45 protein-coding genes, 1 tRNA gene and 1 pseudogene are annotated in these 53,233 nt (G+C 75.8%); 18 read left to right on the plus strand and 29 right to left on the minus strand.

The annotated features are described in order from the left end of the window. Positions 1-137: 137 nt before the first annotated feature. Genes ACRYR9_RS07755 through hrcA form a run of 3 tightly spaced genes read right to left on the minus strand, consistent with a single transcriptional unit; the run spans position 138 to position 2,880 of the window. A complete protein-coding gene (locus ACRYR9_RS07755; protein ID WP_432494458.1) occupies positions 138-638 on the minus strand; it encodes a DUF1648 domain-containing protein in 501 nt (166 codons plus the stop codon). Between the two features lie 34 nt (positions 639-672). Further along, positions 673-1,797, minus strand: a complete 1,125-nt coding sequence (gene dnaJ / locus ACRYR9_RS07760; protein WP_432494456.1) for a molecular chaperone DnaJ — start codon at positions 1,795-1,797, stop codon at positions 673-675. Positions 1,798-1,836: 39 nt separating this feature from the next. Then, on the minus strand, positions 1,837-2,880 hold the full coding sequence (gene hrcA / locus ACRYR9_RS07765; RefSeq protein ID WP_432494454.1) for a heat-inducible transcriptional repressor HrcA: 1,044 nt from the start codon (positions 2,878-2,880) through the stop codon (positions 1,837-1,839). Positions 2,881-3,001: 121 nt separating this feature from the next. Between hrcA and ACRYR9_RS07770 the strand changes: the two genes are divergently transcribed. Continuing rightward, complete coding sequence (locus ACRYR9_RS07770) at positions 3,002-3,871, plus strand: DUF3097 domain-containing protein (RefSeq protein ID WP_432494452.1); 870 nt, start codon at positions 3,002-3,004, stop codon at positions 3,869-3,871. 118 nt (positions 3,872-3,989) lie between these two features. Then, positions 3,990-4,556, plus strand: a complete 567-nt coding sequence (locus ACRYR9_RS07775) for a DUF4870 domain-containing protein (RefSeq protein WP_432494450.1) — start codon at positions 3,990-3,992, stop codon at positions 4,554-4,556. Between the two features lie 4 nt (positions 4,557-4,560). Here the strand turns inward: ACRYR9_RS07775 and ACRYR9_RS07780 are convergent, their stop codons facing one another. After that, positions 4,561-5,610, minus strand: coding sequence for an LLM class F420-dependent oxidoreductase (locus tag ACRYR9_RS07780; protein WP_432494448.1), 1,050 nt, complete (start codon positions 5,608-5,610; stop codon positions 4,561-4,563). Between the two features lie 386 nt (positions 5,611-5,996). Here ACRYR9_RS07780 and ACRYR9_RS07785 point away from each other — a divergent pair, with 386 nt between their 5' ends. From ACRYR9_RS07785 to ACRYR9_RS07810, 6 genes are read left to right on the plus strand one after another with little or no spacing between them, the layout of a single operon-like run. Next, positions 5,997-7,331 carry an ABC transporter substrate-binding protein gene (locus ACRYR9_RS07785; RefSeq protein ID WP_432494446.1) on the plus strand — a complete coding sequence of 445 codons (1,335 nt, stop codon included), beginning with the start codon at positions 5,997-5,999 and terminating at the stop codon, positions 7,329-7,331. After that, entirely contained in the window at positions 7,328-8,641 is a 1,314-nt protein-coding gene (locus ACRYR9_RS07790; RefSeq protein WP_432494444.1) for an ABC transporter substrate-binding protein, read from the plus strand. Before ACRYR9_RS07785 ends, ACRYR9_RS07790 begins: the two co-directional genes overlap by 4 nt. Further along, positions 8,638-9,594 carry a carbohydrate ABC transporter permease gene (locus ACRYR9_RS07795; protein ID WP_432494442.1) on the plus strand — a complete coding sequence of 319 codons (957 nt, stop codon included), beginning with the start codon at positions 8,638-8,640 and terminating at the stop codon, positions 9,592-9,594. Before ACRYR9_RS07790 ends, ACRYR9_RS07795 begins: the two co-directional genes overlap by 4 nt. Further along, on the plus strand, positions 9,587-10,585 hold the full coding sequence (locus ACRYR9_RS07800; protein WP_432494440.1) for a carbohydrate ABC transporter permease: 999 nt from the start codon (positions 9,587-9,589) through the stop codon (positions 10,583-10,585). The genes ACRYR9_RS07795 and ACRYR9_RS07800 overlap by 8 nt, the downstream gene beginning before the upstream one ends. Then, positions 10,582-12,030, plus strand: a complete 1,449-nt coding sequence (locus ACRYR9_RS07805; RefSeq protein WP_432494438.1) for a Gfo/Idh/MocA family protein — start codon at positions 10,582-10,584, stop codon at positions 12,028-12,030. The genes ACRYR9_RS07800 and ACRYR9_RS07805 overlap by 4 nt, the downstream gene beginning before the upstream one ends. Continuing rightward, a complete protein-coding gene (locus ACRYR9_RS07810) occupies positions 12,027-12,857 on the plus strand; it encodes a sialate O-acetylesterase (protein WP_432494436.1) in 831 nt (276 codons plus the stop codon). The genes ACRYR9_RS07805 and ACRYR9_RS07810 overlap by 4 nt, the downstream gene beginning before the upstream one ends. On the opposite strand, the gene ACRYR9_RS07815 is transcribed toward ACRYR9_RS07810, so the two are convergent. From ACRYR9_RS07815 to hemW, 3 genes are all read right to left on the minus strand, one after another. Continuing rightward, a complete protein-coding gene (locus tag ACRYR9_RS07815) occupies positions 12,822-14,384 on the minus strand; it encodes a pectinesterase family protein (RefSeq protein WP_432494434.1) in 1,563 nt (520 codons plus the stop codon). The genes ACRYR9_RS07810 and ACRYR9_RS07815 overlap by 36 nt on opposite strands. An 82-nt stretch (positions 14,385-14,466) precedes the next feature. Further along, a complete protein-coding gene (locus ACRYR9_RS07820; RefSeq protein ID WP_432494432.1) occupies positions 14,467-14,769 on the minus strand; it encodes a hypothetical protein in 303 nt (100 codons plus the stop codon). 113 nt (positions 14,770-14,882) lie between these two features. After that, the gene (hemW, locus tag ACRYR9_RS07825) at positions 14,883-16,091 is read right to left on the minus strand and encodes a radical SAM family heme chaperone HemW (RefSeq protein ID WP_432494430.1); all 1,209 of its coding nucleotides are present in this window, start codon (positions 16,089-16,091) and stop codon (positions 14,883-14,885) included. An 82-nt stretch (positions 16,092-16,173) separates the two neighbouring features. On the opposite strand from hemW, the gene ACRYR9_RS07830 reads away from it, so the two are divergent. Then, on the plus strand, positions 16,174-16,971 hold the full coding sequence (locus tag ACRYR9_RS07830; RefSeq protein ID WP_432494428.1) for a DUF1206 domain-containing protein: 798 nt from the start codon (positions 16,174-16,176) through the stop codon (positions 16,969-16,971). A gap of 42 nt (positions 16,972-17,013) precedes the next feature. After that, entirely contained in the window at positions 17,014-17,697 is a 684-nt protein-coding gene (locus ACRYR9_RS07835; protein ID WP_432494426.1) for a hypothetical protein, read from the plus strand. Positions 17,698-17,801: 104 nt separating this feature from the next. On the opposite strand, the gene ACRYR9_RS07840 is transcribed toward ACRYR9_RS07835, so the two are convergent. Beyond that, positions 17,802-18,005 carry a cold-shock protein gene (locus ACRYR9_RS07840; RefSeq protein ID WP_432494424.1) on the minus strand — a complete coding sequence of 68 codons (204 nt, stop codon included), beginning with the start codon at positions 18,003-18,005 and terminating at the stop codon, positions 17,802-17,804. Between the two features lie 222 nt (positions 18,006-18,227). Between ACRYR9_RS07840 and ACRYR9_RS07845 the strand changes: the two genes are divergently transcribed. Beyond that, positions 18,228-19,082 carry an alpha/beta fold hydrolase gene (locus ACRYR9_RS07845; RefSeq protein WP_432494422.1) on the plus strand — a complete coding sequence of 285 codons (855 nt, stop codon included), beginning with the start codon at positions 18,228-18,230 and terminating at the stop codon, positions 19,080-19,082. A 42-nt stretch (positions 19,083-19,124) separates the two neighbouring features. Here the strand turns inward: ACRYR9_RS07845 and lepA are convergent, their stop codons facing one another. Continuing rightward, a complete protein-coding gene (gene lepA / locus ACRYR9_RS07850; RefSeq protein WP_432494420.1) occupies positions 19,125-20,981 on the minus strand; it encodes a translation elongation factor 4 in 1,857 nt (618 codons plus the stop codon). 148 nt (positions 20,982-21,129) lie between these two features. Here lepA and ACRYR9_RS07855 point away from each other — a divergent pair, with 148 nt between their 5' ends. Then, positions 21,130-22,119, plus strand: a complete 990-nt coding sequence (locus ACRYR9_RS07855) for a DUF4349 domain-containing protein (RefSeq protein WP_432494418.1) — start codon at positions 21,130-21,132, stop codon at positions 22,117-22,119. 19 nt (positions 22,120-22,138) lie between these two features. On the opposite strand, the gene ACRYR9_RS07860 is transcribed toward ACRYR9_RS07855, so the two are convergent. Further along, positions 22,139-23,350 (minus strand): cation:proton antiporter domain-containing protein, encoded by a 1,212-nt coding sequence (locus ACRYR9_RS07860; RefSeq protein WP_432494416.1) that lies wholly within the window; start codon positions 23,348-23,350, stop codon positions 22,139-22,141. A 299-nt stretch (positions 23,351-23,649) separates the two neighbouring features. On the opposite strand from ACRYR9_RS07860, the gene rpsT reads away from it, so the two are divergent. Continuing rightward, positions 23,650-23,910: a 30S ribosomal protein S20 gene (gene rpsT, locus ACRYR9_RS07865; protein WP_432494414.1), complete on the plus strand. Its 261-nt coding sequence runs from the start codon at positions 23,650-23,652 to the stop codon at positions 23,908-23,910. Positions 23,911-23,988: 78 nt separating this feature from the next. Here rpsT and holA read toward each other — a convergent pair whose 3' ends face one another. Next, positions 23,989-25,011, minus strand: a complete 1,023-nt coding sequence (gene holA, locus ACRYR9_RS07870) for a DNA polymerase III subunit delta (protein ID WP_432494412.1) — start codon at positions 25,009-25,011, stop codon at positions 23,989-23,991. Between the two features lie 216 nt (positions 25,012-25,227). Here holA and ACRYR9_RS07875 point away from each other — a divergent pair, with 216 nt between their 5' ends. Both ACRYR9_RS07875 and ACRYR9_RS07880 read left to right on the plus strand, forming a co-directional pair. Further along, positions 25,228-27,780, plus strand: coding sequence for an AMP-binding protein (locus ACRYR9_RS07875; protein WP_432494410.1), 2,553 nt, complete (start codon positions 25,228-25,230; stop codon positions 27,778-27,780). Between the two features lie 150 nt (positions 27,781-27,930). After that, entirely contained in the window at positions 27,931-28,767 is an 837-nt protein-coding gene (locus tag ACRYR9_RS07880) for a TolB-like translocation protein (RefSeq protein WP_432494408.1), read from the plus strand. A gap of 63 nt (positions 28,768-28,830) precedes the next feature. Here the strand turns inward: ACRYR9_RS07880 and ACRYR9_RS07885 are convergent, their stop codons facing one another. The 3 genes from ACRYR9_RS07885 to ACRYR9_RS07895 are packed head-to-tail and all read right to left on the minus strand — an operon-like array spanning position 28,831 to position 32,916. Next, the gene (locus ACRYR9_RS07885; protein WP_432508732.1) at positions 28,831-31,272 is read right to left on the minus strand and encodes a ComEC/Rec2 family competence protein; all 2,442 of its coding nucleotides are present in this window, start codon (positions 31,270-31,272) and stop codon (positions 28,831-28,833) included. Then, positions 31,269-32,219 (minus strand): helix-hairpin-helix domain-containing protein, encoded by a 951-nt coding sequence (locus ACRYR9_RS07890; protein WP_432494404.1) that lies wholly within the window; start codon positions 32,217-32,219, stop codon positions 31,269-31,271. Before ACRYR9_RS07890 ends, ACRYR9_RS07885 begins: the two co-directional genes overlap by 4 nt. A gap of 10 nt (positions 32,220-32,229) precedes the next feature. Then, on the minus strand, positions 32,230-32,916 hold the full coding sequence (locus ACRYR9_RS07895) for a TetR/AcrR family transcriptional regulator (protein ID WP_432494402.1): 687 nt from the start codon (positions 32,914-32,916) through the stop codon (positions 32,230-32,232). 68 nt (positions 32,917-32,984) lie between these two features. Here ACRYR9_RS07895 and ACRYR9_RS07900 point away from each other — a divergent pair, with 68 nt between their 5' ends. Continuing rightward, positions 32,985-35,273 carry a glycoside hydrolase family 3 C-terminal domain-containing protein gene (locus ACRYR9_RS07900; protein WP_432494400.1) on the plus strand — a complete coding sequence of 763 codons (2,289 nt, stop codon included), beginning with the start codon at positions 32,985-32,987 and terminating at the stop codon, positions 35,271-35,273. Positions 35,274-35,345: 72 nt separating this feature from the next. Here ACRYR9_RS07900 and leuS read toward each other — a convergent pair whose 3' ends face one another. The 3 genes from leuS to ACRYR9_RS07915 form a co-directional block, all read right to left on the minus strand. Beyond that, positions 35,346-37,886: a leucine--tRNA ligase gene (gene leuS, locus ACRYR9_RS07905; RefSeq protein WP_432494398.1), complete on the minus strand. Its 2,541-nt coding sequence runs from the start codon at positions 37,884-37,886 to the stop codon at positions 35,346-35,348. Positions 37,887-38,062: 176 nt separating this feature from the next. Further along, positions 38,063-38,932 carry a GGDEF domain-containing protein gene (locus ACRYR9_RS07910; RefSeq protein WP_432494396.1) on the minus strand — a complete coding sequence of 290 codons (870 nt, stop codon included), beginning with the start codon at positions 38,930-38,932 and terminating at the stop codon, positions 38,063-38,065. Positions 38,933-39,022: 90 nt separating this feature from the next. Beyond that, positions 39,023-39,844: a shikimate 5-dehydrogenase gene (locus ACRYR9_RS07915; protein WP_432494462.1), complete on the minus strand. Its 822-nt coding sequence runs from the start codon at positions 39,842-39,844 to the stop codon at positions 39,023-39,025. Between the two features lie 114 nt (positions 39,845-39,958). On the opposite strand from ACRYR9_RS07915, the gene ACRYR9_RS07920 reads away from it, so the two are divergent. After that, positions 39,959-40,990, plus strand: coding sequence for an LLM class flavin-dependent oxidoreductase (locus ACRYR9_RS07920; protein WP_432494394.1), 1,032 nt, complete (start codon positions 39,959-39,961; stop codon positions 40,988-40,990). A gap of 81 nt (positions 40,991-41,071) precedes the next feature. On the opposite strand, the gene ACRYR9_RS07925 is transcribed toward ACRYR9_RS07920, so the two are convergent. The 5 genes from ACRYR9_RS07925 to ACRYR9_RS07945 form a co-directional block, all read right to left on the minus strand. Next, positions 41,072-41,144: transfer RNA gene (locus ACRYR9_RS07925), tRNA-Ala, on the minus strand. Positions 41,145-41,243: 99 nt separating this feature from the next. Beyond that, positions 41,244-41,888, minus strand: a complete 645-nt coding sequence (locus tag ACRYR9_RS07930) for a histidine phosphatase family protein (RefSeq protein ID WP_432494392.1) — start codon at positions 41,886-41,888, stop codon at positions 41,244-41,246. Further along, positions 41,885-42,271 (minus strand): ribosome silencing factor, encoded by a 387-nt coding sequence (rsfS, locus tag ACRYR9_RS07935; protein ID WP_432494390.1) that lies wholly within the window; start codon positions 42,269-42,271, stop codon positions 41,885-41,887. The genes ACRYR9_RS07930 and rsfS overlap by 4 nt, the downstream gene beginning before the upstream one ends. Positions 42,272-42,312: 41 nt before the next feature. After that, a complete protein-coding gene (gene nadD / locus ACRYR9_RS07940; protein WP_432494460.1) occupies positions 42,313-42,963 on the minus strand; it encodes a nicotinate-nucleotide adenylyltransferase in 651 nt (216 codons plus the stop codon). Beyond that, complete coding sequence (locus ACRYR9_RS07945) at positions 42,960-43,124, minus strand: hypothetical protein (protein WP_432494388.1); 165 nt, start codon at positions 43,122-43,124, stop codon at positions 42,960-42,962. The genes nadD and ACRYR9_RS07945 overlap by 4 nt, the downstream gene beginning before the upstream one ends. Positions 43,125-43,220: 96 nt before the next feature. Between ACRYR9_RS07945 and ACRYR9_RS07950 the strand changes: the two genes are divergently transcribed. Then, positions 43,221-44,198, plus strand: coding sequence for a glycosyltransferase family 2 protein (locus ACRYR9_RS07950; RefSeq protein WP_432494386.1), 978 nt, complete (start codon positions 43,221-43,223; stop codon positions 44,196-44,198). A gap of 15 nt (positions 44,199-44,213) precedes the next feature. Here the strand turns inward: ACRYR9_RS07950 and ACRYR9_RS07955 are convergent, their stop codons facing one another. The 7 genes and pseudogenes from ACRYR9_RS07955 to ACRYR9_RS07985 all read right to left on the minus strand — a co-directional run. Further along, positions 44,214-45,515, minus strand: a complete 1,302-nt coding sequence (locus tag ACRYR9_RS07955; protein WP_432494384.1) for a glutamate-5-semialdehyde dehydrogenase — start codon at positions 45,513-45,515, stop codon at positions 44,214-44,216. Positions 45,516-45,571: 56 nt separating this feature from the next. After that, positions 45,572-45,964, minus strand: a complete 393-nt coding sequence (locus tag ACRYR9_RS07960) for a hypothetical protein (protein ID WP_432494382.1) — start codon at positions 45,962-45,964, stop codon at positions 45,572-45,574. Between the two features lie 24 nt (positions 45,965-45,988). Next, a complete protein-coding gene (gene proB, locus ACRYR9_RS07965) occupies positions 45,989-47,140 on the minus strand; it encodes a glutamate 5-kinase (protein WP_432494380.1) in 1,152 nt (383 codons plus the stop codon). Next, positions 47,137-48,717, minus strand: coding sequence for a GTPase ObgE (gene obgE / locus ACRYR9_RS07970; RefSeq protein ID WP_432494378.1), 1,581 nt, complete (start codon positions 48,715-48,717; stop codon positions 47,137-47,139). The genes proB and obgE overlap by 4 nt, the downstream gene beginning before the upstream one ends. Positions 48,718-48,854: 137 nt before the next feature. Then, positions 48,855-49,109, minus strand: a complete 255-nt coding sequence (gene rpmA, locus ACRYR9_RS07975) for a 50S ribosomal protein L27 (protein ID WP_432494376.1) — start codon at positions 49,107-49,109, stop codon at positions 48,855-48,857. Between the two features lie 9 nt (positions 49,110-49,118). Then, positions 49,119-49,430: a 50S ribosomal protein L21 gene (rplU, locus tag ACRYR9_RS07980; protein WP_432482331.1), complete on the minus strand. Its 312-nt coding sequence runs from the start codon at positions 49,428-49,430 to the stop codon at positions 49,119-49,121. A 505-nt stretch (positions 49,431-49,935) separates the two neighbouring features. Beyond that, positions 49,936-52,836 (minus strand): annotated as a pseudogene (locus tag ACRYR9_RS07985) (Rne/Rng family ribonuclease); the annotation flags it as partial. Between the last annotated feature and the right edge of the window lie 397 nt (positions 52,837-53,233).

The raw sequence follows: 53,233 nt of genomic DNA on the forward strand, positions 1-53,233 counted from the left end.
CCCCCCCCCCCCCCCCCCCCCCCCCCCCCCCCCCCCCCCCCCCCCCCCCCCCCCCCCCCCCCCCCCCCCCCCCCCCCCCCCCCCCCCCCCCCCCCCCCCCACCGACGGTCGCTGGACCGCACCCCGGCGGGTGCCGGTCAGCGCCCGGCGCCCTCGGGCACCCGGTAGCGGGTCGGGCCGAGGGTCAGCGCCCACACCAGGAGGCCGGCGATCCAGGTCCCGAAGACGGCGAAGAACCACCACGGCAGCCGGCCGGTGCCCGTCAGCGCCACCTGCACGATCGCGCCCTCGACGGCGGTCAGCAGCAGCATCGTGGCCGTGCCGACGGCCCACAGGTCGCCGACGGCGCGGCGGCGCAGCTCGGCCTCGTGCTCCGGCGCCCTCCAGTACCAGGCGTTCGGCACGTTGACCACGTCCACCGGCAGACGCCGCACCCCGGCGGCCAGGGCCGCGAAGAGCGCCGCGAGGGCCGCGCCGATCAGCGCGGAGACCGTGACCGCCCCGGTGCGGCTGCTCCAGTCGTCGGCCTCGCCGCTGCCGCCGAAGTGGGTGGGCACCCGTTCGGGCAGCACCAGGGCCGCCACGACGACGGCCGCGGCGTAGAGGACCACCGACCCGGCGAACAGCTTCGCGCGCACGCCCCCACCCTGCCGCAGGGGCGCGCGCCGGGCGTCAGCGACCGCCGAAGCGCTCGCGCAGCTTGGAGAAGACGCCGTGGTGGGCCGGGGACAGCTTGCCGGCGGGGCGCACCTCGCCGCGCACCTCGGCCAGGCGGCGCAGCAGCTCCTCCTGCTCGTCGTCGAGGTCGCGCGGGGTGGCGACCTCCAGGGTGACGAGCAGGTCCCCGCGGCCGGCCGAGCGCAGGTGCTCGGCGCCCTTCTGCTTCAGGGTGACGACCTCCCCGCCCTGCGCGCCGGGGCGCACGTCGACCTCCTCGGTGCCGTCGAGGGTCTCCAGCGGGATGGAGGCGCCCAGGGCGGCGGCCGTCATGGGCACCTCCAACGTGCAGAGCAGGTCGTCGCCGCGACGGGTGAAGACCGGGTGCGGGCGCTCGTGGATCTCCACGTAGAGGTCGCCGGGCGGGCCGCCGGCGGTGCCCACCTCGCCCTGGGCGGCGAGCTGGATGCGGGTGCCGGTGTCCACGCCGGCGGGGATGCGGATGTTCAGCGGCCGACGGGCGCGCACCCGCCCCTCCCCGGTGCACTCCAGGCACGGGGAGGGCAGGACGGTGCCGAAGCCGTGGCACGTCGGGCACGGCTGGCTCGTCATGACCTGGCCCAGCAGGGAGCGCACCACGCGCTGCACCGAGCCCTGCCCGTGGCAGATGTCGCAGGTGGCGGGCTCGGTGCCCGGCTGGCAGCAGGTGCCCTTGCAGGTGGGGCACAGCACGGCGGTGTCGACCTGGATCTGCCGCTCGCCGCCGAAGGCGGCCTCGGCGAGGTCGACGTCGACGCGGATCAGGGCGTCCTGGCCGCGCTGGGTGCGGCTGACCGGACCGCGCCCGCCGCCGCCGGCACCGCCCTGGCCGAAGAAGGCGTCCATGATGTCGGAGAAGCCGAAGCCCTGCCCGAAGCCGCCGCCGGGCCCGCCGGGCGCGCCGCCGCGGTCGTACTGCGCGCGCTTGTCGGGGTTGGACAGCGTCTCGTAGGCCTGGGACACCTCCTTGAACCTGTCCCCGGCGTCCGGGTCGGAGGTGACGTCGGGGTGGAGCTTGCGCGCCAGCTTGCGGTAGGCGCGCTTGATGTCCTCCGCCGAGGCGTCCCTGCTGACGCCGAGGACGTCGTAGTAGTCGCTCACGAGGTGCTCAGGTCTCCCGTCGGGGGGTGGTCGGGTGGGTCACTGGGACAGGATGCGCGAGACGTAGCGGGAGACCGCCCGCACCGCCGCCATCGTGGTCGGGTAGTCCATGCGGGTGGGGCCCAGCACGCCCAGGCGCGCCAGCACCTCGCCCTCGCCGTAGCCGCTGGTGACCACGGACGTCTCGGGCAGGCCGAGGTGGAGGTTCTCCGCCCCGATGCGCACGGCCAGGCCGCCGCGGTCGCCGCCGCCCTCCTCGGTCATCTCCTGCACCAGCCGCAGCAGCACGACGTGCTCCTCCAGCGCCTCCAGCACGCTGCCGAGGGAGGTGGACAGGTCGTGGGCGCCGGAGCGCACCAGGTTGGCGGTGCCGGCGATGACGACGCGCTCCTCCAGCCCGGCGCTGAGGCAGTCGCCCAGCGCGGCGACGACCTCGGCGGTCACCGCCATCTCACCGGGCGGGCTGGTCTGCACGACGGCGGTGAGCTCCTCGCGCGCCTGCTTGAGCCGCTTGCCGGCCACGGCGGCGTTGACGCGGTCGCGCAGCGCCGCGAGGGTGCCCGGCAGCGACTCGACGTCGGTGGCCGAGCGCACGTCGACGACGCGCTGCTCGACGCGGCCGGTGTCGGTGATGAGCACCAGCAGCGCGCTGCGGCCCCCGACGGGCACCACCTCCACGTGCCGCACCGCGGCGCGCGAGAGCGAGGGGTACTGCACGACGGCGGCCTGGCGGGTGATCTGCGCCAGCAGCCGCACGGTGCGGTCCACGACGTCGTCGAGGTCCACGGCGCCGTCGAGGAAGGCCTGGATGGCGCGGCGCTCGGCCGGCGACATGGGCTTGAGGTTGGCGAGGCGGTCCACGAACAGGCGGTAGCCCTTGTCGGTGGGGATGCGCCCGGCGCTGGTGTGCGGCTGGGCGATGTACCCCTCCTCCTCCAGCACCGCCATGTCGTTGCGGATGGTGGCCGGGGACACGCCGAGGCGGTGGCGCTCGACGAGGGCCCGGGACCCCACGGGCTCGTGGGTCGAGACGTAGTCCTCCACGATGGCGCGCAGCACCGCGAGCCTGCGGTCGTCGCTCACACCCCACCCCCTGCTCCCGTGCCCACCCGGCACCGTTCCTGGCACTCCCGGCGATCGAGTGCCAAGTCTAGGCCAGCGCGCCTCCACCGCGCGGCGCGCGGCCCTGGTTAGCGTGCCGCGGGTGAGTCCCCGGCGCCCGTCCACCGACCGCTACGGCAGCGACGTGCTGTCCGCGAACCCGCACCCGCAGCGGCCGGTGCACCGCGAGGAACCCGCGGTGCGCGGCCTCGTCGTGGAGGACGTGGAGACCGGCTGGGTCGGTGCGGTGGTGCGCGTGGAGAAGAGCGGCGGCGTGCACGTCGTGGTCCTGGAGGACGCGCGGGGCCGCACCCGCACGTTCCCGCTGGGCCCGGGCTTCTGGGTGGACGGGCAGCCGGTGCGGCTGGTCGCCCCCAGGGGTCCGGCCGCCCCGGCGGCACCCACCCGCACCGCCAGCGGCTCGGTGGCCGTGGCCGGCGCCCCGGCCCGCACCGCCCGCGCCTCGCGCATCCTCGTCGAGGGCCGCCACGACGCGGAGCTGGTGGAGAAGGTGTGGGGCGACGACCTGCGCGTGGAGGGCGTCGTGGTGGAGATGCTCGACGGCGTGGACGACCTGGACGCGGCGGTGCGCTCCTTCGCCCCGGGGCCGGGGCGGCGCATCGGGGTGCTCGTGGACCACCTGGTCGCCGGCAGCAAGGAGTCGCGCATCGTCGCGGCGGTCTCGAGGAGCCCGCACGTGCTCGTCGTGGGCCACCCGTTCATCGACGTCTGGCAGGCCGTGCGCCCGCAGCGCCTGGGCTGGCAGCGGTGGCCGAGCGTGCCGCGCGGTCAGTCCTGGAAGCACGGCATCCTCGCCGAGCTGGGCTGGCCGCACGCCACGCAGGCCGACGTCGCGCACGGCTGGAAGCGGATCCTCGGCACCGTGCGCACCTACGCCGACCTCGAGCCGGCGCTGCTCGGCCGGGTGGAGGAGCTGGTGGACTTCGTCACCGCGGACGCGGCGGACCGCTGAGGCGCCGGCCTCCTCCCCCCGTCGCACCCGGGACCACCCCGCGGGAGGACGACACCGGGCCCGAGCGCGCGGGAGGATCGACGCGGACCCGAACCCCGGCGACGCCCAGGAGGACACCGTGAGCGATCCGCACCAGCCACCCCGGCCCGACTTCACGAAGGACCCGCACGCCCCCGGCGCCGGCGGGGAGCAGGAGCCCGGCTGGCGGCCCGGCTGGCGCCCGGACTGGCAGCCGGAGCAGGAGGCCGCGCAGCAGCACGGTCAGCCGTGGCCGCACCAGCAGGGCCCGGGGCAGCCGCCGCACTGGCAGGAGAAGCCGCCCGTGTCCGTGCAGGACGAGCGCACCTGGAGCGTGCTGGCACACGTGGGCACCCTGCTCGTCTGGATCAGCCTGCCGGTGCTCGCCCCCCTGGTGGTCTTCCTCGTCTTCAAGGACCGCAGCCGCTTCGTGCGCGAGCACGCCGCCGAGGCGCTCAACGCGAGCATCTCGCTGTTCATCTACGAGGCGGTGCTCGGCCTGGTGATCGGCATCCTGGTGACCGTGACCTTCGGGCTGGCGCTCCCGCTGCTGATCGTCCCGGTCGCGGTGCTCCTCGCGGCGACCGTCTTCGGGATCCTGGCGGCCGTCGCGGCGAACTCCGGCCGCCCGTACCGCTACCCGCTGATCCTCCGCCTGGTCCGCTGAGGCCTCACGCCGCCAGCGCCCGCACCGCCGCCACCCGGTCGGCGAGCGCGGGCGCCTGCGGCACCAGGGCCACGGTGGTGACGCCGGCGCGCGCGTAGTCGTCCAGGCGCGCGCGCAGGCTCGCCGCCGGCCCCACCAGGCAGGTCGCCTCCAGGAAACCCGCCGGCACCGCGGCGGCGGCCTCGCGGTGCCGGCCGGCGAGGAAGTGCTCCTGCACCTCGTCGACGGCGTCGGAGAACCCCAGGCGGCGGGCGAGGGACGCGTAGAAGTTCTGCGAGCGCGAGCCCATCCCCCCCAGGTACAGGGCGACGTGCCGGCGCACCGGCGCCTCGGCCTGGCGGCGGGCCTCGCCCGTGGCGTCGGTGACCAGCACGGGCACGGACGCGCACACGTCGAAGTCCTGCACGGGCGGGGCGGTGCGGCGGGCGCGGCCGGCGGCCAGGGGCGCGAACTGCTCCGCCGCGGCCTCCGGGGACAGGAACACCGGCAGCCACCCGTCGGCGACCTCCCCGGCCAGCTCCACGTTGCGCGGGCCGACGGCGGCCAGGTAGACGGGGAGGTCCGGGCGGGGTGCGGGCAGCATCAGGTGCAGCGGCACGCCCGGGCCGTCCGGCAGCGGCAGGTGCACGTGCTCGCCGGCGAAGCGCACCGGCCGGCGCGACAGGACCTCGCGCACGACCGCGACGTGCTCGCGGGTGCGCGCCAGCGGAGCGGCGAACCGCTGCCCGTACCAGCCCTCGGAGACCTGCGGGCCCGAGACGCCCAGGCCGAGGCGGAACCTGCCGCCGGAGAGCGCGTCGAGGGTGGCGGCGGCCATCGCGGTGGCGGCGGGGGCGCGGGCGGGAACCTGCAGCACCGCTGAGCCCAGGGCGATGCGCGAGGTCTGCGCCGCCAGCCAGCCCAGGACGCTGACGGCGTCGGACCCGTACGCCTCGGCGACCCACGCGCTGTCGCAACCGGCGTCCTCCGCCGCGCGCACGAGCGCCAGGGTGTCCGCGGCCGCCGCCGCCGCGTTCCCGCCGGTCAGGTAACCGAGGTTCACTCCCAGGCGCACGCCGCGAACCTAGCCCACCGGCGCCGGTCGCCGCCCGTCGCGGGCTCCCGACCGGGAGAATCCCCGCGCTCTCCGGAAACCGATTCCTGGTCGCTGAGGGCGTGGACCGCTCCGCGCCCGCACCTCGCCCCGGGCGAGCACGACGGCAGCGTTCCGGAGCGCCCGACACCCGGAAACCGATTCCCGGCGACACTGGACCCGGCGGCGGAAACCGGTTACTTTCGATGGACGGGTGCTCCCCGGCCGACGAGGGCCGGAGGGGTTCTCGGCAGGCGCACCACCGCTGCACCCCCAGGACCCGCGGACCCGGTCGACGACGACCCCGCCGCCGCCCGAGACCGAGCGGGGACACCACCGACCCGGCACCACGAAGGGACAGGAAGTCGATGACGACACCGCCCCGCACCAGCACCCCCACGCCCCCGCAGGGCGGTCGGCACCTCGGCCGCCGCGCCTTCGGGCTGAGCGCCCTGGGCGCCGCTGCGCTCGCCGGCTGCGGCCGCTTCAGCAGCAGCGGCGGCGACAGCGGCGGCGACGGCGTCGAGCTGAGCTTCTCCTGGTGGGGCGACGCGAGCCGCGCCGAGGCCACCGAGGCGGCCGTCGCCACGTTCATGGAGAAGAACCCCGGCATCACCGTGCGCACGGACTACCAGGACTCCAGCCCCTACCAGGACAAGCTCGCCACCCGCGTGGCCGCCGGCGACGCCCCCGACGTCATGGCCGTGCCCAACCGGGCGCTGCGCGAGTACGCCGGTCGCGGCGCCCTGGCCGACCTGAACGCCGCCGGTGTGGACCTGTCCGCGGTCGACGACCGCGTCGTGGGCCTGGGCACGGTCGACGGCACCGTGTACGGCATCGCCGCCGGCCTGAACACCGTGGGCGTGGTGTTCCGCAAGCAGCACGTCCTGGACGCCGGCCTGCCCCTGCCCGACGGGGACACCTGGAGCTGGGAGGACTACGAGGAGATCAGCCGCGCCATCACGGAGAACACAGGCCGCGCCGTCTACGGCTCGGGGTACTCCATGGAGGCGGAGACCGGCAACATCATCTGGACCCGTCAGCAGGGTCAGGACTTCTACACCGCCGACGGCGGTCTGGGCGCCGACGCCGCCAGCATCGCGGCCTGGTACGCGATGAACGTCCGGTTCCGGGCCTCCGGCGCCCTGCCGCCGGCCGGGTACGTCGACGTCACCGGCAGCGGCGCCGAGCAGTCCTTCCTCGCGCAGGACAAGGTCGCCTCCCAGTTCATCCCCACGAACAACCTGGGGGCCTACAACCGCGCCTGCGGCGGGGACCTGGTCATGCTGCGCATGCCCGGGGAGACGACCGGCGTGCGCCGCGGCATGTCCGTGGACTGCTCGATGCTGTGGTCGGTGTCGGCGCAGTCCGAGCACCCCGCCGAGGCGGCGGCGCTGCTGGACTTCCTCGTCAACGACCCGGACGCCTACACCGAGATGATGACCACCCGAGGGGTCCCGCCGAACCCCGAGGTGACCGAGGCCGTCAAGGCGAAGATGTCCCCCGACGACCTGGCCGCCACCGAGTTCCTGCTGGCGCTGCAGCAGGAGGACCTGCCCCCCACGTACGTCTACCCCCGCGGGGCGACCGCCATGGCCAGCGAGATCAGCACCGTCGCCACGGAGATCGAGTTCGGCCGGATGACGCCGGAACAGGCGGCCGACGCCCTGGTCCGCGTCGGTCAGAGCGAGCTGAGCGCGTGATCGGCTCGAGGCCGGTCCCCCGGCGCGCGGCCCTGGCGGCCGGGGCGGGTGCGCTCGCGCTGACCGGCTGCGGGAGGTTCGGCGGCAGCGGTTCATCCACCGGCGGCGACGACGGCGAGGTCGAGCTGACCGTCATGGCCTGGGCCAGCGCGAGCCAGGCGCAGATGTACGAGTCGGCCTTCGCGACGTACCACGAGCAGAACCCCGGTGTCCGGGTGCGGCTGGAGTGGATGGACGTGTCCAGCTACCCGGACAAGCTGAACACGAAGTTCGCCGCCGGGAGCCCGCCGGACGTCACGTTCCTCGTGGGCCGGTGGCTCGGCGAGTACGCCTCGCGCGGCGTCCTCGCGGACCTCGGGGAGCACGGCGACGTCCTGCGGCTGGACGCCCTGCCGGACAGCTCGCTGGACGGCGCCCGGCTGGACGGGACGGTCTACGCCGTCCCCACCGGGACCACCACGCCGGGCCTGGTCTACAACCGCAGGGTCCTGGACGAGCTGGGGCTCACCGTGCCCGACGACCGCACCTGGACCTGGGACGACTTCCGCGAGTTCAACGCCGCCGTCACCCGGGCGAGCGGCGGCTCGACCTACGGCACCGGGTACAACATCCCCTGGACGCCCACCGTGGCCCTGTGGGCGGGCCAGCACGGCGAGGAGCTCTACACCGCCGATGGGCAGCTCGGCATGTCGGCCGGGACCCTCGCCGACTACTTCCAGATGACCGTGGACCTGCGCGCCGCCGGGGGCTACCCCCCGGCGGGACTGCTCGACGACCAGGGGCAGACCGTGGAGGACTCCGCCCTCGGCAGGGGCCTGGTCGCCTCGCAGTCGATCCCCGCGAACGTGTTCGCCGACCACAACACCACGCTCGACGGGGTGCTCCAGCTCGTCCGCTTCCCCGGCGAGTCGCCCACCCCCGGCTACCAGGTCACCCCGACGCTGCTGTGGGCGCAGGCCGCCGCATCGAAGCACCCGGCGGAGGCCGCGGCGTTGATCGACTACCTCACCAACGACCCGGCGTCCTTCACCGCGCGCTCGGCCCTGCTCGGCGTGCCGGTCAACCCCCAGGTCGCCGCCGCCGTCGGCGAGACGCTGCCGGAGGACGGCAAGACCTTCGTGGACTTCCTGGTGCGGTTGCAGGAGGAGGACCTGCCGCCGTACCACCTCGAACCCGCCGGCGCCGGGGAGATCGCCGACAACCTGGTGAGCATCGGCACCGAGGTCGAGTTCGGCCGGATGACGCCGCAGCAGGCCGGCGAGAAGTTCGTGGCCGACGCGCGTGCGAGCCTCGAGCGGGCCGCCTCGTGAGCACCACGGCCACCGGCACCGCACCCGGCGCCCTGCAGGTCCGGGGCACGACGCGCCCGGCGCGCGAGCGACGCGGCGGTGCCGCGGCGGCCGAGGAGCGCGCCGCCTACGTGTTCCTGGCCCCCTGGCTGGTCGGCCTGCTGTTCACGGTGATCCCCTTCGGGGTGTCGCTGTGGCTGGCCTTCACCGACTACAACCTGCTGCAGTCGCCGAACTGGATCGGGACCGAGAACTTCTCCCGGCTGGCGGAGGACCCCAAGGTAGCCACGTCGACGCGGGTGACGTTGGTCTACACCTTCGTCTCCGTCCCCGTCTCGCTGGTCAGCGCGCTCGCCGTGGCGATGCTGCTCAACAAGGGCGTCCGGGGCCTGAAGTTCTACCGGTCGGTGTTCTACCTGCCGTCCCTGATCGGCACGAGCGTCGCCATCGTCATGCTGTGGCGCTCCATCTTCGGCCACGACGGCATCGTCAACCGGTTCCTGGGGTTCTTCGGCATCGCCGGCCCCGGGTGGGTCACCGACCCGGACTGGGCGCTGCTCACGCTGGTCACCCTCAGCGTGTGGAGCTTCGGCGCGTCCATGGTCATCTTCCTCGCCGGGCTGCGGCAGATCCCCGTCATGTACTACGAGGCGGCGTCCGTCGACGGGGCCGGCTGGTGGCGTCAGCTGCGGTCGATCACGCTTCCGCTGCTGAGCCCGGTCATCTTCTTCAACCTCGTGCTCGGCCTCATCGGGTCCCTGCAGACGTTCACGCAGGGCTTCGTCTTCTCGGGCGGCTCGGGGGGCCCGGCGGAGTCCACCCTCTTCTACAACCTGTACCTGTACCAGCAGGGTTTCCAGCGCTTCGACATGGGCTACGCCAGCGCCCTGGCGTGGGTCATGTTCGTCGTGATCGCGTTCTTCACCGCCCTCAACTTCCTCGTCTCCAAGTACTGGGTGTTCTACGATGACTGAGCCCGCAGCCCCCGTGAAGACCTCCACCCGGGTGGGCGGCACGGCCGCCGCGCCCCCCACGTCCCCGGCGGCGCCCGTCTCGCAGGTCCGGCGCACCTCCGCCTTCGCGCGCTCGGCCGCCTCCCGGCTGCGCGGCGTGGACACGTACCAGGAGGAGCTGACCGGCAGCGCCCGCAGCCGGTTCCTGCGCCACGTCGTGCTGGCGGGCGTCGGCATCGTCATGCTCTACCCGCTGCTGTGGATGCTCTCGGCCTCGTTCAAACCCAGCGCGCGGGTCTTCGCCGACTCCGGGCTGATCCCGTCCGACGTGCAGGTCGGCAACTACGCGGCCGGGTGGAGCGCGCTGGAGCACCCCTTCGAGCTGTACCTGGTCAACTCCCTCATCCTGGCCGTGCTGAACATCGCGGGGAACCTGCTGTCGTGCTCGATGGCGGCGTACGCCTTCGCCCGCCTGCGGTTCCGCGGACGCAAGCTCTGGTTCGCCGCCATGCTGGGCACGATGCTGCTGCCGGCGCACGTGGTGCTCATCCCGCAGTACGTCATCTTCGCCAAGCTCGGGTGGGTCAACACCTACCTGCCCCTCACGGTGCCGGCGTTCCTGGCGACGAACGCGTTCTACGTCTTCCTGCTGGTGCAGTTCATGCGCGCCCTGCCCATGGAGCTGCAGGACGCCGCGAAGATCGACGGATGCGGCCCCTACCGCACGTACCTCAGCGTGATCATGCCGCTGACCGTGCCGGCCATGGCCACGGTGGCGATCTTCACGTTCATCTCCAGCTGGAACGACTTCTTCGGGCCGTTGCTCTACCTGACCGACTCGGACCTGTTCACCGTGCCGCTGGCCCTGCGGCAGTTCATGTCCGCCGAGGGCGCCAGCGACTGGGGGCCGATGTTCTCGATGTCGGTCGTCTCCCTGCTGCCGGTCGTGGCGTTCTTCTTCATCGGCCAGCGCTACCTGCTCAACGGGATCTCGACGACGGGGATGAAGTGACCACCACCTCACCGGGCACCGCGCCCAGCACCGCACCCAGCACCGCCGGCACCGGCGACGAGCTCGCGCGGCACCGCAGGCGGTACGCCGTCGTCGGCACCGGTGGCCGCTCGCAGATGTACCTCGACGCCCTGACCGGCACCCACGCCGACGTCGGGCAGGTCGTGGCCCTCGTCGACACCAACGAGGTCCGCATGTCCTACTACGACGAGCACCTGGCCGGCCGCGGTGTCACCGTGCCGCCGCGCCACTGCACCCCGGAGGGTTTCGCCGACCTGCTCGCCTCCGGCGACGTCGACGCGGTCGTGGTCACCAGCCCGGACGTCACGCACGCCGCCTACGTGGTCGCCGCCCTGGACGCCGGGGTGGACGTGGTGTGCGAGAAGCCCCTGACCATCGACGCCGAGGGCCTGCGGGACATCGTCGCGGCGGCGCAGCGCTCCACCGCCCGGCTCGTGGTGACGTTCAACTACCGCTACTCCCCCCGCAACTCCCTGGCGCGCCGGCTGATCCAGGACGGCGAGATCGGCCAGGTCACCTCGGTCCACTTCGAGTGGTGCCTGGACACCGTCCACGGCGCGGACTACTTCCGCCGCTGGCACCGCGACAAGCGCAACTCCGGTGGTCTGCTGGTGCACAAGTCCACCCACCACTTCGACCTGGTGAACTGGTGGCTCGCGGACGTCCCCGAGACCGTGTTCGCGCTCGGCGGGCTGCGCTTCTACGGGCGCGAGAACGCCGAGCGCCGCGGCCTCGGGGATCGCCCCGGCCTGGGTCGCGACGGCGTCGGCACCGGCGACCCGTTCGTGCTGGACCTGGCCGCCGACGAGCGGATGCGCAGGCTGTTCCTGGAGGGCGAGCGCGTCGACGGCTACCACCGCGACCGCGACGTCTTCTCCGACGGCATCACCGCCGAGGACAACCTCACGCTCGCCGTGGGGTACGCGCGCGGCACGTCGATGGCCTACACGCTGACGGCCCACGCCCCCTGGGAGGGCTACCGCGTCGCGTTCAACGGCACCCGGGGCCGGCTGGAGCTGGAGGTCGTCGAGCGCAGCCACGTCAGCGCCGAGGCCGTCACCTCCGGCGGCCCGCTGGGCAAGGACCGGCCGGTCGTGGACCCCAGCGCCCAGCCCGACGAGGCGACCCTGGCGGCGCAGTCGCTGCGCCCGTGGGGTTCGCGCCTGCTGCTGCAGCGGCACTGGGAGGCACCCGTGCAGGTGCCGATCCCCGAGGGTGCCGGCGCCCACGGCGGCGGCGACGCGATGCTCCTGGACGACGTGCTGCGCGGGCCCGGCGAGGACCCCCTGCGGCGGCAGGCCGGGTACCTCGACGGGGTGCGCAGCGTCCTGGTCGGGGTGGCGGGGAACCTGTCCCTGGAGACGGGGGACGCGGTGCGCCTGTCCGGTTTCGGCCTGCCGCTGGACGAGGCCGGCGGCCGGTGAACGGCGGGTACGAGCTCGTCGTCGTCCTGGGCCAGTCCAACGCGAGCGGCACCAACACGGACTTCGAGCCGGACGGCCGGGACGCGCGCGACCCGCGCATCGAGGTGTTCGCGGCGACCGGACCGGACGCGGGGCGCATCGTGCCGGCGCGCGAGCCGCTGGCCCCGCTGCTGCACCACCCGCCCGGCGGGATGGGCCCGGGTGGCCCGTTCGCGGCGCTGCTGCTCGCGACCCTGCCGCCGCAGCGCCGCGTCCTGCTCGTGCCGGCCGCCGTGGGCGGCACCGGGTTCCGCGCCCACGGCAGCCACCCCGGGGTGTGGAAGGTCGGCCTGCACCTGCCGGGCGTGCCGAACCTGTTCGAGGAGGCCGTGGCGCACGTGGGCGCGGCGCTGCGCGCGGCCGGGCCGGGCAGCCGCGTCGCGGCGGTGCTGTGGCACCAGGGCGAGACCGACGGCGGGCGCGGCCGCACGGAGCGGGAGTACGCCGCCGACCTGGACGAGCTGATCGCGCGGTTCCGCGAGCGGGTCCCCACGGCACCGGACGCGCCGTTCCTCGTGGGGCAGTTGCCGGCCGAGCGGCTGGCCGCGCACCCCGGGCACGCCGGGGTGGCGGCTGCGCTGGCCGGGACCCCCCACCGGGTGCCGGGGACGGGTTTCGCGCCCGCTCCCCCGCCCGGTCACGTCCACGACGTGACCACCCACCTGGACGCGCAGGGGCAGCGGCTGCTGGGTGCGGCGTACTTCGAGGCGTACCTGGGGGCGCGCGGGCGCTCGCCCGTCCCGGTGGCGGCCTCAGCTGCGCAGGAGCCCGAGCACGCGCAACCGTGAGGCGACGAGGCCGGCGACGGCCCGGGCCCCGGCCGCGGACAGGTGCGTGTCGTCGCGCTCGCCGTCGGGGAACCCGGGCCACCGGCCCGGTTCGAGCCACAGGAACGACGCCTTGCTGCCCTCGGCGCCCTGCTGCTGCCACAGGGCCCGGCTCGCCGCGGTGAGGTCCACCAGCGCGACGCCGTCCCGCGCGGCGAGCGCCCGCACGGCCGAGGGGTAGCCGCCGTGGGTGGAGCGGGCCCGGCCGCGCTCGTCGAAGCACCGGCGTTCCACGGGGGTCAGCAGGACCGGGGTGGCGCCCCGCGCGCGGGCCCCGACGACCGCCCGGCGCAGGTTGGCCGGGTAGGCGCGGTGCACGTCGGCGAAACGCTCCCCCTCCTTGGGGTCGTTGTGCCCGAACTGCACGAGCAGCAGGTCCCCGGGCAGCAACCGTGCCAGCGCGTCGTCGAGCGCACCGGACTCGAGGAAGCTGCGGCTGCTCGCCCCGGAGACCGCCAGGTCCAGCACCTCGGTGCCGGTGAGCTCGTGCAGGACCTGGCCCCACCCGGTGCGCGGGGCGCGCTCGGGCGGGTACTCCGAGGCGGTGGAGTCGGAGACGACGACGATCCGCCCGGTCGGGGCCGGGGGCCCGTCCCACCCGGCGAGCCACTCGCCGGGGGTCGCGCCGGCCGTCCCGGGGATCCCCGGCCGGCCGGGCGCAGCTCCGGGGCCGGTGCTGCCGCGCTCGCCGAACCGGGCCTCGCGCCAGCTGAAACCGCCCATGTCGTCCCAGGCGTCGGGGGCGACGTGCTCGCCGAGGTGGCAGTCGACGAACCACGCCTGCCCCACCGCGTCGGGTTTGCCGCCGGGGTGCCACGGCCGGCCGAGCCGCACGCTGCCCGGTTCCAGACCGGGCCCGGTCAGCCGCACGCCGGAGAACAGGAACCCGCGGGGGTTCTCCCGCGCGGTGCTGGGTGCGCTGATCCAGCCGGGCCCGGTGCTGCGCACCTCCCCGCCCTCGACCACGGCGGTGGCCCGGCCGTACACGAAGTCCACGTCACCGGTGATCAGGCAGTCGCGCAGGTGCACGTGCCGCACGTCGGACCACCCCGGCGCGTCCAGCAGCAGGGTGTCCTGCCGGCCGAGGAGGTGGCAGCGCTCGATGCGGACGCGGTCGCCCAGGGTGCGCAGCGCGATCGCCTGCGAGTCCGGCAGCCCGGGGTTCGCGAACCGGTCGAAGGCGTTCTCCACCGTCAGGTCCGCCAGCGTCACGTCGTCGGCGGCCACGGTCACGGTGGCGCACGCCTGCCCGTGCGGCAGCCCGGTGCGGTCCCGGTCGCCCTGGCGCAGGTCGAAGGTGACGACCACGTCCTCGGCCCGGCCGGTGGACGAGCGGATCGTCAGCGGTGCGCGGCGCGGCTCGATGCGCAGGTGCTCGACGTACCGGCCGGGCCGCACGACGATCTCGGTGGCGTCCGGGTCGGCGAGCGCGGTCGCGATGTCCGGGAGGAGGTCGGCGTCGTCGCCGACCGTGAGGGTGGAGGGCACGCAGGCACTCTAGTAACCGGTTTCTCGCATCCGCACCCCCTGCCGTCCCCGCAACCGGTGGCCGCGCCCCGACGGGGACCGGTCAGCAGGAACCGCCGCCGTCGCCCCCGGAGGATCCGCCCCCGTCGGCGGACCCGCCCCAGGAGCCGCCGTCGCCGCACGAGTCGCCGGAACCGCCGGAACCGGGCCAGCCGCCGTCCGCGGGACCGGCGACGGCGCTGGGCAGGAAGGCGCCACCGGCCCGCGCCCGGCCGCCCCGCCCGTTGTCGGCCCCTCCCGGCCCACGCACCAGCCGCACCACGACGGCGACGAGGATCCCGACGACCACGAGCCCGAAGACCACGGGGAACAGCGAGAAGACCACCAGGAACAGCCCGGGTTCCACCGCGAGACCTCCTCCGCGCGGCGCGCTGCCGCGGTGCGACGACGCTACCGCCCCGGTCGGCGCGGCGTGGGCGGGTCCCGGCGGGTCGCGGTGCCTCGGCCCCGGGGGCGGCTTCAGCCGCCCAGGAGACGGTGGACGACGGCGTCGGCGAGCAGGCGCCCGCGGCGGGTGAGCGCGACCCGCCCTCCGGGAACGGGTTCCAGCAGGCCGTCGAGCAGCAGCTGCGCCGCCGCCGGGCGCGCACCCCACCACGCGGGGTCGAACCCCTCCGCCAGCCGCGAGCGCAGCAGGACGTCCTCGGTGCGCCGGTCCTCCTGGGAGAGCACCTCCCGGGCGTGCGCGGGGCTCTGCCCGCTGCCCAGGCGGCCGGCGTAGGCGCTGGGGTGCTTGACGTTCCACCAGCGCACCCCGCCGACGTGGCTGTGCGCACCCGGGCCGACGCCCCACCAGTCGCCGCCGCGCCAGTAGGCCAGGTTGTGCCGGCAGGCGGACTCCGGCTTCCTGGCCCAGTTGCTCACCTCGTACCAGGAGAACCCCGCGGCGCTCAGCGCGTCGTCGACGACCTCGTACTTGTCGGCCTCGTCGTCGTCCTCGGGCGCCGGGACCTCCCCGCGGCGGATGCGCGCGGCCAGCCGGGTGCCCTCCTCCACGATGAGCGCGTACGCCGAGACGTGGTCCGGCTCGCACGCCAGCGCCTCGTCCAGGCTGCGGCGCAGGTCGTCCGTGGACTCCCCCGGCGTGCCGTAGATGAGGTCCAGGCTGACGTCCAGGCCGGCCTCGCGCGCCCAGCGCACCGCCTCGGGCACGCGGCGCGGGTCGTGGGTGCGGTCCAGCACCGCCAGCACGTGCGGCACCGCCGACTGCACGCCGAAGGAGACGCGGGTGAACCCGGCCGCGGCCAGCGTCGCCAGCGCCTCGGGGGTCACCGAGTCGGGGTTGGCCTCGGTGGTGACCTCCGCACCCGGCTCCAGGCCGAAGCGCTCGCGCACCGCGCCGAGCATCGCCGCGAGGTCGCCGGCCGGCAGCAGGGTGGGCGTGCCGCCGCCGAAGAACACCGTGGACGCCGGGCGGGCGGCCGCGCCCAGCACGCGGGCGGCCAGGTCGACCTCGGCGGCGGCGGTGGCGGCGTAGGCGGCCTGCGAGCCGCCACCGCCCAGCTCGGTGGCGGTGTACGTGTTGAAGTCGCAGTAGCCGCAGCGCACCGCGCAGAACGGCACGTGCAGGTACACCCCGAAGGTGCGCTCGGCGGCACCGGCCAGGGCGGTGGGGGGCAGGGCGCCGTCGGTCGGGACGGCCTCGCCGTCGGGCAGGGAGCTCGGCACCCCTCCAGTGTCACCCGGCGCACGCACCGCCCCGGACGCCCGCCGGGGTGCGGTGCGGTGCGCGCGGTCCCACCATGTGCCCATGTCCGGCAACGACGTCAAGGAGACCGCCCGCCAGGGGGAACGCTTCGCCGAGCGCCACGAGACCACCGTGAAGCGGGTGGGCCGCGTCGGCGTGCTCGCCGAGGGGGTCGTGTACCTGCTGGTGGCGTGGCTGGCGCTGCAGATCGCGTTCGGCACCGCGCCCGCCCAGGCCGACACCTCCGGCGCGATGTCCCGCATCGCGGCCCAGCCGTTCGGCCAGGTGCTGCTGGCCCTGCTGACGCTCGGCTTCGCCGCGATGGTCGTCTGGCAGGTCTTCGCCGCGGTGGCCGCCGACGGGGCCGCGGACCGCGTCAAGGCCGTCGTCAAGGCCGTGGTGGCCGCGGTGCTGGGCGTGACCAGCGCCCGGTTCCTGTTCGGCGGCGGCACCTCGAGCGGGCAGCAGCAGCAGACGCTGACGCAGCGGGTGCTGGAGGCCCCGGGCGGGGCGGTGCTCGTCGTGGTGGTCGGCCTGGTGGTCGCCGGCGTCGGCGTCGGGCTGGCGGTGCGCGGGCTGATGAAGAAGTTCGAGGACAAGGTCGAGGGCTCCCTCTCCCCCGCCCTGACGGCGCTGGGCGTGGCGGGCTGGGTGGCGCGCGGCGTCGCGTTCGGCGTCCTCGGCGTGCTGGTGGTGCTGTCCGCGAACGGCGACACCGCCAAGTCGCGCGGTCTGGACGCCGCGTTCCACGAGATCGCCCAGCAGCCGTACGGGCGCGTGCTGCTGACGGTCGTGGCGCTGGGCCTGGCGGCCTACGCCCTGTTCGAACTGCTCACGGCGCGGCGCCGCCGCCGCGCCTGAACCGTCCGGGCGGCCGGGCGGCGCGCAGGTAGCGTTCCCGGCGTGACGCAGCCGACGAGCACCCCGCGGGTCCTGCCGGGCGAGGACGAGCCGTGGGCGCTCTCGCTCGTGGCGCGCGTGGAGCGCGATCCGCTCCCGGCGCACACCGACCTCCTGGTGGCCGCCGCCCGCGCCGTGGTGCTGCTGCTGGCCGACGAGCGCACCACCGCTGCGGGCGGGGAGTTCCACGACGCGGTCGCCGCCTGGCGCGGACGGCGGATCCGCAAGATCACCCGCCGGGCGCGCGGGGTGCGGTGGGAGCGCACCGCGGAACTGCCGCACGTGCAGGCGCGCAGCGGGGACGCGGTGGTGCGCGCGTTCGCCCCGCACCCGCGCGAGGAGGTGCCCGCGCTGCTCAGACCGCTGCAGGTCGGTGGGCTGGACCTGCCCGACCCCGAGGGCACGAGCGCGCCGGCCGCCGCGCCCGGCGTGCTGACGATCCGGCTGCACCCCGGGGTGCGGATGACGACCGGCAAGGCCGCCGCCCAGGTCGGGCACGCCGCGCAGCTCGCCTGGGAACGGTCGCCGGCGCTGCTCACCTCTGCGTGGGCGGCCGGGGGTTTCCGGGTGCGGGTGCTGACCGGGGCACCGGTGCTGCCCGCGGGTGAGCGCGTCGACGTGCGTGACGGGGGGTTCACCGAGGTGGCCCCGGGGACCGTCACCGCCAGCGCGGGCTTCGAGGACTGACCTCCCGCGGCGCCGGGCGCCGGTGGGAACAGCACGACCCCCGCACCGGAACGGTGCGGGGGTCGTGCCGGGCCGGTCGCGTCAGGGACGCGTGACCGAACTGGTCAGAGACGCGTGACCTGGCTGGCCTGCGGGCCCTTGGCGCCCTGCGTCACGGTGTACTCGACGCGGTCGTTCTCGTCGAGGCTGCGGAAACCGCTGCCCGTGATCTCGCTGAAGTGGACGAACACGTCGGCCGAGCCGTCCTCGGGGGCGATGAAGCCGAAGCCCTTCTCGCCGTTGAACCACTTGACAGTTCCCTGAGCCATGAGGCCTCCTCAGGTACGACGCCCTGCGAACAGAGCTAGCCGCCGAGGGGCTGACCTGATTGGAAAGCTGTACGACCCTCGGAAACGATCCCCGGGGCGTGTGAAGCACATCGAGAACAGCGACTGGTGAAGACCTTAGCACCCCGCCGACCGGTGCCCGTCGAGGCGGTGGGCGCCGGCGCACGAAGTGCCACCGGAGGCTCCCTGTCCCACGCTGGTGCCGTGGAACTCCCGATCGGACGCACAGAGACCATCGACGTCGCCGGGCGCTCGCGGAACGTGTGGCGCGCCGGGGACTCCGGCCCCCTGGTGCTGCTCGTGCACGGCATCCCCACCAACCACACCCTGTGGTGGGACGTCGTGCCGCGCCTGCACGAGCACGCCCGCGTGGTGGCCGTGGACATGCTCGGCTACGGCGGCTCCCCCGCCCCGGCGGGCACCGGGGTCGACATCGCGTCGCAGGCCTCGGCCCTGCTGGACCTGCTGGACACCCTCGGCGAGGAGCGCGCCGTCGTGGTCGGGCACGACCTGGGCGGTGGCGTCACGCAGATCCTGGCGACCACGGCGCCGCAGCGCGTGGCGGGAGCCGTGGTCGTCGACGGCGTCTGCTACGACGGCTGGCCCGTGCCCGGCATCAAGGCCCTCAAGCTCGCCTGGCCGGTGCTCGAGCGCCTGCCGGCCGGTGCCCTGGAGAAGGTGCTGCGCACCGCGCTGCGGCCGCTGTTCACCCACCAGGACCGCGCCGGGCAGGCGGTGGACCGCTTCGTCGCCCCGTGGCTGGAACCCGGCGGCGGCCACCGCCTGGCACGGCACCTGCGGGCGGCGGACTCCGTCTACACCCAGGCCGTGGCGCCGTTCCTGCCGCGCCTGGACCTGCCGCTGGAAGTGGTCTGGGGCATGCGCGACAGGCAGATGAAACCCCGCTACGGCGAGCGCCTGGCCCGCGACGTGCCCGGCGCGAACCTGACCCGCGTGGACGACGCGAACCACTTCGTGCCGGTGGACCGGCCCGACGTCGTCGCCGACGCGGTGCTGCGCGTGCTGCAGCGCGCCGGGGTCGCCTCCCAGGGCGGCTGAGCACTCGCGGGGCCGGCGCGAACCGCGCCGGCCCCGCTCCTGCTACTTCTTCGCCTTGTCCTTGGCCTTGTCGCCGGCGGCGTCGGAGGACAGCGCGGCGATGAACGCCTCCTGGGGGACCTCGACGCGCCCCACCATCTTCATGCGCTTCTTGCCCTCCTTCTGCTTCTCCAGCAGCTTGCGCTTGCGGGTGATGTCACCGCCGTAGCACTTGGCCAGGACGTCCTTGCGGATCGCGCGGACGTTCTCGCGCGCGATGATCCGCGCACCCACCGCCGCCTGGATCGGCACCTCGAACTGCTGCCGCGGGATGAGGTCCTTGAGCTTGCCGGCCATCATCACGCCGTAGGAGTACGCCTTGTCCTTGTGCACGATCGCGCTGAACGCGTCGACCTGCTCCCCCTGCAGCAGGACGTCCACCTTGACCAGGTCCGCGACCTGGTCGCCGTCCACGTCGTAGTCCAGGGAGGCGTACCCGCGGGTGCGGGACTTCAGCTGGTCGAAGAAGTCGAACACGATCTCGGCCAGCGGCAGGCGGTAGCGCATCTCCACGCGCTCCTCGGACAGGTAGTCCATGCCCTGCAGCTCGCCGCGGCGCTGCTGGCACAGCTCCATGATGGCGCCGATGAACTCGGCCGGCGCGAGCACCGTCGCCTTGACGACGGGCTCGCGGATCTCGGACACCTTGCCTTCGGGGAACTCCGAGGGGTTGGTGACGGTGACGACCTTCCGGTCCTCCATCGTCACCTCGTACACCACGCTGGGCGCGGTGGAGATGAGGTCGAGGTTGAACTCCCGCTCCAGCCGCTCGCGGACGATCTCCAGGTGCAGCAGGCCCAGGAACCCGATGCGGAAACCGAACCCGAGCGCGGCGGACGTCTCCGGCTCGTACGACAGCGCGGCGTCGTTGAGCTTGAGCTTGTCCAGGGCCTCGCGCAGCGCGGGGTAGTCCGAGGCGTCGATCGGGTACAGGCCCGAGTAGACCATCGGCTTGGGGTCGCGGTAACCGCCCAGCGCCTGCGTCGACGGCTTCGCCGCGTTGGTGACGGTATCGCCGACCTTGGACTGGCGCACGTCCTTCACGCCGGTGATGAGGTAACCGACCTCGCCGACGCCCAGGCCCTTCGACGGCGCGGGTTCCGGGGAGCTCACCCCGATCTCCAGCAGCTCGTGCGTGGCCCGCGTCGACATCATCGCGATGCGCTCGCGCGGGGAGAGGTGGCCGTCGATCACCCGGACGTAGGTGACGACACCGCGGTAGGTGTCGTAGACGGAGTCGAAGATCATCGCGCGGGCCGGGGCGTCCGGGTCGCCCACCGGCGCGGGGACCTGCTTGACGATCTCGTCGAGCAGCGGCTCGACGCCCGCGCCCGTCTTGCCCGAGACGCGCAGGCAGTCCTCCGGCTGGCAGCCGATGAGGCCGGCCAGCTCCTCGGCGAACTTCTCCGGCTGCGCCGCCGGCAGGTCGATCTTGTTCAGCACCGGGATGATCGTGAGGTCGTTCTCCATGGCGAGGTAGAGGTTCGCCAGGGTCTGCGCCTCGATGCCCTGCGCGGCGTCCACGAGCAGCACCGCGCCCTCGCACGCCGCCAGCGAGCGCGAGACCTCGTAGGTGAAGTCCACGTGCCCGGGGGTGTCGATCATGTTCAGGGCGTAGTCGGTACCGCCCAGGCCCCAGGGCATGCGCACGGCCTGCGACTTGATGGTGATGCCGCGCTCGCGCTCGATGTCCATGCGGTCCAGGTACTGCGCGCGCATCGCCCGCGCGTCCACGACCCCGGTCAGCTGCAGCATCCGGTCGGCCAGCGTCGACTTGCCGTGGTCGATGTGGGCGATGATGCAGAAGTTGCGCAGCAGCTCCGGCGGCGTGGAAGCGGGAGCCGGAGCGTTCGCGGCCATCGGGGACACGGGCGGGGTGCACCTCTCGTCGGCACGGTCGTGGACCCCCATCGTCGCACGCGGCCGCTGGAGCGGTCCCCGGGAACCGGTGGGGCCGGGGCCGCGTCACAGCCGCACGGTCACGGCGACCGCACCTCAGGAGGCCCCCGTGCGCACTGGACCCACCACCTCCCGCTCCCCCCTCGACGTCCCCCCGGCCGTCCCGGCGGCCGGCTGCCTGCGCGCGGGCCCGGCGGCGTGGCGCCGGGCGCTGCCGGCCGTGCTCCTCGCCGCCGTGCTCGCGGCCTGCACCGGGTCCGGTGCCGGGTCCGAGGCGTCCTCCGACGACTCCGCCGGTGCCGGCGGCCCCGTGGCAGCGGAGGCGGCCGCCGGGGACGAGGCCGCTGCCGCGCAGGACGCGGCGGGCGCGGTCCCGGCCGGGCTCGCCGGCACCGGGCTCGCCGACGACGTCACCGGGCGTTCCGTGGTCTCCACCGCCGCCCTGGCGGTCACCGTGGACGACCCGGCGACGGCCGCGGACCGGGTCGCGGACCTCACCCGCGCCGCCGGCGGGTTCGTCGCCGCCGGCAGCACCGGCGGGGGCACCGGCCCCGCGCAGGCGCACCTGACGCTGCGGGTGCCCGCCGAGCGCCTGGAGCAGGTGCTCGACGAGGTGGCGGCCCTGGGACGGCAGGTGGAGCGCAGCACCACCGCCACCGACGTCACCGCCGAGGTCGCCGACGTCGACAGCCGCGCCACCTCCGCGCGCGCCGTGCTCGCCGCGTTCCGCGACCGCCTGCCGCAGGCCGGCAGCGTCGCCGACGTGCTCGCCGTGGAGGGGGAGATCGCCCGCCGGCAGGCGGACCTGGACGCCCTGCTGGCGCGGCAGCGGGTCCTGGCCGACCGGGTCGCCCTGGCGAGCGTGGAGGTCTCCCTCTCGCGCGCGGCGCCGGCGACGGCCACCGCACAGGGGCCCGGTGGCTTCACCGGGGGCCTGGCCACCGGCTGGGCGGCGCTGCTGGGGGTGCTGCGGGCGGCCGCCGTCGTCCTCGGCGTCGTGCTGCCGTTCGCGGTGCCGCTGGCGGCCGCGGCCGTGCCGCTCGTGCTGCTGCACCGCCGGCGCCCCCGGACCGCGACGCCCCCGGCGACGCAGGGCTGAGGCGACGCAGGGGTGGTGCTCAGCGCGCCCGCTCCCCGGTCCGGCCGTACAGCCGGGTCAGCGGGGAGGCGCTGACCCCGAACGCCACCACGCTGACGGCCACCGCCAGCGTGCCCGCCGCGAAGACGCGGGGGTCCTGCACCCCCCGGTGCAGGCTGTGCGCGAGGTAGAACAGCGCGCTGACGCCCATCGGGCCGAACCAGCCGGCGAACAGCGCGTCGCGCCCGCGCAGACCCAGCGGGCGCGAGAGCGCCAGCACCACCGGCAGCCGGCGCACCAGGAGCACCAGCGCGGCGAACGCGAGCGCCCCGGGCCCCAGGTCCAACCAGCCGCCCCAGGGCAGCACCGCCCCCAGCAGCAGGAACAGCGGCAGCACCGCGTAGCGGTTGACGGCCTCGTCGACGGCGTCCTGCGGGCTGCGGTCGCTGTCCGGCACCAGCCGGTTGTACGCCAGCCCCGCGACGAACGCGGCCAGCACCCCGTCACCGCCCAGCACCCGCGCCACCCCCAGCACCGCCACGGCCAGCAGCAGCGTGAACACCAGGCGAGGCCCGTCCCCCAGGGCCTGCCGCCCGGAGGCCAGGCGCAGCCCGCGCCCGGCCATCCAGCCGGCCGCCAGCCCCACGGCGGTGCCGACCAGCACCTCCTGCAGCAGGCCCGCCACGGCGCTGCCCGCGCTCTCCTGCGGCAGCACCGCCGCCAGCGCCAGGGCCACCAGCGGCAGGGCCAGGCCGTCGTTGGCGCCGCTCTCCACCGTCAGCACCTGCCGCAGCCGGGCGGGGAGGGTGGACTCGGCCAGGTCCCCGGAGACCACGGACGCCGCCAGCACCGGGTCGGTCGGGCACAGGCACGCCCCCACCAGCAGCGCGGCCGCCAGCGGCAGGCCCGTCAGCAGCGCCGCAGCACCACCCAGGAGCGCGGACAGCGGCATCACCACGGCCAGCAGGAGCAGGGCCGGGCGCACCAGCGCCCGCAGCTCGTGCGCCGGGAAGCGCAGCGCCGCCGCCGTCACCGACCACGCCAGCAGCAGCCGCGAGCCCTCCAGCAGCAGCAGGTCCCGCCGCTCGGCGGGAAGGTCCACCACCCCGAGCAGGTGCGGGCCGAGGGCGACGCCGAGCAGCAGCGCCACGAGCGGCTCGCTCAGCGGCCACCGGCGCACGCGGCGGCTGGCCAGCGCCAGCACCACGCCGCTCGTGCCCAGGACGGCGTAGGTCAGGTGGAGGTGGTGCACGGGATCTCCTGCGGTGCGCGCCTCCGGTGCGGTCGGGGTGCGCGTCGGGGCCGGACGTCGGAGTGGACCATGCCGCAGCGCTCGCCGGCGCGCGAGCGCAGCCGGGCACCCCGGCACCTCGGCGCCCGTTCGGGAGTCGGGCGGGGACCGCACCCCCTGCTACCCTGGACGACGCCTTCGCCTCCTCGTGCGGAGGTCACGGCCGATCACCCTCACCCCCGGTACCCCACGCCGGAGTCCAGGTGCCCCGGCCGCCCTCTGACACCGATCAGCTCGACCGCAAGGAGACGGAACGCCCCGTGGCGAACATCAAGTCCCAGAAGAAGCGCATCCTCACGGCCGAGAAGGCGCGCGTGCGCAACAAGGCCGTGAAGTCGGAGCTGCGCACCGCCGTGCGCGCCTTCCGCGAGGCCGTCGCCGCCGGTGACGCCGAGAAGACCGCCGCCGCCCTGAAGCACGCGAGCCGCAAGCTGGACAAGGCCGCCAGCAAGGGCGTGATCCACAAGAACCAGGCGGCCAACCGCAAGTCGGCCATCGCCAAGATCGCCACCAAGGCCTGAGCTCCGGCTCACCCGTCAGGGCCGGTCCCCACCAGGGGGCCGGCCCTGCGTCGTCCCCGGGCCCCCCGCGCGACGCGCTCAGCGCTCGCGGGCGGCCGCCGTGACCCGCACGGCGCGCTCCACGGCGAACGCCCCGTCCAGGCCGCCGCCCTTGACGGCGTGGTCGGCGGCCGCCACCGCCAGGATGGCCTCGGCCATGCCCTCCGCGGACACGCCCTGCACCTCCCGGCGCACCTTGTCCACCAGCCAGGGCGCCATGCCCAGGTCGCGGGCCACGTCGGCGCTGCGCCCGCGGGTGGAGGCCACCTTCGCGAGCTGCCGCAGGCGGGACGCCAGCGCGGCGACGATCACGACACCGGGCACGCCCGTGGCCTCGGCGTGCCGCACCAGCGCCAGCGCCCGGCCCGCGTCCCCGGCCACGGCGGCGTCGGCCACCTCGAAGCCCGTGGCCTCCCGCCGGCCGGCGTGGTAGCGGTGCACGTCGGCCTCGGTGACGGTCCCCTCCGTGTCGGTCAGCAGCTGGTCCAGGCCCGCGACGAGCTCACCGAGGTCGCCGCCGAGCGCCGCCACCAGGGCGCGGGCGGCCTCCAGGTCGATGCGGCGGCGGGCGCGGCGGGCGTCGGCCAGCACGAGGTCCACCTTGTCCTGGTCGCGCTTGAGCGGCTGGCACGTCACCTCCACCGCCCCGGGGGCGGTGCGGGCGGCCTCCAGGAGCTTGCGCGCCCGGTTGCCGCCGCGGTGGCGCAGCACCAGGACGACGTGCTCGGCGGGCACCGGCAGGTACTCCAGCACGTCCTCCACGAACGCGTCGGTGGCGGCGTCGACGCCGTCGACGAGCAGCAGGGACCGCTCACCGAACAGCGACGGCGACGCCCAGGTGGCCAGCTGCCCCTTCTGGTAGCCGGCGGCGGCGACGTCGGTGCGCTCGAAGGAGGGGTCGCGCTCGCGCAGCCGGGTCACCAGCGCGGTCAGCGCCCGGTCCGCCAGGTGGTCCTCGGAGCCGGTGAGCAGCACCACCGGTGCGGGTTCGAGGTCGTGCGGGGCCGGTGCCGCGGACGACGGCTTCTTCGCGGCACGGGCGGGGGTGGTCCTGGCGGGCACGGCCACAGCCTGCCACCAGGTGCCGACGCCACCGCCTGAGGACTGTGCGTCGAATTTCCACCACCGTGCGTCAGGACGTACCACCTCGCGGGCTGCACACCCCCCCACAGGACCCGGTTCCCGGGTTCCCGGGGGCCCCCAGGAGCTAGGTTGGCCCCAGCACCAGGGGGAGGGGCTCACACCGTGGGTACAGGAACGTCTTTCGCCACCGGGGGGGTGGCGTCGGGACTGAAGGCGCTGAGCGGGGAGCCGTCGGCGCAGTCGATCGTCCCGCGGATCGTCGAGGTCGCGCGAGCGCTGGAGGACGAGGTCGTGGCCGGGGACGGCCGTGAACGCCTCACCGGGGGCGCGCTGCTGCAACGGGCCGCGCTGGTCCGCGACGCCGTGCTGGCCGCGCAGCCACAGGGGCGGCCCGTGGCGGTGCTGCGCGGCCACGACGCGGGCGCCCTGGTGGGCGTCGTGGGGGTCGTCGCCGCAGGCGTCCCGCTCGTGGTGCTCGACCCGACGACACCGGCGGCACGCCTGCGGCACTACGTCGAGGCGGCGGGGGCGACGATCTGCGTGACGGACGCCGAGCACGCCGGAACCGCCCGGCTCCTCGCGCCCACGGTGCTCGACCCCGAGACCGCCGGCCGGCCGCTGCCGGACCCGGTGGCGGCCGCCGAGTCGCTGCTGGGCTCTCCGGTCGGCCCCGGCGACACCGCCGTCATCGTCTACACCTCCGGCTCGACCGGCGCCCCGAAGGGCGTCGCCTGCGACCACCGCTCGATCCTGCACGACGCCTGGGTCAACAGCGTCGCCTCGGACTGCTACGGCCCCGGCGACGTCGTCGTGCACCTGCTGCCGATGGCGTTCAGCGCGGGCATCGGCGTGACGCTCGCGTGCCTGCTCACCGGCGCGCGGCAGGAGCTGTTCGACCCCCGCAGCCGCTCGGTCGCGCAGCTGCACGAGTGGATGCGGGAGGTCGGCGCCACCGTGCTGCTCGCCTCGCCGGCCATCCTGCGAGGGCTGCTGGCAGCGCTGCGACCCGGCGAGACCATCGAGGGCCTGCGGTCCCTGACGATGGCCGGTGAGACGGTGCACGGCGCCGAGCTCGCCGCGATCCGCCGCGCGGTCGGCACGGGCTGCTCGCTGCGGAACCGCTACGGCTCCACGGAGACCTGGCTGATGGCCGAGCACCGCATCGAGGCCGGTGACCCGGTGCCGGTCGGTGCGACGCCCGTCGGTCGGGCGGTGCCGGGGCTGCGCTTCGACGTCGAGGACGAACACGGCCGGCTGCACGAGCAGGGCACCGGACGCGTCGTCGTGACCGGCCACTGGCTCGGCAACAGCTACTGGGGCGCGCCCGAGCGCACCGCCGAGGTCTTCCGCGACAACCCGGACGGCACGCGCACCTTCCGCACCAGCGACGTCGGGACGCTCGACGAGCACGGCACCCTGCGACTGCTGGGCCGCACCGACGACAGCGTCAAGGTCCGCGGCCTGCTCGTGGAGCCGGGGGAGATCGACGCCCTGCTGTTCGCCCAGCCGGACATCCGCGAGGCCGTCGTGGTCGGGCGCACCTCCCCCCGCACCGGACGGACGTCGCTGGTCGCCCACGTCGTCCCCGAGCCCGGTGCGAGGCTGCACGCCGCCGGGATCCGCGCGCTCGTGGGCGCGAACCTGCCCTCGCACATGGTGCCCGAGCAGGTCCTCTTCCTGGATGCGCTCCCCCGCACCGAGCGCGGCAAGCTCGACCGCTCGGGGCTGCCGGAGGTCCCCGACGTCGTGGGCACCAAGGGCCCGCGCAACGACTTCGACGCCGTGCTGCTGGGCCTGTTCGAGCGGGTCCTGGAGATGCCGTCGCTGAGCATCGACACGGACTTCTTCGCCGCCGGCGGCGACTCGCTCGCGGCCCAGGCCCTCGTGGCCGCGATCGAGGACGAGCTGGGCACGAGCTCCGGTCAGCTGTCGACCGCGCTCATCGCCGCCAACCCCACGCCGGCCCAGCTGGCGACGGCCCTGCGCGGCGACCGCCGGCGCTCCTCGTCCACCCTGGTCCCGCTGCGGACCGGCGGCAGCGGCACACCGCTGTTCGTGGTGGCCGGGGCCGGGGGCGTGGCGATGGGGCTGCGGCCGCTGGCGGTGCGCCTGCCGGGCACGACCGTGTACGGCCTGCAGGCCCACGGCATGGAGAACCCCGGCCTGCCCGACTGGTCGATCCGGCGCCTGGCCGCCCGGCACGTGCGCGCCCTGCGCGGGGTGCAGCCGCACGGCCCCTACCGGGTGGCCGGGCACTCCATGGGCGGGCTGGTGGCCCTGGAGGTGGCCCAGCAGCTGACGCGCGCCGGCGAGGAGGTCGAACTGCTGGTGGTCCTGGACTCCTTCCCCCCGGACCCCGACGTCGTCCCGCGGGTGTTCGCCCCGGGCGAGGGGCTCGTGCAGCGGGTCAAGTCGGTGGCGGGCCTGCTGGCCACCGGCATCGTCCCCTCCCGCAACGGAGGGCACTACGGGCGCTTCCACCGCCAGGGCGCTGTGCTGCAGCGCCGCTACCGGACGACCCCCTACGCGGGGCGGACCGTCGTCGTCGTCGCGCAGGACGACGCGGACGCCGGGGCCCGGAGGCAGTGGGACGCGCACCTGACGGGCCACTGGGTGCGCCACGAACTGCCCGGCGAGCACATGACGATCCTCACCGAGCCGCTGGTGGGACGCCTGGCCTCGCTGCTCGCCCGCGAGCTGGGCGCCGTCCACGGGGGTCAGCGCGCAGGGTCCGGCACGACCGCCTGATCGGACCCGCCCGGCCCTCCCCCGCCGCACCGGGAGTACACGCCTCACCCGTTCGGCCCAAACCGGTTGCCGCGCACCATCCTGGGTAGTTACGGTGAGTACACAGGGTTGCGGCGGGGGGCGCTGGCAACCGTTCATCTGGGGGGAACCATGAAGCGACGTCTCATCACCGCTGCCTGCGCGCTGGTCGCGCTGGTCGCTGGCGCCGGTCCGGCCGCTGCGCAGCACCCGGGGGCGAACGGGGAGAAGGCCTACGGCTGGGACGGCAGCGGCCTGGTCGCCCCGTGCCTGTCGGGCGTGCCGATGGACGAGTGGACGCCCTTCAACATCGTCCCGACGGGGACGGCCCGCTCGGCGATGGCGTTCTCGCCCTCCGGCCGCCACCTCGCGATCTCCGGCTCCCGCGCCGAGGACGAGGGCCTGTACGTGGTGGACACCGTCAACTGCTACCCGCCGCGGCTGATCGGCCCCACGGCGGAAGGCGCGTCCTGGTCGCCGGACGGCAAGCAGCTCGCCGTCGAACGGGACGGGGACGTCGTGGTCGTCAGCCCCAGCACCGGGGCCGTGCTGCGCAACCTCACGCCCGGCACTGCGGACACGGTCGAGTCCAACCCGTCCTGGAGCCCGAGGGGCGGCAGCATCGCCTACGAGGCGCAGGACGGCGTGCGCACCGTCCCCGCCGCCGGCGGCCGCCCGTCCCTCGTGGCGCGCGACGCGGTGGACCCGGACTACTCCCCCGACGGCACCAGGCTCGCCTGGATCCGCACCTCCGACCAGCACATCACGGTGGGCGACACCAGGGGCCGCGACGCCAGGGCGACGCGCATCTCCGCGTACACGTTCACCTGGTCGCCGGACGGGAAGTCGTTCCTGTTCGTCGGTTACGCGGGTGAACCGGACTGCCTGGTCGCCACCACGTCGGGCCGCATCACCGAGCGCATCGGCGGAGCCCCCTGCGGCCCCGTGGCCTGGCAGCCGCGCCGCTGACGCCACACGCAGCGTGACAGCCCCCGAGCCGCCGGCTCGGGGGCTGTCACGTTCCCGGGGGCATCACCCGTCGGAGTAGCGCGCCCGCCGCTCGGCCTCGCGCGGGTCCGAGCCGCGCACGAGGGTCCGCAGCCGCCCGGCGGTGCCGGCGAGCGCGACGTCGCCGTCGCGGTCGGTGCGCAGCGTGCGCGCACCCAGCGCGTCGAGCACCGCCAGGGTGGCCGGGGCGGGGTGGCCGTAGTCGTTGGCGGCACCGACCTCCACCAGCGCCACCCGCGGGCGAAGCGCCGAGTACAACCCCGCCTCCTGCCGGGCGGAGCCGTGGTGGGCGACCTTGACCAGGTCGACCGGTGCACCGCCCGGCCAGGACCCCGCGGTGCGCAGCAGCCGCCGCTGCCCCTCGGGCTCCAGGTCACCGGTCAGCAGCGCCCGCACGCCCGAGATCTGCGCGAGCAGCACCACGCTGGCGTCGTTGACCTGCGAGGAGTCCGGCTCGACCGCGCCGGCGACCGTGGCGGCGGGAGCGAGCACCGTCCAGCTGACGTCCCCGGCCCCACCGACGGCCCCGGCGCTGACCGTCCGCAGCGCCGCCCGAGCGCTCGCGGCGACCTCGGCCACCCGCCGCGAGGCGGGCTGCACGGTGAGCGGGGAGACGAGCACCTGCGCCACCTCGCGCCCGCGCACCGCACCGGCCAGTCCGTCGACGTGGTCGGCGTGCGGGTGGGTGAGCACCACCGCGTCGAGGCGCTGCACCCCCAGCCGGTCCAGGCAGCCGTCGACGAGCTCGGCGTCGGGCCCGGTGTCCACGAGCACCGCCGAGCGCGGCCCGGAGCGCAGCACCACCGCGTCGCCCTGCCCGACGTCGCAGCCCACGACCAGCCAGTCCGCTGCCGGCCAGGCCCCGGCCGGCCCGCCCCAGCGCGGGGCGCACCGCACCAGGAGCGCCGCGCACAGCGCCAGCGCCACCGCGGCCGCCAGGGCCCGTCGCCGCCCGCCGGTCCCCCGCAGGCGCAGCAGCGCGGCGGTGGCGAGCAGCAGCAGCGCGGTGAGGGCCGCGACGACGAGCGCTCCCGCCGCACCGGCCGGCACCGGCAGCGCGACGGGGACGTCCGCCGCGCGCCGCGCCAGCAGGGCGATCCAGCCGACGGCCAGGCCGGCGGGCAGCACCAGGACCGCCGCCCCCGCCGGCCACAGCACCGACAGGACGGTGGCCGCCAGGCCGAGCACCGTGGCCGGGGCCACCGCGGGCGCGGCCAGCACGTTGACCGGCAGCGACAGCGGGTTCACCTCCGGGGTGAGCAGCACGACCACGGGACCGCACACCGCCTGCGCCGCTGCGGGCACGGCCAGCGCCAGGGCCGGGGTCCGCGGGACCCCGGCGCCCTGCAGCCGCAGCGCCCACGGGCGGGCGAGCAGCAGCAGGCCCGCGGTGGCCAGCACCGACAGCGCGAAGCCCACCTCCCGGGCCAGCCACGGGTCGGCCACCAGCAGCACCAGCACGGCTCCGGACAGCACGGGCACCCCGCCCGAGGGGCGCCCGGCCAGCAGCCCGACGAGGCCGACCGCTCCCATGACGGCGGCGCGCAGCACGCTGGGCTCGGGGTGGGCCAGGACGACGAACCCGGCCAGGCCGGCGCCGGCGGCCAGCAGCCGCAGCCGGCGCCCCAGACCGGCCCGGGAAGCCAGCGCCACCAGCGCTCCCACGACGAGCGTCGTGTTGGAGCCGCTGACGGCCGTGAGGTGGCTCAGGCCCACCGCGCGCATGGCGGCCTCCAGGTCGGCGGGCAGCGCCGAGGTGTCCCCGACGACCAGGCCGGGCAGCAGGCCGCGCGCGTCGGCGGGCAGGGCGGCGCACGCCCGGCGCAGCCCGGCGCGCAACCGCTCGGCCGCGCGGTGGACCGTGCCCGCCCGGCCCACCTGATGCACGGGCCCGCGCACGTGCAGCAGCACCGCGGATCGCTCCCCCGGCTCGGCCGGCGCCAGGCGGGCCGTCAGCGACACCTGCGCCCCGACCGCGGCCGCCCAGCCGTCCGCGTCGGCGAACACCGCGGCGGGTGCGGCGACGTCGAGCCGCTGCCCGCGCACGTGCACCCGGGTCAGCTGCACGTCGACGACGACGCGCTGCGGTGCGCCCGGGCGCACCGCGCTGAGCGGGCGCGGCTCGGAGCGGACCTGGGCCACGACCTGCGCGACGGCGCGGTCCTGCGCCCAGCGCGGGAGGTCGCCGGTGGCGGCTCGCGCCTGCTGCACCAGCACCGACGCGAGCACGGCCAGGACCGCGAGCGGGACCAGCACGAGGCCGCCGCCGCGGCGGCGCAGCGCGAGGACCGCCAGGGCCGCCAGCAGCACCGCGGCCGCGGCGGCCAGCGCCGGGCGGGCCGCGGAGCCGGCGGCGGGTGCCCAGGCGGCCACGGCCCAGCCGGCGAGCGCGGCGGCGAGCAGGCGCAGGTCCAGCGGCGGGCGGGCCGCCGCGGCCGCCGCCCCGGGAGGCGCGGGGGCGTTCACACGCGCACGAGGTCGCGCACGCCGTCGAGCAGCTTGGGGCCGATGCCCTGCACCTCCCCCAGATCCTCGACGGAGGTGAAGCGGCCGTTGGCCTGCCGCCAGGCGACGATGCGCGCGGCGAGGACCTCACCGACACCGGGCAGCGCGTCGAGCTGCTCGGCCCCGGCGGTGTTGAGGTCCAGCGGCCCCACGGCCGCACCGGCCGCCGCACCGGCGGCGGCTCCGGGTGACGCAGGCACGGGCGCCGGGGCCTCACCGGGCGCGGGCACGAGGACCTGCTCGCCGTCGGTCAGGGGGCGGGCGAGGTTCAGCGCGGCCAGGTCGGCCTCGGGCGCCGCCCCGCCCGCGGCCGTGAGGGCGTCCGCGACGCGGCTGCCGGCCGGGAGCGTGACCAGGCCGGGGGTGAGCACGCGGCCCACCACGTGCACGACGACGGTGCCGGTGGGCGTGGCGACGAGGGTCGTCGCCGGGTCCGCCAGGGCGGGACCGGGCGTCGCGGGACCGGGCGTCGCGGGACCGGGCGTCGCGGAACCGGGCGTCGCGGAACCGGGCGTCGCGGGTGCCGCACCCGCGGCCCCCTGGTCCCCGGTGCGCTCCGGCACGACCTGCGAGGCACTCGCCCCGCCTGCCCCCGCGGGTACGGCGCCACCCGGCCAGCCGATCAGGGCGAGCACGCCCAGCCCGGCCGCCAGCAGCACCCCGACGAGCACGGCACCGGCGGCGGCGCGCGGCCCGACGCGCCAGCGGACGGCTCGCACGGCGGGGGGCAGCCGGTCCTCGGCGCGCTGGAGCACCTCGGTCAGCCACGGCGGCGCACCGGCGCGGTGCCGGGCGGCCACGTCCCCCGGCGTGCTGCGCGGCGCGGCCGCCGGTGCGTGCAGCTGGCGCTGCACCAGGGCGCGGGCCCGCGCGGCGGCGATGCGGTCGGACAGCGGGGGCGCGGGCACGTGCCGGACGCTAGGTCGGCGCCCCGGGCGCCGGCGCGGCCGTGGGGCGGGGCTGTGGACGGCCGCCCGCGGCGGCGGCCTGGGGAACGCGCGCGAGCTCGGCGTCCAGGTGCGCCTCGACCTGCGCGGGCATGTCGACCCCGGCGGGGTCCAGCAGCCACTGCACCTGCAGCCCGTCGACGACGGCGACGAGACGGCGCGCGGCCGAGACCGGGTCGGGGTGGGCGCAGTCGGTGAACGCCGCTGCGAGCTGCTCCACCAGGCGCTGGTAGCGCCCGGTGAAGAACGCCCGGGCCGGGTGGTCCGCGGCGGTCGCCTCGGCCGACAGCACCGTGAACAGCTCCACGATGCCGGGTCGGGAGGCGTTGCGCCGCACCACCTCCACCAGGGCCAGCAGCCGGTCCCGCCCGGTGCGGGCGGCCAGCGCGGCGTCGTGGGCGTCCTGGGCGTCGCGGTGCTCCAGCACCGCCAGCAGCAGCGCCTGCTTGCTGCCGACGTGGTGCAGCAGCCCGGCGTGCGACAGGCCGCACCGGGCGGCCAGCTCGCGCAGCGAGGCGCCGCGGTAGCCGGACTCGCCGAACAGGCGGACGGCCTCGTCCAGGATCGTGCGCCGCCGCTCGCGGCCCTTGGCGTACCCGTCGGCGCGCGCGCCGCGCACCCCATCGTCCTCGTCCCGCGTCGTCCCGCTGCGCTGCACGGGGCGTGTCTACCACCTCACACCCCAATGCCTACCACTTGGTCGGTTTCGGGGGTACGGTGCGCGCCATGACCGACACCGCCGTCCCCACCCCGGCCCCGGCCGGCTCCCGCGCCGAGGACCTCCTCGCGCAGCTCACCCTCGAGGAGAAGGCGTCGCTGCTGGGCGGCTCCGACTTCTGGCACACCCAGGGCGTCGACCGCCTCGGCGTGCCGGCCGTGATGGTCACCGACGGCCCGCACGGCCTGCGCAAGCAGGCCGAGGGCGCCGACCACCTCGGCCTGAACGCCAGCGTCCCGGCGACCTGCTTCCCGCCCGCCGCCGGCCTGGCGTCCTCCTGGGACACCGCCCTGCTGCGCCGCGTCGGCGAGGCGCTGGGCCGCGAGACCCGCGCCGAGCGCGTCGCCGTGCTGCTCGGCCCCGGCGTGAACATGAAGCGCACCCCGCTGTGCGGGCGCAACTTCGAGTACTTCTCCGAGGACCCGGTGCTGGCCGGGGACCTGGCGGCGGCGATGGTCGCCGGCGTGCAGAGCCAGGGCGTGGGCACCTCCCTGAAGCACTTCGCGGCCAACAACCAGGAGACGGAGCGGATGACCGTCTCCGCCGACGTCGACGAGCGCACCCTGCGCGAGATCTACCTCACCGCCTTCGAGCGCGTCGTCAAGGCCGCCCAGCCGTGGACCGTCATGTGCTCCTACAACCGGATCAACGGCGTGTACGCCTCCGAGGACCCGTGGCTGCTGACGACCGTGCTGCGCGACGAGTGGGGTTTCGAGGGTCTGGTCGTCTCCGACTGGGGCGCCGTGAACGTGCGCGAGGACGGCGTGCGCGCCGGCCTGGACCTGGAGATGCCGTCCTCCGGCGGCACCGGGACGAAGCGGATCCTCGACGCGGTGACCGCGGGCACGCTGTCCGAGGCCGACGTCGACCGCGCCGCGCGCCGGGTGCTGGAACTCCTCGACAAGGCCGCTCCGGCTCTGGCCGAGCCCGGCACCGTGGACGTCGAGGCGCACCACGCGCTGGCCCGCGAGGCCGCCACCGCCAGCGCCGTGCTGCTGAGGAACGAGCCCGTCGGCGGCGCCCCGCTGCTGCCGCTGGCCCCGGCCGGTGGCACCGTCGCGGTGATCGGCGAGTTCGCCCGCACCCCCCGCTACCAGGGCGCCGGTTCCTCGCAGGTGAACCCCACCCGCCTCGACGACGCGCTCAGCGCGCTGCGGGAGGCGTTCGCCGGTTCGCGCGAGGTCGTCTTCGCCGCCGGGTACGACCCCGACTCCGAGGAGCTCGACACCGCGCTGGCCGACGAGGCCGTCGCCGCGGCCGCGGCCGCCGAGGTCGCCGTGGTGTTCCTCGGCCTGCCGCCGCGCTACGAGTCCGAGGGCTACGACCGCGACCACATGGAGCTGCCCTCCGCGCAGGTGGAACTGCTGCGGCGCATCGCCGCGGCGAACGCGAAGGTCGTCGTCGTGCTCTCCAACGGCTCCGCCGTGACGGTCGAGCCGTGGCAGCAGCAGGTGCCGGCGCTGCTGGAGACGTGGCTGCTGGGCCAGGCCGGCGGCGGAGCCGTCGCCGACCTGCTCACGGGAGCGGTGAACCCGTCCGGGCGCCTCGCGGAGACGATCCCCGTCCGGCACTCCGACAACCCCACCGTCGGGAACTTCCCCGGCGAGAACGGGCACGTGCGCTACGGCGAGGGCCTGCTCATCGGCTACCGCTGGTACGACGCGCACGCCCTGCCGGTGGCGTACCCGTTCGGGCACGGCCTGTCGTACACGACGTTCGCGTACTCCGACCTGTCGGTGCGCCCGGCCGGCGACGGCGCGGAGGTCACCGTGACCGTCACCAACACCGGCGACGTGGCGGGCACCGAGACGGTGCAGGTGTACGTGCACGACGCGGAGGCCAGCGTGTTCCGCCCCGAGCAGGAGCTGAAGGGTTTCGCCCGCCTCACCCTGGCCCCGGGCGAGAGCGGCACCGCCACCATCGCGCTGGACCGCCGGGCGTTCGCGTTCTGGCACAGCGGCGCCGGCGACTGGGTCGTCGAGGGTGGGGAGTTCGAGGTGCGCGTGGGCGCCTCCTCCCGCGACGTGCGCCTGACGCGGTCGATCCCCCTCGACGGCGACGACGTCCGCCTGCCGCTGACCGCGCAGTCGCCGGTCGACGCCTGGCTGGCGCACCCCGCGGCCGGCCCGGCCGTGCGCGAGGCGCTCGGCGAGGGGCAGTGGACGGCGATGCTGGACGACCCGCAGCACGGGCAGATGATGCGCGCCATCCCGCTCGTGCGCCTGACCCGCTTCCCCGGGTTCCCGATCGCCGAGGACGACCTGCCCGGCTGGGAGGCGCGGGTCGCGCAGGCCTGAGCCCGGGCACGACCCGGAACGCCGAGGCCCCGGCCCCCTCGCGGGGACCGGGGCCTCGGTGCGTCCCGCCGGTCAGGCCGGGACGATGTTCACCAGCTTCGGCGCGCGCACCACGACGGTGCGCAGCTCGGCGCCGCCGATCGCCGCCTGCACCTTCTCGCTGGCCAGGGCCAGCTCCCGCAGTTCGTCCCGGGAGATGCCGGGCGGGACCTCCAGGCGGTCGCGGACCTTGCCCTTGACCTGCACCACGCACGTCACGGTCTCCTGCACCAGCAGCGACTCGTCGACCGCCGGCCAGCCGGCGCGCGCCACGCACGCCTCGTGCCCCAGCAGCGACCACATGTCCTCGGCCGCGTACGGCGCGAACAGGCTGAGCACCACCGCGACCGCCTCGGTGGCCTCGCGCACCGCCGGGTCGGCGGGGCCGACCCCGGGCGAGTCGATCGCCTTGCGGGTGGCGTTGACCAGTTCCATGAGGCGGGCGACGGCGACGTTGAACCGGTACGCCTCGACGTGCTGGCCGATCTCGTGGACCGTGCGGTGCGTCACCGCGCGCAGGGCGCCGTCGCCGGTCGCCGGGTCTGCGCCGGGTTCGGAGGTGACGTCGCGCGCCAGCCGCCACGCCCGGCCCAGGAACTTCGCCGACCCGGACGGGGAGACGTCGGCCCAGTCGATGTCGTCCTCGGGCGGGCCGGCGAACGTCAGCGTCAGGCGCACCGCGTCGACGCCGTGCTCGTCGAGCTGCTCGGACAGCCGGACGATGTTCCCCTTGGACTTGCTCATCGCCGAGCCGTCCATGAGGACCATGCCCTGGTTCAGCAGCCGCGCGAACGGCTCGTCGAAGGGCAGGTACCCCATGTCGTGCAGCACCTTGGTGATGAACCGCGCGTACAGCAGGTGCAGGATCGCGTGGGTCACGCCGCCGACGTACTGGTCGATCGGCCCCCACTGCGCGATGAGGTCCTTGTCGAAGGGCTGGGTGCCGTCCTGCGGGGAGACGAACCGCAGGAAGTACCAGGACGAGTCGACGAACGTGTCCATGGTGTCCGGGTCGCGCCGGGCGGGACTGCCGTCCACGGGGCTGGGCACGTTGACCCACTCCTGCGCCGCTCCCAGCGGGGAGGTGCCCTTGGGGGTCAGGTTCAGCCCCTCGCTCGGCGGCAGCAGCACCGGCAGCTGGTCCTCGGGGACGGGCACCTCGCCCGTGGCGGTGTGCACGACCGGGATGGGCGTGCCCCAGTAGCGCTGGCGGGAGATCAGCCAGTCGCGCAGCCGGTAGTTCTTCGCCGCGCGGCCCTTGCCCGCGGCCTCCAGCAGCTCGATCGCCTTCGCGATGCCCGCGGCCTTGTCCAGGCCGTCCAGCTCCCCGGAGTTCACCAGGACGCCGTCGCCGGCGGTGGCGGTGCCCGACTCGGCGGGGTCGGGCAGCGCGACCCCCTCGGCGTCGCGCACGTCGACGACGACCCGCACCGGCAGGCCGAACGCGCGGGCGAAGTCCAGGTCGCGCTGGTCGTGGGCGGGCACGGCCATGATGGCGCCGGTGCCGTAGTCGGCCAGGACGTAGTCCGCCGCCCAGATCGGCAGCCGCTCGCCGTTGACGGGGTTGACCGCGAACCGCCCCAGCGGCACGCCGGTCTTCTCCCGCTCGGTGGCCAGCCGGTCGATGTCGGAGGTCTCCTGCACCTGGGTGCGGTACTCCTCGAACGCCGCGCGCACCTCCGGCTCGGCGTCCTGGGCGAGTTCCAGCGCCAGGTCGGAGTCGGCCGCCACCACCATGAACGTCGCCCCGTGCAGGGTGTCCGGGCGCGTGGTGTAGACCGTCACCGGCTGCTCGCGGCCCTCGATGGCGAACTCGACCTCGGCACCGGTGGAGCGACCGATCCAGTTGCGCTGCATGCTGATGACCTTCGACGGCCAGGTGCCCTCGAGGGTGTCCAGGTCGTCCAGCAGCCGGTCCGCGTACTCCGTGATCCGGAAGTACCACTGGGTCAGCTTCTTCTTGACGACCTTGGCGCCGGAGCGCTCGGAGGTGCCGTCGGGCATCACCTGCTCGTTGGCCAGCACGGTCTGGTCCACCGGGTCCCAGTTGACCAGCGAGTCCTTGCGGTACGCCAGGCCCCGCTCGTACAGCTTCAGGAACAGCCACTGGTTCCACTTGTAGTACTCGGGGTCGGAGGTGTGCAGCACGCGGTCCCAGTCGAAGGAGCACGCGTAGCGGCGCATCGACGCCCGCTGCTGGGCGATGTTGTCGTACGTCCAGGCCCGCGGGTCCAGCCCGCGCTGGATCGCGGCGTTCTCCGCGGGCAGACCGAAGGCGTCCCAGCCGATGGGGTGCATCACGTCGAACCCGCGCTGCAGCCAGTACCGCGCGATGACGTCGCCCAGCGCGTAGGCCTCGGCGTGGCCCATGTGCAGGTCGCCGGAGGGGTACGGGAACATGTCGAGCACGTACTTCTTCGGCCGGGTGTCGCCCGGCTCGCCGCTGCGGAAGGGCTTGAGCTCGTCCCAGACCGGCAGCCACTTCTCCTGCAGGGCCTGCGCGTCGTAGCGCTCGCCGTCGCGTTCGGGCTCCGGGGCCGGCTGTACGCCGGTCCCCCCCTCGGTCTGCGTCATCTCGTCCTCCTGGTGGGCCGCGTGCGCCCGTCCCCCACCGTGCCCCGACACCGTGCCCCGACATGGGAAAACCCCTCGCTCAGGAGGGGTCACCGCGCCGGGGCTGCTGCGCAGCCGCTCAGCGCGGTCCGGCGAGGAGTCGGTGGGTCCGCACGTACCCAGCCTAGCGCGTGACCTCAGGCCCCCGGGCGCTCGGTGCTGTCCGACGCCCGCTGGTCGCTGCGCCGCCGGCCCCAGCCGCCCTGCGGCACGCTGCGCCGCAGGGCGCGCCGCTGCGCCAGGGACTGCTCGGCGCGCAGCAGCAGCTCCCCCACCCCGCCGTCGTCCCACGGGGCCAGGACGGCGGCACCGACCTCCACGACGAGCCGGGGCGGGGACTCGCCGCCGACGCCCGCACCCAGGCGCTGCTGGGCCAGGCCCACCCGCACGCGCCGCTCCAGCTCCTGCGCGTGCAGGCCGGCGCCGGGACCCAGCACGAGGAAGCGGCCCTCCTCCTGCCGCGCCAGCACGTCGGAGGAGCGCGTCGCCGAGCGCAGGGCGGTGGCGACCGCGCGCCAGTCCGCCTCGCGCCGCCCGCGCAGGTCCTCCGGGCGCTGCGACACCGCCCCCAGGACGACCCCGGGCGTGACCTCCACGACACAGGCGTGCACCGCACCGCCGGAGCGGCGGGCGGACTCGAGCACCTGGTGGCCCAGCAGCTCCAGCCCGCGCCGGTTGAGCAGGTCGGTGGCGTCGTCCTTGACGCTCTGGTCGCGGGCGGCCCCCAGCTCGGCGCGCAGCCGGCCCAGGGTGCGCTCCACGTCGTGCCGCGCGCGCACCGCCACGACGAGCGCCCGGGCCAGGGCGGCCAGCGCGGCCGCCGCGGCCAGGGCCGCCGCGGCGATCGCCGGACCGCGGGCCGGGACGAGCCCGCTCAGGAGCACGCCCAGGACGCCCAGCACCGGCACGCCGACGGCCGGCACCCACCAGCGGCGCCCCTGCGCCCCGGTACGAGCGCCGGAGGGGTCGCCGGAGGACGGGTGGGGTCGGGGGTCCGGGGCGCTCACAGCAGTGGTCTCGGCGCACCGGCCCCGCCGCTGGATGCGGCGGTCGGGTGACACGTGCGGGTGAGGCGCCTCCCGGCCGCCGCACCGACCTCAGCAGGCGCGGGAGAACTCCCCCGCCCGGCGCACCTGGTCGTCGGTGGGGCGCACGCCGGTGTAGAGGGCGAACTGCTCGGCGGCCTGCACGGCGGCGACCTCGGTGCCGGTGACCACCTCGGCACCGAGCTCGCGGGCCAGGCGCACCAGCGGCGTCTCCTGCGGGACCGCCACGACCTCCAGCACGGCCCCCGCGGCGGCCACCACCTCACGGGGGGCGGGCAGCTCCTGCGCGGCCGCACCGCCGGCCATGCCGACGGGGGTGGCGTTGACCAGCAGCGCCGGGCGCAGCCCCGTCGCCGCCGCGGCCCACCGGGCGCCGTAGGCGCGGGCGAGCGCCGGGCCGGCCTCGGCGTTGCGGGCCACGACGGTGAGGTCGTCGAAGCCGATGTCGCGCAGCGCCGCCACGCACGCCTTGGCCATGCCCCCGCTGCCCAGCACGACGGCGGGCCCGCCGGGGCGCACGCCGTGGGCGGCCAGCAGGTTCACCACCGCCAGGTAGTCGGTGTTGTGCGCCACCAGGTGCCCGTCGGTGTTGACGAGGGTGTTCACCGAGTCGATGGCGGCGGCGGAGGCGGTCAGCTCGTCCACCAGGGGGATGACGGCCTCCTTGAACGGCATGGACACCCCGCAGCCGCGGATGCCCAGGGCCCGGATCCCGGCCACGGCGGCGGGCAGGTCGGTGGTGGTGGACGCCTTGTAGACGAAGTCCAGGCCGAGCTCCGCGTACAGGAAGTTGTGGAAGCGGGTGCCGAGGTCGCTCGGCCGGCCCGACAGGGAGATGCACAGCCGGGTGTCCTTGGAGACCCTGCGGTGCACCTCCAGGGGCAGGGCGGGGCGCGGGTCCTGGACGGGGGCGGGGTGCTCGGTCACCGGACCATCCTGCCCGGCACGGCCCGGAACACCCGAAGGAAGTTGCGCGTTGAACGAAACGTGCAGCGCATCGGGTTCCTCTCCTTCGGCCACTACCAGCCGGTGCCCGGCTCGCGGACGCGGACCGCCCGCGAAGCCCTCCTGCAGACCGTGGAGCTGGCCGTGGGCGCCGAGGAGCTGGGCATCGACGGCGCCTACGTGCGGGTGCACCACTTCGCCCGCCAGCAGGCCGCACCCTTCCCGGTGCTCGCGGCGATGGCCGCGCGCACCTCGCGCATCGAGATCGGCACCGGCGTGGTCGACATGCGCTACGAGAACCCCCTGTACGCGGCCGAGGAGGCCGCGCAGGTCGACCTGCTCTCCGGCGGCCGGCTGCAGCTGGGCGTCAGCCGCGGCTCACCCGAGCCGGCCCTGGACGGCCCCGCGGCGTTCGGGCACGTGCCCGCCGAGGGCGAGAGCGACGCCGACATGGCCCGCCGGCACACCGACGTCTTCCGCCGCGCCATCGCCGGCGCGGGCGTGGTGGCCTCCGACCCGCGGCGCACCGGACGATCGGTGCCCCTGCCGGTGCTGCCGCAGTCCCCCGGTCTGGCCGACCGCGTCTGGTGGGGCTCGGGCACCCGCGCCACCGCCCGCTGGGCCGGCGAGCAGGGCATGAACCTCATGAGCTCCACGCTGCTCACCGAGGACACCGGCGTGCCCTTCGACGAACTGCAGGCCGAGCAGATCGCCGTCTTCCGGCAGGCGTGGGCGGACGCCGGCCACGAGCGCGCACCGCGCGTGTCGGTCAGCCGCAGCGTGCTGCCCCTGGTCACGGACGAGGACCGCCGGTACTTCGGCGCCGAGCGCGGCAGCACCGACCAGGTCGGCTCCCTGGGCGAGCCGGGCCTGGCGCGGTTCGGCAAGAGCTACGTCGGAGAGCCGGACCACCTCGCCGAGGACCTCGCGAAGGACGCCGCGGTGCGCGAGGCGGACACGCTGCTGCTGACCGTCCCCAACGCCCTGGGCGTGGACCACAACCTGCACCTGCTGGGCACGATCGCCCGCCACGTCGCACCGGCTCTCGGGTGGTCCCCCACCGGGCGCTCCTGACGGGCACTTCGGGACCGGGCACCACCCGGAGCCGGAAACGGCGAAGGCCCCGGACTCTCGTCCGGGGCCTTCGCCGTCGTGTGGAGCTGAGGGGACTCGAACCCCTGACCCCCTCCATGCCATGGAGGTGCGCTACCAGCTGCGCCACAGCCCCTTGCTCGTTCCGCCGGGTTCACCCCGCGGCAACGAGAAGAACTCTACCCCATCCGGCGGGGCCGCCGTGACCGCCCCCCGTAGGGGTCGGCTCCGGGGTTCAGCCCTCCACGCCCTCGCCCGCGGCGGGTGGGCCGGCGTTGTACTCACCCAGCACCCACCCGTGACGGGCGCGCGCCAGCACGGCCCAGCGGGCGTTGCGGAACCCGGCCAGCGCGCCCCACGCGGCCAGGTCCAGGCCCAGCAGCTGCAGCAGCGCACCCTTGAGCGCCGCCCCGTGCGAGGCGACCACGAGGGTGCCGCCGTCCGGGACGGCGTCCGCGTGGCGCTGCACGGCCCGCGCGGTGCGGGCGGCCACCTCGCTGCGCCGCTCCCCGCCGCCGGCACGCACGTCGTCACCGCGACGCCAGGCGGCGTACTCCTGCGGCCAGGAGGCGGTGATCTCGGTGTTCAGCAACCCCTGCCAGCACCCGGCGTCCACCTCGCGCAGCGCGGGGTCCAGCTGCACCTGCACTCCCGTCAGGGCGCTCAGCGCACGGGCGGTGTCCGCGGCCCGGGCCAGGTCGGAGGCGACCAGGGCGGTGGACCCCGCGACGGCCCCGGCGGTGGCCAGGTGCGCGGCCGAGGCGGCGGCCTGCGCCCGCCCGACCTCGTCCAGGGGGACGTCCAGCTGCCCCTGCATGCGGTTCTCGGCGTTGAAGGGGGTGCGGCCGTGCCGCCACAGGACGACGGTCGCGGCGCTCACACCTGGCTGTCGGCGCCGGCGGTCTCGGCGGCGGGCACCTCGATCACCGGGCAGTCCTTCCACAACCGCTCCAGCGCGTAGTACTCGCGCTCCTCGGAGTGCTGCACGTGCACGACGAGGTCGAGGAAGTCGAGCAGCACCCAGCGCCCCTCGCGCTCGCCCTCGCGGCGCACCGGCTTGGCGCCCAGCGGCAGCAGCTTCTCCTCCACCGCCTCGGCGATGGCGCGCACCTGCCGCTCGTTCGGGGCCGAGGCCAGCAGGAAGGCGTCGGTGATGAACAGCTGGTCGGACACGTCCAGGGCGACGACGTCGGTGGCGAGCTTGTCGACGGCCGCGGCGGCGGCGGACGTCACCAGCTCGAGAGCTCGCTCGGATGCGGGCACGGGGCTCCTCGGGTGGTCCGGGCCACTGGCCCGGGGGACGATCAGGTCTTCTGGACCGATTGTCCCACGCCGGCGGGCGACTGCTCCCCGGCGTCGCGGTAGAGGCCGTGCTTGCTGATGTGCTGCACCACGCCGTCGGGCACCAGGTACCAGACCGGCAGCCCGTCGGCGATGCGCCGACGGCAGTCCGTGGAGGAGATCGACAGGGCCGGGACCTCCAGCAGGCTGACCCCGTCCAGGGGCAGGCCGTCGCCGCTGAGGACGTGCCCGGGCCGGCTGACGCCCACGAAGTGGGCCAGCGACCACAGCTCGGCCACGTCCTTCCACTGCAGGATCTGCGCCAGCGCGTCCGCGCCGGTGATGAAGAACAGGTCCGCGTCCGGGCGCAGCTCCGCCAGCTCGCGCAGCGTGTCGATCGTGTAGGTGAACCCCTCGCGCTCCACGTCGATGCGCGAGACGGTGAACCGCGGGTTCGACGCGGTGGCGATCACCGTCATGAGGTAGCGGTGCTCGGCCGGCGCGATGTCGTGGCGCGACTTCTGCCACGGCCGGCCGGTGGGCACGAAGACGACCTCGTCCAGCTCGAAGCGGGCCGCCACCTCGCTGGCGGCGACCAGGTGGCCGTGGTGGATCGGGTCGAAGGTGCCGCCCATCACGCCCAGGCGCGGACGACGCACCGCCGAGGCGCTCAGTGCCGGTTGCCCACGCTCTTGAACGACCACGTCACGATGAGCATGGCCAGCAGGACGCACCCGGCGACGATCCCGAAGGCGATCGGCGCCATGGGCAGGTGTCCCTCCCAGCCGTGGGCGGACTCCTCGGCGGTCTGGGCGGCGACCAGGGCGTTCAGCATGGGGGCGATCCTCCAGGACGGTCCGTGCGGTGCTGCCGCACAGTCTGGCACGCCCCGGCGACGCGGCCGGCGCCGAGGGTGCGGCAGGATCGCGGGGTGGCCGAGCCCTGCGCGCTGAGCGTCGTCGTCCCGGCGCGCGACGAGGCCGAGGTGCTGCCCGCGCTGGCCGCGCGGCTGCGGCCCGTGCTCGACGGCATGGACGCGGGCGGGCTGGGCGGTTACGAGGTGCTCGTCGTGGACGACGGCAGCACCGACGCCACCCCCGTGGTGCTGGCGCGGCTGCGCCGCGGCTGGCCGCAGCTGCGCGTCGTGCGGCTGCGCACCGGCGCCGGGCACCAGGCGGCCCTGTCGGCGGGGCTGGCGCGCTCGCGCGGCCGGCGCGGCGTGGTGACCATGGACGCCGACCTGCAGGACCCCCCCGAGGTGCTGCCCGACCTGCTCGCCGCCGCCCGCGGGGACGTCGAGGTCGTGTACGCCGTGCGCAGCGACCGCTCCGTGGACGGCCCCCTCAAGCGCCTGACCGCCGCGGCGTTCTACCGCCTGGTGCGGGCCCTGGGCGGCACGGCCCCGGCGCAGGCGGGCGACTTCCGCTACACCAGCCGCGTGGTCGTGGACACGGTGCTGCAGCTGCCCGAGCAGCACCGCGTGCTGCGGCTCGTCGTGCCCGAGCTGGGCTTCCGCGCCGCCACCGTGCCCTACGCGCGGGCCGCGCGCGGGGCCGGGCGCACCAAGTACCCGCTGCGCCGGATGGTGCGGCTCTCGCTGGACGCCATCACCGGCTCCTCCACCGCCCCGCTTCGCCTGGCCACCCTCTTCGGCCTGGGCGGCGCGGCGCTGACCTCGCTGCTGCTGGTGTACGCGCTGGTGTCCTTCGCCGCCGGCTCCACCGTGCCGGGGTGGACGTCCACGCTCGTGGTCGTCGCGGGTGCCGGGACGCTGCAGCTGCTGTGCCTGGGGGTCCTGGGCGAGTACGTGGGCCGGCTCTACGTGCAGCTGCAGGGCAGACCCGCCTACCTCGTCGCCGCCGACTCGCTGGACGCGGACGACCCGCCCGAGGCCGGGCGGGGAGGCTGACCCCCGGGCGTCCGATCAGCGGCGCACGTGCCCGTCGCCGAGGACCTGCCAGGTCGTGGTGGTCAGCTCCGACAGGCCCATCGGCCCGCGGGCGTGCAGCTTCTGCGTGGAGATGCCGACCTCGGCCCCCAGACCGAACTCCCCGCCGTCGGTGAAGCGGGTGGAGGCGTTGACCGCGACGACCGCGGAGTCCACCGCGGCGCAGAAGTGGTCGGTGACCCGCACGTCGGTGGCCAGCACGGCCTCGGTGTGCGCGGAGGACCAGCGGCCGATGTGCTCCACGGCGTCCTCGACCGAGTCCACGACCCCCACGGCGATCTCCAGCCCGTGGTACTCCGCGGCCCAGTCGGCGTCGGTGACCGGCTCGGCGTCCACACCGGCGGCGCCCGCCGCAGCCAGCGCCCGGTCGTCGGCGTGCAGCCGCACCCCCGCCCCGGTCAGCGCGCGCAGCAGGGTCGGCAGGAAGTCCGCCGTCAGCGCCGAGTGCACCAGGACCGTCTCGGCGGCGTTGCAGACGCTGGGCCGCGACGTCTTGGAGTTCAGGACCACCTCGACGGCCTGGGCGAGGTCGGCGGAGGCGTCCACGTAGACGTGGCAGTTGCCCACGCCGGTCTCGATGACCGGCACGGTGGCCTCGCGCACGACGCGCTGGATGAGCTCGGCCCCGCCGCGGGGCACCAGCAGGTCCACCAGGCCGCGCGCGGTCAGCAGCACGCCGACACCGTCGCGGCCGTGCTCGTCGATGCCCTGCACCGCGTCGGCCGGCAGGCCCGACGCCTCCAGCGCGGCGCGCACCACGTCCACCAGCACCGTGTTGGTGCTGATGGCCGCCGACCCGCCGCGCAGCACCACGGCGTTGCCGCTCTTGAGCGCCAGGACGGCCACGTCCACGGTCACGTTGGGCCTCGCCTCGTACACCACGCCCAGCACGCCCATCGGCACGCGCAGCTGGCGCAGCCGCAACCCGTTGGGCAGCGTGGACCCGCGGACCACCTCCCCCACCGGGTCCGGCAGCGCGGCGACCTCGCGCACCGCCGCGGCCAGCGCCGCGACGCGGCCGGCGTCCAGCGCCAGGCGGTCCAGCAGGTGCTCGGACGTGCCGCGCTCGCGCCCGCGCGCCAGGTCCTCGGCGTTCGCCTCGACGATGCGGTCCGTGGCGGCCACCAGGGCGTCGGCCACCGCCAGCAGCGCGGCGTCCTTGGCGGCGCTGGTGGCAAGCCGCAGCGGTCGCGCGGCGGCCCTGGCCCGGCGGCAGGTCCCCAGGACCGCCTCGGTGACGTCGCTGCTCCCGGTGGTGGCTTCGGCCAGAGCGGTCATGGGCACAGCCTACGGCGGTGCGGTGCACCCCGGGGCCGGGCCGCAGCGCTCCGCGCTCACCAGGGCGCCACGTCGCCGAGCAGCTCCAGGCCCGCGTGCGCCGGCCGCGAGCGGCGCGGTCCGCGCAGCAGCCCTCGCTGGCGCTGGGCCGCCCGGTGCTCGACGGTGGCGCGGTCCACGACCTCCACGCCCACCACGTCCCAGGCGGGCAGACCGGCGCTGGCGCGGTGCTCGGGCCACAGCCGCACCGCCATGGCGGCGGCGTCGTCGACGTCGCGCGCCTCGTCCCAGTACCGCACCTCCGCGCGGGTGTCGCTGTAGCGGATGCTGGAGAGGAAGGGGTGCTCGCCCACCAGCCGGTCCAGCGCCGGGCGCAGCTGCTCCACGTCCACCGGCTGCCCGGCCAGGGTCAGGGTCACCGACCACAGCGACAGCGGGGCTTCACCCAACTCCGGCTCCTCGCTGCGCGCGCCTCAGGGACGTCCCAGGAGCACCAGGTGGTCGCGGTGGACCACCTCGCGCTCGTACGCCGGACCCCACTGCCGGGCGAGCTCGCGCGTCGATCGGCCGAGCATGTCCGGCAGCTCCTCCGAGGAGTAGTTCACCAGCCCGCGGGCCAGCGCGAGGCCGTTTCCGTCGACCAGGTCCACCGGGTCCCCCGCGCGGAAGCGGCCGCTGAGCCCGAGGACGCCGGCGGGCAGCAGCGAGGACCGGCGCTCGCGCACCGCGCGCACCGCGCCCTCGTCCAGCACCAGGCGACCGGCGGGGCTGGCGGCGTGGGCCAGCCACAGCTGCCGGGTGCCGCGGCGCGACGCGCGGGCGGGCGGCACCGCGAACCACGTGCCCACGTCGGCGCCGGACAGGGCCTCGCGGGCCAGCGGGGCGGAGGTCACCAGCGCCGGCACCCCGGCGGCCACGGCGATGCTCGCCGCCTCCACCTTGGTGCTCATCCCGCCCGTGCCCACCCCGGCCGCGCCGGCGGCGCCCACGGTGACGCCGGCGAGGTCCTGCGGGCCGCGCACCAGGTCGATGCGGCGGGCGCCAGGGCGCGACGGCGGGGCGTCGTACAGGGCGTCGACGTCGCTGAGCAGCACCAGGGCGTCGGCGCGCACCAGGTGCGCCACCAGCGCGGCGAGCCGGTCGTTGTCGCCGAAGCGGATCTCGTGGGTGGCGACGGTGTCGTTCTCGTTGACCACGGGCACCACGCCCAGCGACAGCAGCCGTTCCAGCGTGCGCTGGGCGTTGCCGTAGTGGCTGCGCCGCGCCACGTCCTCCGCGGTCAGCAGGACCTGCCCGACGGTGAGCCGTGCGCGGGCGAAGGCGCGGGTGTACTCGGCCAGCAGCAGCCCCTGCCCCACGCTCGCCGCGGCCTGCTGGCTGGCGAGGTCGCGGGGCCGCTTGCGCAGGCCCAGCGGGGCGAGCCCCGCCGCGATGGCCCCGGAGGAGACCAGGACGACGTCGCCGCCGGCCACCCGCCGCTGCGCCAGGACGTCGACGAGGGCGTCCAGGCGCGCGGCGTCGAGCCCGCCGGCCGCGGTGGTCAGCGAGGAGGAGCCGACCTTGACGACGACCCGGCGCGCACCGGCGAGGTCCTCGCGGCGGGTCGCCGCGGCGGGTCCGCTCACCGGCCCTCGGTGGGCGGCTCGCCCCCGGCGGGGTCGGCGACGGGGTCGTGGGAGTCGTCGTCGGCCGTCCAGTGGCCGGCGCGGCGCTCGGCCTCCAGCTCGGAGCGGGCCGCGACCTTCGCGGCGCGGCGCTCGCGCTCCTGCTCGCGCTTGGTGGAACGGGTGGGGCGGGAGTGGTCCTCCAGGCGCAGGTCGGAGCCGCGCTGCCCCAGGACCTCCGCACCGGAGACCATGGTCGGTTCCCAGTCGAAGACGACGGCGTTCTCGTCGTCGCCGATGACCACCTCGGCGCCGGGGACCGCGCCGGCCTTGAACAGCTCGTCCTCCACGCCGAGGCGGGCGAGGCGGTCGGCGAGGTAGCCCACCGCTTCGTCGTTGGTGAAGTCGGTCTGGCGCACCCAGCGGCGCGGCTTCTGCCCGCGCACCCGGAAGCGGACCTGGCGTGCCTCGACGTCGCCGTACTCCTCGCGCGTGACCGAGAACCCGGCCTCGTCGACGGCGGGCGGGGTCAGCACGACGCGCGTGGGCACCGCCTCGGGAGCGGCCGCGCGCGCCGCGCGGACGAGCTCGGCCATCGCGAAGCCCAGCTCGCGCAGCCCCGTGCGGGCGACCGCCGAGACGACGAAGACCGGGGCGCCGCGCCGCTCCAGGTCGGCGCGGACGATCTCGGCCATGTCCCGGGCGTCGGGGACGTCGGCCTTGTTGATCACGACGATCCGGGGGCGGTCCTGCAGCGGGACGGTGCCGTCGTCGACGCGGTACGCGGCCAGCTCCTTCTCGATGGCCTCCAGGTCGCTGACGGGGTCGCGGTCGGCCTCGAGGTTCGCGCCGTCCAGGACGTGCACGAGGGCGACGCAGCGCTCGACGTGGCGCAGGAAGTCCAGGCCCAGCCCGCGGCCCTCGCTGGCGCCGGGGATCAGGCCGGGCACGTCGGCGACGGTGAAGCGGGTCTCGCCGGCCTCGACGACGCCCAGGTTCGGCACGAGCGTGGTGAAGGGGTAGTCGGCGATCTTCGGCCGGGCCGCCGACAGCGCCGCGACGAGGCTGGACTTGCCGGCGCTGGGGAAGCCGACGAGCGCGACGTCGGCGAGCGTCTTCAGCTCCAGCACGACGTCGCGGGTGTCGCCGGGCTCGCCGAGCAGGGCGAAGCCGGGGGCCTTGCGGCGCGGGGAGGCCAGGGCGGCGTTGCCGAGGCCGCCGCGGCCGCCGGCGGCCGCGACGAAGCGGGTGCCGGCGCCGACCATGTCGGCCAGCAGCTCGCCCTTGGCGGAGCGCACGATGGTGCCGTCCGGCACGCCGATGACGAGGTCCTCGCCCTCGGCGCCGCTGCGGTGCCCGCCCATGCCGAAGCGGCCGTCGGGTGCGCTGCGGTGCGGGCGGCGGTGCAGGTCCAGCAGGGTCGTCACCTGCGGGTCGACCTCGAGGACGACGTCGCCGCCGCGGCCGCCGTTGCCGCCGTCGGGGCCGCCGAGCGGCTTGAACTTCTCGCGGTGCACCGACGCGCAGCCGTTGCCGCCGTCACCGCCAGCGACGTGCAGGACGACCCGGTCCACGAACGTGGGGGACGTGGCGGCCATGGCGACTCTCCGGCTCTCTGAGGACTGCTGGCCCCCGGACGCCGTGCGGCGGGCGGGGGTGGGGTGTTCGCGGGGCGACGCACGGAGGGGCGGACCGGATGCCCGGTCCGCCCCTCCGTGTCACGACTGGTGCGTCGTCACTCGCCCGCGACGACGTTGACGACCTTGCGGCCGCGGCGGGTGCCGAACTCGACGGCACCCGGGACCAGTGCGAACAGCGTGTCGTCGCCGCCGCGGCCCACACCGTCACCGGGGTGGAAGTGGGTGCCGCGCTGGCGGACGAGGATCTCGCCCGCGCTGACGACCTGGCCACCGAAGCGCTTCACGCCGAGGCGCTGGGCGTTGGAGTCACGACCGTTGCGCGAGGAGCTCGCGCCCTTCTTGTGTGCCATGAGCTGACGTCACTCCCCGATGCTGGTGATCTTGACACGGGTCAGCTTGGAGCGGTGCCCCTGGCGCTTGCGGTACCCGGTCTTGTTCTTGTACTTCAGGATGGTGATCTTGGGGCCGCGGGCCCCTTCGATCACCTCGGCGACGACCTTGACACCCGACAGCGCGGACGCGTCGTGGGTGACGGTCTCACCGTCGACGAGGAGCAGCGGCTGCAGCTGCAGGGTCTCCCCGCTGGGAACGGCGACCCGGTCGATGGTCAGCACGTCGCCGACCGAGACCTTCTCCTGCCGGCCGCCGGCGCGGACGATGGCGTAGACCACAACGAACCCGTTTCTCTCGCACGAACTGGGACGCCACCGGCCCGCCGACGGCGGACCAGGGCTCGCGCACGGTGGCGCACCAAGGGTCAAGCGTACGGAACGCCACCCTCGGGGGTCAAAACGACTCGCCGCCGCCGGGGGTGACCTGCTCGCCGGCACCCTCGGCAGGCGCCCCCTCGCCGGCCGCACCCTCGGCCGCCGAGGCCTCGGCAGCTGCGGCCTCGGTGCGGCGGGCGGCCGCGACGGCCGCGATGGCCGCCAGCACGGCGGGGTCCTTGCCCGGCTCCCGCGCGGCCGGCTCCGCGGCGGACGGGTCGGCGGCCGGCGGCTGCTCCTCGGCGCGCGCGTCCCGGGAGCCGCGGCCCCGGCGGCCGCGGGACTTGCCCGACCCGCCGTTCGAGCCGTTGGAGGCGGGCGTGCCGGCTCCCGAGCCGTTGGCGGTGGAGCCGTTCACCCCCCCGTCCGAGGCGCCGGAGGAGGCGTTCTCGGCGGAGGCCGCCTCCAGCTCCTCCAGCACGGCGGCCAGCCCCTGCCCGGTGCGCTTGCGCGTCATCTGCACCAGCCCCAGGGACGTCACCTCCGCGACCTGGTGCTTGGTGCGGTCGCGGCCCAGGCACTCCACCAGCCGGCGCAGCACGAGGTCGCGGTTGGACTCCAGGACCATGTCGATGAAGTCGATGACGATGATCCCGCCGATGTCGCGCAGCCGCAGCTGGCGGACGATCTCCTCGGCCGCCTCGAGGTTGTTGCGCGTCACCGTCTCCTCCAGCGTCCCGCCGGAGCCGGTGAACTTGCCGGTGTTGACGTCGATGACGTGCATCGCCTCGGTGGGGTCGATCACGAGGGAGCCGCCCGAGGGCAGCCAGACCTTGCGGCCCAGCGCCTTCTGGAGCTGCTCGTCGACGCGGTGCGCGGCGAAGACGTCCTCGTCGGACTCCCACCGCTGGAGCCGGGGAGCCAGGTCCGGGGCGACGTCGCCGACGTAGCCGTGCACCGTCTCCCACGCCTCGGCCCCCGAGACGACGAGGCGGGAGAAGTCCTCGTTGAAGACGTCGCGCACGACGCGGACGGTGAGGTCCGGCTCGCCGTGCAGCAGGACGGGCGCGTTCTTGCTGGAGGCCTTGGCCTGGATGGACTCCCAGGTGGCCTGCAGCCGCTGCACGTCCGCGGCCAGCTCGTCCTCGGAGACCCCCTCGGCGGCCGTGCGGACGATGACGCCGGCCCCCTCCGGCACGACCTTCTTCAGGACCTTCTTCAGCCGGGAGCGCTCGGTGTCGGGCAGCTTGCGGGAGATGCCCGTCATGGAGCCGCGCGGGACGTAGACCAGGTACCGGCCGGGCAGGGAGACCTGGCTGGTCAGCCGGGCGCCCTTGTGGCCGACGGGGTCCTTGGTGACCTGCACCAGCACCGGGTCGCCGGACTTCAGCGCGGCCTCGATGCGGCGCGGCTGGCCCTCCAGCCCCGCGGCGTCCCAGTTGACCTCACCGGCGTACAGGACGGCGTTGCGCCCCTTGCCGACGTCCACGAAGGCGGCCTCCATGCTCGGCAGCACGTTCTGCACGCGGCCGAGGTAGACGTTGCCGACCATCGTGGTCTGCGCCTTCAGGGCGCCGTAGTGCTCGACGAGGATGCCGTCCTCGAGCACGCCGATCTGCGTGACGCCGTCCTTCTCCCGCACGACCATGACGCGCTCGACGCTCTCGCGGCGCGCCAGGAACTCGGCCTCGGTGAGGATGGCGCGCTTGCGGCCCTGCTCCCGGCCCTCCCGGCGGCGCTGCTTCTTCGCCTCCAGGCGGGTGGAGCCCTTCAGCGCGGTGATCTCGTCCTCGCCGGTGCCGCCGCCGGTGCTCCCGCCGCTGCCGCGGCCCCGGCGCGGCTCGCGCACCCGCACGACGGTGTTCGGCGGGTCGTCGGGCGAGGGCTCGTCGCCCTCGGCGGCCCCGCCGCGGCGGCGACGGCGACGGCGACGGCGCGAGGAACCGGACGCCTCGTCCGCCTCGGCGCCCTCGTCCCCGTCGGTACCGGTGTCCTCGTCCTCGTCCTCGTCGGAGGCGTCCACGGCCGCTGCGCGCGCAGGCGTGCCGGGCTCCCCACCCCCGGCCCGGGCGTCGTCGTCCCCGTCGCGCTCGTCGCCCCGGCCCTCGTCGTCGGTGCGCTCGGCGTCCTCGCGGGTGCGCCCTCGCCGGCCCCGGCCGCCGCGGCGGCGACGGCGGCGGTTGCCGGCGTCCTCGTCGTCGTCCTCGTCGGAGCCCGCGGGGGCGCTGCGGTCGTCCTCACCCGCGGCGGGCCGCAGGGGGCCCTCCTCGACGTCGACGTCCTCGCCGCCCGTGGTCAGCGCGTCCAGGAGGTCCTCGGCATCGCGCACCGCGTCCTCGCCGGGTTCCTGAGCGGAGCGCTCCGCGGCGGGCCGCGGCGGACCCGCCGGCGCGGAGGCGCGCCGGCTGCGGCGGGGCGCCTCGTCGACGGCGGGTGCCTGGAAGAAGACGGCGGTGGCGCGCGCGGCGGCCTCGGCGGCGCGCTCGGCGGCGGTGCGCTCGCGGCGGCCGGCCAGCCCCGCGGCGCGCAGGAGGACGGGGTCGTCCATGACGTCCTGCGGGTCGTCCACCGGGGCCTGCACGGGCTCCTCGGCGACCGCCTGGTCGGCGGCGGGCTCCTCGGCGACCGCCTGATCGGCGGCGGGCTCCTCGGCGACCGGTTCGGCGGGCGCCTGGACGGGCTCGTCCTCGACGGGACGGTCCTGCGCCGCAGCGACCTCGGCCGGCTCGGCGGGGGCCGTCGCACGAGACCGGGAGGTGCGGCGGCGCCGCGCGGGTGCCGGCGCCTCGGACGCAGCGGGCTCGGCGATCGGCTCGGCGACCGGCTCCGGGGCGGGTTCGGGAGCTGCGGGGGCGGTCGGCACGGTCTGCTCGACGGCGACGCCGGCCACCTCGCCGACGGGCTGCTCCACGGCCGCCTCCTCGGCGGCGGCCGCGGGGGTGCCGGTGCGGCGCGTGGCCCGGCGGGCGCGGCGCCGGGGTGCCGGGGCCGCCTCCTCCGCCGGCTCGTCCTCCGGCGCGGGGGTGTCGGCGGGGGCCGGTGGAGCGGGGGCGGCGGGCACGGTCTGCTCGACGGTGCCGCCGGCCACCTCGCCGACGGGCTGCTCGGGGCTCGTCACCGCGGGCGGCTCGCCGTCGGCGGCGGGCTCGGGCGCCTCGACGCGCACCGGCGGCCCCGCGGGGCGGCTGGCGGCCCGGCGCCGGCGCGGGCGGGTGGTGCCGCTGCCCGACGGTGCCGCTGCGTTCTGGTCGTTCTCTTCAGGTGTGGTCGTCACGGGTGCTCCCGTCGCCCGACGACGGCCACTCCACCGGTGAACCCGTGGCCGCCGGGAGGCGTCCTCGAAGGGATCGCCGGGTGGGGTGACCCGCACCCGGCGGAAGTCCTCGGTGCACGGACGGGGTTCGCACGCGGTCGGCGGCGCTCCGCTCGTGCCGCCGCCCGCCCTCCGACCGGATCGGGGACCGGGGCGCCTGCGAGGCCCTTCCACTGGACCGCGGCGCTGCCCGGCCGCCACGCTCCGGGCGGCGGTCTGGTCGGCGGGTCGGTCGCCCGGTGTGGGGAACGCCCGACCGTCCGCAGTCTCTCACAAGCGCGCGCACCTGCCGCTGTGGACGGCGTCGTCCACAGCGGCGGGTCCGCTCGCGATCGGGGTCGAGGGGGGGGGCGGGGGGGGGGGGGCTGCGCCCGGGGCGCGAGGGCGGCCGCCTCCCCCGCTCCCAGGCTCGGAGGGTCGACTTCACGAACAACCTGATCATAATCACCACGAC

It is taken from the genome of Kineococcus auxinigenes (assembly GCF_050871525.1).
In the GTDB taxonomy this organism is placed as follows: Bacteria; Actinomycetota; Actinomycetes; order Actinomycetales; family Kineococcaceae; genus Kineococcus.

Excerpts from the sequence above, each read along its gene's own strand:
- leuS (WP_432494398.1), bottom strand. The coding sequence starts at position 37,886 with ATGACGCAGACCGAGGGGGGGACCGGCGTACAGCCGGCCCCGGAGCCC.
- ACRYR9_RS07800 (WP_432494440.1), top strand. The coding sequence starts at position 9,587 with ATGACTGAGCCCGCAGCCCCCGTGAAGACCTCCACCCGGGTGGGCGGC.
- obgE (WP_432494378.1), bottom strand. The coding sequence starts at position 48,717 with ATGGCCGCCACGTCCCCCACGTTCGTGGACCGGGTCGTCCTGCACGTC.
- ACRYR9_RS07840 (WP_432494424.1), bottom strand. The coding sequence starts at position 18,005 with ATGGCTCAGGGAACTGTCAAGTGGTTCAACGGCGAGAAGGGCTTCGGC.
- ACRYR9_RS07785 (WP_432494446.1), top strand. The coding sequence starts at position 5,997 with ATGACGACACCGCCCCGCACCAGCACCCCCACGCCCCCGCAGGGCGGT.
- ACRYR9_RS07880 (WP_432494408.1), top strand. The coding sequence starts at position 27,931 with ATGAAGCGACGTCTCATCACCGCTGCCTGCGCGCTGGTCGCGCTGGTC.
- ACRYR9_RS07955 (WP_432494384.1), bottom strand. The coding sequence starts at position 45,515 with ATGACCGCTCTGGCCGAAGCCACCACCGGGAGCAGCGACGTCACCGAG.
- lepA (WP_432494420.1), bottom strand. The coding sequence starts at position 20,981 with ATGGCCGCGAACGCTCCGGCTCCCGCTTCCACGCCGCCGGAGCTGCTG.
- rpmA (WP_432494376.1), bottom strand. The coding sequence starts at position 49,109 with ATGGCACACAAGAAGGGCGCGAGCTCCTCGCGCAACGGTCGTGACTCC.
- ACRYR9_RS07945 (WP_432494388.1), bottom strand. The coding sequence starts at position 43,124 with ATGCTGAACGCCCTGGTCGCCGCCCAGACCGCCGAGGAGTCCGCCCAC.
- ACRYR9_RS07900 (WP_432494400.1), top strand. The coding sequence starts at position 32,985 with ATGACCGACACCGCCGTCCCCACCCCGGCCCCGGCCGGCTCCCGCGCC.
- ACRYR9_RS07830 (WP_432494428.1), top strand. The coding sequence starts at position 16,174 with ATGTCCGGCAACGACGTCAAGGAGACCGCCCGCCAGGGGGAACGCTTC.